The organism is Pseudomonas sp. R3-57 (assembly GCF_051132065.1).
GTDB lineage: Bacteria > Pseudomonadota > Gammaproteobacteria > Pseudomonadales > Pseudomonadaceae > Aquipseudomonas.
Window position 1 is genome coordinate 4,863,403 of the sequence record NZ_CP071655.1, and the last position, 57,053, is coordinate 4,920,455.

A 57,053-nucleotide genomic window follows, 5' to 3' on the forward strand; every position below is an offset into this window, starting at 1 on the left:
TTGGTGACCGAAGTGCACACCGGCCTTCAGCATATCGCGCATGTTGACTTGGGACATGATAGTTCCTTGATAAGTCGGGTTTGGCCTCCACGTATCCCAATGACCAACCAATGGCATCAAGCCAAGGGCACCCAGGTCATCGTGTCGACACGTGTGTGGATTTAAGCCTTTCGGGGCATCCCCGGAAAGCGGCGCATTTTATACCACAGGGTGCGCAGAAACGGAACCCGAAATCTGTATTCGCACCAGGGACATGGGCGCCGCCCCCTTGGAATCGGCTCAAGGCGCACCATTGTATAGAGAGAAGCGATGCACGCCGGCGCTGAATTGCGCCATACGTCTGTTAGAATCGCGTTTTTCGGGTGCCCATTCCACACCGGCCACCCTGTTTGTATCCGCAAGCGCCGCCGAGCGCAGAGAGAGCCTGTATGACCGTCAACCTCAAAACCCCCGAGGACATCGCTGGCATGCGTGTCGCCGGCAAACTGGCCGCCGATGTGCTGGAAATGATTGCCGAACATGTCAAACCGGGCGTGACCACCGATCAGTTGAACCAGATCTGCCACGACTACATCGTCAATGTGCAGCAAGCGATTCCCGCCCCGCTCAATTACAAGGGCTACCCGAAGTCGATCTGCACCTCGATCAATCATGTGGTGTGCCACGGCATCCCGAATGACAAACCGCTGAAAAACGGCGACACCCTGAACATCGACGTCACCGTGATCAAGGACGGCTATCACGGCGACACCAGCCGTATGTTTCATGTCGGCGAAGTGCCGGTGTGGGCCGAGCGTCTGTCGCAGATCACCCAGGAATGCATGTACAAGGCGATCGAGATCGTCAAACCCGGCTGCCGCCTCGGCGACATTGGCGAAGTGATCCAGAAACATGCAGAGAAGAACGGCTTCTCGGTGGTTAGAGAATTCTGCGGTCACGGTATCGGCAAAGTCTTTCACGAAGAACCACAGATCCTGCACTACGGTCGCGCCGGCACCGGCATGGAACTGAAGGCCGGCATGACCTTCACCATCGAGCCGATGATCAACCAGGGCAAGGCCGACACCAAGGTATTGGGCGACGGCTGGACCGCGATCACCAAAGACCGCAAGCTTTCGGCACAGTGGGAACACACGCTGTTGGTGACCGACACCGGCTATGAGATCTTCACGTTGCGCAGCGATGACACCATCCCGCGCATCTCGGCCTGATCAAGTAAACACGCCCAGCCTCTTATAAAGGAAAGCCAATCGATGCCGCAGGTGGATCCCGAACTCTTCGACCGCGGCCAGTTCCAGGCTGAACTGGCCCTCAAAGCGAGTCCTATCGCGGCGTTCAAGAAGGCGATCCGCCAGGCCCGCGAGGTCCTCGACACGCGTTTTCGTAACGGTCGCGACATTCGCCGCCTGATCGAAGACCGTGCCTGGTTCGTCGATAACATCCTGCAAAAGGCCTGGGAGCAATTTGACTGGAGCGAAGACGCCGACATCGCGCTGGTCGCGGTCGGCGGCTACGGTCGCGGTGAACTGCACCCGTATTCCGACATCGATTTGCTGATCCTGCTGGACAGCGCCGACCATGAAGTTTTCCGTGATTCCATCGAGCGCTTTCTCACCTTGCTATGGGACATCGGCCTGGAAGTCGGACAGAGCGTGCGCTCGGTCGATGAATGCGCCGAAGAGGCCCGCGCCGACCTGACCGTGGTCACCAATCTGATGGAGAGCCGCACGATCTGCGGCCCCGAGCGTCTGCGCCAGCGCATGCTCGATGTCACCAGCACCGCCCATATGTGGCCGGCCAAGGAGTTTTTCCTGGCCAAGCGCGCCGAACAAAAGGCCCGCCACCACAAGTACAACGACACCGAATACAACCTCGAACCCAATGTCAAAGGCTCGCCCGGCGGCCTGCGCGATATCCAGACCATTCTCTGGGTGGCCCGACGTCAGTACGGCACCCTGAACCTGCGCGCCCTCGCCGGCGAAGGTTTTCTGGTCGAAAGCGAAAACGCCCTGCTCGCCTCGTCCCAGGAATTCCTCTGGAAAGTACGCTACGCCCTGCACATGCTCGCCGGCCGCTCCGAAGACCGTTTGCTGTTCGATCATCAGCGGACCATCGCCGGCCTGCTGGGATTCGAAGGCGACGACGCCAAACAGGCGGTCGAGAACTTCATGCAGCAGTATTTCCGCACGGTCATGAGCATTGCCCAGCTCAGCGATTTGATCATCCAGCACTTCGAAGAAGTCATTCTCGCCCCGGAAGACGAAGCGCCGCCGCAGCCAATCAACTCGCGCTTCCAGCTGCACGACGGCTATATCGAGGCGCGCAACGATAACGTGTTCCGCCGCACGCCGTTTGCCATGCTCGAGATATTCGTGCTGATGGCCCAGCAGCCGGAGATCAAGGGCGTGCGCGCCGACACCATTCGTCTGCTGCGCGAAAACCGCCACTTGATCGACGACAACTTCCGCAACGATATTCGCAACACCAGCCTGTTCATCGAATTGTTCAAGTGTAAGATCGGCATCCACCGCAACCTGCGCCGGATGAACCGTTACGGCATTCTTGGCCGCTATCTGCCAGAGTTCGGTTTCATCGTCGGGCAGATGCAGCACGACCTGTTCCACATCTATACGGTCGATGCGCACACACTGAATCTGATCAAGCACCTGCGTAAATTGCAGTACACCCAGGTCTCGGAGAAATTCCCGCTGGCGGCCAAGTTGATGGCCAAGCTGCCCAAGCCTGAGCTGATCTACATGGCCGGCCTGTACCACGACATCGGCAAGGGCCGGCATGGCGACCACTCGGAAATCGGCGCGGTCGATGCCGAAGCATTCTGCCAGCGCCACCAGTTGCCAGTGTGGGACAGCCGCCTGATCGTCTGGCTGGTGCAGAACCACCTGGTGATGTCGACCACCGCCCAGCGCAAGGATCTGTCCGATCCACAGGTGATCCACGATTTTGCCTTGGCCGTGGGCGATGAAACCCGTCTCGACTATCTCTACGTACTGACCGTGGCGGATATCAACGCGACCAATCCGACCCTGTGGAATTCATGGCGCGCCAGCCTGCTGCGCCAGCTCTACACCGAGACCAAACGCGCCCTGCGCCGTGGCCTGGAAAATCCGGTGGATCGCGAAGAGCAGATCCGCCAGACGCAAAGCGCTGCGCTGGATATCCTCGTGCGCGGGGGCACCGACCCGGATGACGTTGAACAGTTGTGGGCGCAACTGGGTGATGACTATTTCCTGCGTCACACCGCTGGCGACGTGGCCTGGCACAGCGATGCGATCCTGCAGCAGCCGGTCGACGGTGGGCCGCTGGTGCTGATCAAGGAGACCACCCAGCGCGAGTTCGAGGGCGGCACGCAGATCTTTATTTATGCTCCCGACCAACACGATTTCTTCGCGGTGACCGTGGCGGCCATGGACCAGCTGAATCTGAACATTCACGACGCCCGCGTCATTACGTCCAGCAGCCAGTTCACCCTCGACACCTACATCGTGCTCGACAACGAAGGCGAGTCGATCGGCGACAACCCGACGCGGGTCAAGCAGATCCGCGAAGGCCTGACCGAAGCCCTGCGTGACCCCGACGACTACCCGACGATCATTCAGCGTCGCGTGCCGCGCCAGCTCAAGCATTTCGCCTTTGCGCCGCAGGTGACGATTCACAACGATGCGCAGCGCCCGGTGACGGTACTGGAACTGACCGCGCCCGATCGCCCCGGCCTGCTCGCACGGATCGGTGGGATTTTCCTCGAATTCGACCTGTCGCTGCAGAACGCCAAGATTGCGACCCTGGGCGAACGCGTGGAAGACGTCTTCTTCATCACCGACGCGCACAATCAACCGCTGTCCGATCCCTTGCTGTGCAGCCGCTTGCAGGATGCGATCGTCGAGCAGTTGAGCGTCAATCAGGAACCGGATATCAAGCTGTCCCGAATCAGTATCTGAACCCATCCATTACCCCGGTGGGAAGGAATACTCCGACTTCAGCCTGTTAACCCAACCCTTGTAGGAGTGAGCCTGCTCGCGATAGCGATGTACCAGCTTGCATACATATTGAATGTGCGGCCCTCATCGCGAGCAGGCTCACTCCTACAGGTTCGGTGAACGGCTCAGTTATGGAGTCTTGCCCCACATTGACCGAGGCCCCCATGAACAACGCTTTGAATCAGCTCCAGCCGTACCCGTTCGAAAAGCTGCGCGCCCTGCTCGGCAGCGTGACGCCGAACCCGGACAAGCGCCCGATCGCCCTGTCGATCGGCGAGCCGAAACACCGTTCGCCGAGTTTTGTCGCCGAAGCACTGGCCAACAGCCTCGACCAGATGGCGGTGTACCCCACCACCCTTGGCATTCCGGCCCTGCGTGAAGCCATTGGCGGTTGGTGCGAGCGGCGTTTCGGCGTGCCGAACGGCTGGATCGATCCGGCGCGCAACGTGCTGCCAGTCAACGGCACCCGCGAAGCGCTGTTCGCCTTCACCCAGACCGTGGTCAATCGTGGCGACGATGTCTTGGTGGTCAGCCCCAACCCGTTCTATCAGATCTACGAAGGCGCGGCGTTTCTTGCCGGGGCCAAGCCGCACTACCTGCCGTGCCTCGACGAGAACGGCTTCAACCCGGACTTCGATGCAGTTTCCGCGGACATCTGGAAGCGCTGCCAGATTCTCTTTCTGTGTTCGCCGGGCAACCCGACTGGCGCACTGATCCCGGTCGACACCCTGAAAAAACTGATCGCCCTGGCCGACCAGTACGATTTCGTGATCGCCGCCGACGAGTGCTACAGCGAACTGTATTTCGACGAACAAACCCCGCCGCCAGGCTTGCTCACTGCTTGCGTTGAGCTGGGTCGCCAGGACTTCAAGCGCTGCGTGGTGTTCCACAGCCTGTCCAAGCGTTCCAATCTGCCGGGCCTGCGTTCCGGTTTTGTTGCCGGTGACGCCGATATCCTCAAAGGCTTCCTGCTGTATCGCACCTACCACGGCTGCGCGATGCCGGTGCAAACCCAACTGGCCAGCGTGGCCGCATGGAACGACGAAGTTCACGTACGTGCCAACCGTGCGCTGTATCGGGAAAAGTTCGATGCCGTGCTGGCGATCCTCAGCCCGGTGATGGACGTACAGCGCCCGGATGGCAGCTTCTACCTGTGGCCGAACGTGCAAGGTGACGACGCCGCATTCTGCCGCGACCTGTTTGAGCAGGAACACGTAACCGTGGTACCGGGTTCGTACCTGTCCCGCGATGTCGACGGCGTCAACCCGGGCGCCGGCCGGGTACGCATGGCGCTGGTTGCGCCGCTGGCCGAATGTGTCGAAGCGGCGGAGCGTATTCGCGCGTTCGTCACCCGCCAGCAATAACGGCCAGTTCCCGCACCGGAGCTTCTGGTGCGGGCAATGCACCTGTTATTTCACCTGCCCCAGATTGGCCTCGCTCAAGTCCAGCTCGCCAAGCACTTCTCTAAGGACGTCATCACCGATCTGGTGATGACGGCTCAGGCTGTACAACTCCAGACGTTGCGCCCGCAGCGCTTTCAACCGTAAGCGCCGCTCGAGCAGATCCATCTGGAAGGCCAATGCCTGCGCCTCCGCCGAATCATTGAACACGTCGAGCTGATGGCGATATTCGGACATGATCCGTGCCTTCAGTTCGGCAGCCAGTGCCGCTTGAGCGGCGTCCTGCGGGACGGCCTCTTCGGTCTCAAGGGCATGAATCGCCGCCTCGGCGGTTTTGCGCCAGGCGTCGCGCACTTCCTGACGACGCTTGTCGTCGGGACTCTTTTCGATACCGCGCAGCAGCAACGGCAAGGCAATGCACGCCGAGATCAGCGACAGCAGGATTACCCCGGCAGCGATGAATATCAGCAGATCACGCTCGGGAAACGCCTGCGCGCCGATCAACATCGGCACCGACATCACCCCCGCCAGCGTCACCGCCCCGCGCACGCCGCCGACCGTCAGCAACCAGCAGGAACGCGCGGTCGGCACTTGAGTCAACTCGCCCTTGCCGCGCAAACGACGCAGCAGTACCGACAAGCGCCAGATGCTCTGCACCCAGACAAAACGCAGCAATACCAACGCGAGGAAGATCGCCACCACGTCGAGGCAACGATAAAAAAGCGTTGGCCACAAAGTCGGCTCGTGGCTGACCACGGCTTTGATGATGTCCGGCAATTGCAGGCCGAGCAGCAGGAAGATCAAACCGTTGAAAGCAAATTCGAGCAGCGACCAGACACTGCGATTGAGCAGTCGGGTGCTGGTCTGCCGTGGCAACAGATCGAGCCAGCTCTGCATCATCCCTGCCGCTACCGCCGAAAGAATGCCCGAGACGCCGAGACGTTCGGCCAGCACATACGCGGCGAACGGCAGCAGCAACATGAACACCACGTGCGTGGCCGGGTCATCCCAGCCGCGGGCAATCATCCACGCGCGCAAGCGTCCGACCAGCCAGCTCAAGGCCACGCCGACAGCCAGCCCGCCGAGCGCCACGACAACGAAACTCAGGCCAGCGCTGGTCAGTGAGAACACCCCGGTGATGGCAGCAGCAAGGGCGAACTTGAACGTCACCAGACCCGAGGCATCATTCATCAACGCCTCGCCCTGCAATATGTGCATCAGCGGCGTCGGCAAACGATTCTGCGCAATGGCCGAGACGGCCACGGCGTCGGTCGGCGACAGCACCGCGGCCAGGGCAAACGCCACCGGCAGTGGAATTGTCGGCAACAGCCAGTGAATGAAATACCCGGCGCCGACCACGGTAAACAACACCAAACCCACCGCCAGCGTCAGGATCGGCCCGCGCAATTGCCAGAACGCGCGCTTGGGCATGCGCCAGCCATCGGAGAACAGCAACGGTGGCAGGAACAGAAACAGGAACAACTCAGGATCGAGCGCCACATGCAGGCCGAGGGTCGGCCAGGCAAGCAAGGCGCCGGCGGCGATTTGCACCAGCGGCAGTGGCAGCGGAACGATCCGGCCGATCAGACGCGAGACGCCGACCAGCATGAGCAGGATCAGGACGGTGTAAGCAGTTTGCATAAAACGTAGATTCCGGACCATCGACAGCGTTCAATTGCCATATTAACCGCTCAGGATGCGTCTGACCGTTGCACCTATGTCGCACGGTTGAGCGCCGATCCCCGGTGGGAGCCAGCCTGCTGGCGTTAGCGGCCGCACATTGAGACGGATATCGACTGATCCGACGCAATCGCCAGCAGGCTGGCTCCCACAGGTTTTGTACCGGCAAATCGACCTCAGGCGCCGCGAAACCGTTTGGTCATGGCATAATCCGACACCATTTTTTTCCAGCACCTGCAAAGGGGGCGATTCCTTGGCCGTTTCAAGCAAAACATTGCACCTTTTCGGCATCAAAGCCTGCGACACCATGAAAAAGGCGCGCACCTGGCTCGATGAACACGCTGTCAGCTACGATTTCCACGATTACAAGACCGCCGGTATCGACCGTGAACACCTGACCCAATGGTGTGACGAACACGGCTGGCAGACTGTGCTGAACCGCGCAGGCACGACCTTTCGCAAACTCGACGACGAACGCAAAGCCGATCTCGACCAGCCGAAAGCCATCGAACTGATGCTCGCGCAACCCTCGATGATCAAGCGCCCGGTGCTCGATCTCGGTGACCGAACCCTGATTGGCTTCAAGCCAGATATCTACGCGGCCGCTCTGAAGTAAGCAGCCCGTCACTCTTTGTAGAGGTATTCCCATGTCCAATTCTCTGTTCAGCATCGCCTTCGGTATCGGCACCCAGAACCGTCAAGGCGCGTGGCTGGAAGTGTTCTATGCACAGCCATTGCTCAACCCTTCGGCCGAACTGGTCGCGGCCGTTGCGCCGATCCTCGGTTACACCGAAGGCAACCAGGCCATCACCTTCACTACCGCCCAGGCTGCGCAACTGGCTGAAGCGGTAAAGGGCATCGACGCCGTGCAAGGCAAGTTGCTGACCCGTCTGGCCGAGAGCCACAAGCCGCTGGTTGCGACCCTGCTGGCTGAAGACACGCAGCTGACCTCGACGCCTGAGGCCTACCTGAAGCTGCACCTGCTCTCGCACCGTCTGGTCAAGCCGCACGGCGTTAGCCTGGCCGGCATTTTCCCGCTGCTGCCGAACGTAGCCTGGACCAGCCAGGGCGCTATCGACCTGAGCGAGCTGGCGGAAATGCAACTGGAAGCCCGTCTGCGTGGCGAGCTGCTGGAAGTGTTCTCGGTGGACAAGTTCCCGAAAATGACCGACTACGTGGTACCGGCCGGCGTGCGTATCGCTGACGCCGCGCGTCTGCGTCTGGGCGCCTACGTCGGTGAAGGCACCACCGTGATGCACGAAGGTTTCATCAATTTCAACGCCGGCACCGAAGGCCCGGGCATGATCGAAGGCCGCGTTTCCGCTGGCGTCTTCGTCGGCAAGGGTTCGGACCTGGGCGGCGGTTGCTCGACCATGGGCACCCTGTCGGGCGGCGGCAACATCGTGATCAAGGTCGGCGAAGGCTGCCTGATCGGCGCCAACGCCGGTATCGGCATTCCGCTGGGCGATCGCAACACCGTTGAATCGGGCCTGTACGTGACCGCCGGCACCAAGGTCGCGCTGCTGGACGAGCACAACAACCTGGTTAAAGTGGTGAAGGCACGCGAGCTGGCCGGCCAGACCGACCTGCTGTTCCGTCGCAACTCGGAAACCGGTGCCGTGGAGTGCAAGACCCACAAATCGGCGATCGAACTGAACGAAGCGCTGCACGCTCACAACTAAGCACGCGGACGACTCATTGTAGGAGTGAGCCTGCTCGCGATGGCGTTGGATCAATAGCTGTAAGGTTGACTGACACACCGCCATCGCGAGCAGGCTCACTCCCACAGGGGCAGCGTATAGCCCGCCCAATTTCACAGGGCTGAACACATGATGATTCCCTCCCCCTGGCGCGCCGATTTCCCGGCCATCGCCGCTCTGCAACGGCAGGACCAGACCTATCTGGACAACGCCGCCACCACGCAAAAACCGCAAGCCCTGCTCGATGCGCTGACGCATTACTACGCCAACGGCGCGGCCAACGTGCACCGCGCGCAACATTTGCCCGGCGCGCATGCCACGCAAGCGTTCGAAGACAGTCGGCACAAGGTTGCACAGTGGCTGAATGCGGCTGACAGCGGGCAAATCATTTTTACCCACGGCGCCACCAGCGCGCTGAATCTTCTGGCCTATGGGCTGGAACATTTATTCCAGCCGGGCGATGAAGTTGTCATCAGCGCCCTCGAGCACCACGCCAATCTGCTGCCGTGGCAGCAACTGGCCCTGCGGCGTCAGCTGAAACTGGTGATCCTGCCGCTGGGCGCTGACGGCCTGATCGACCTCGCTGCTGCTGTGCACCTGATCGGCCCACGTACGCGTTTGCTCGCGGTCAGTCAGCTGTCCAACGTGCTCGGCGCCTGGCAGCCATTGACCGCTTTGCTCGGCATGGCCAAGGCGCAAAACGCGCTGACCGTGGTCGATGGCGCGCAAGGCGTGGTCCACGGCCGGCACGACGTGCAAGCGCTGGGTTGCGACTTCTATGTGTTTTCCAGCCACAAGCTGTATGGCCCCGACGGCCTCGGCGTGCTGTTCGGTCGTAACGCGGCGCTTGCACAGCTCAAGCCGTGGCAGTTCGGCGGCGAGATGGTGCTGGAAGCCCACTATCACGACTCGCGCTTTCGCCCCGCCCCGCTGGGTTTCGAAGCGGGCACTCCGCCGATTGCCAGCGTGATCGGCCTCGGCGCGACCCTCGATTATCTGGCCGGTCTGGATCAGGACGCGGTGTCCGCCCATGAGGCGGCGCTGCATGACTACTTGCTGCGTGGCCTCGCCGCGCGCAACGGCATCCGCCTGCTCGGCAAGCCACAACTGGCGCTGGCCAGTTTCGTCGTCGAGGGTGTGCATAACGCTGATCTGGCGCATCTGCTCACCGAACAGGGCATCGCCGTGCGCGCCGGGCATCATTGCGCTATGCCGCTGATGAAAGGCTTTGAGCTGGCGGGAGCGATTCGCGTATCGCTGGCGCTGTACAACGATTCTGAAGATCTGGAGCGCTTTTTCGAGGCGCTGGATCAAGCGCTGGAGATGTTGCGATGAGCCTGCCGATGGAAGCGAGCGAAGCGCTGCAGACGTTTCAGAACGCGGCGGGCTGGGAACAGCGGGCGCGGTTGCTGATGCAGTTTGGTGATCGCTTGCCGCCCATGGATGACGCAGACAAATGCGAGGCCAACCGCGTACATGGCTGTGAAAGTCAGGTGTGGCTGGTGGGGGTACTGCGCGACGGTCACTGGCAGTTCAGGGCGAGCAGCGATGCGCGGATGATTCGCGGGTTGGTGGCGCTGTTGTTGCTGCGGGTTAATGGCTTGTCGGCGACTGAATTGCAGCAGATTGATTTGCCTGATTGGTTTAATCAGCTCGGCCTGTCGCGCCAACTATCGCCCTCGCGCAGCAATGGCCTCAATGCCGTGCTCCAGCGCATGAATGAGCTGGCAGGCTGATCGCCATCGCTGGCAAGCCAGCTCCCACAGGGTTCGATGGTGTTCACAGATACAGTGAGCTCACTGAAATATCTGTGGGAGCTGGCTTGCCAGCGATGAGGCCATCAGCCACACAGCTCAAACCTGAGGTTTAACTCCGTCAGCCGGCCGCCGCACCCCGGCAACAACCTTGTCCACTGCCTTGGTCGCCGCCACCATGCCGAACGTTGCCGTGACCATCATCACCGCGCCAAACCCGCCGGCGCAGTCGAGCTTCACCCCGTCACCGACAAAACTCTTCTGCAAACAGATGCTGCCATCCGGCTTCGGGTAACGAAGTTGTTCCGTGGAAAACACGCACGGCACGCTGTAATGCCGGGTCACGGTGCGCGAGAAGCCGTAATCGCGGCGCAACGTTGAACGCACTTTCGAGGCCAGTGGATCGTTGAAGGTCCGGTTGAGGTCGCACACCTGGATCAGCGTCGGGTCAATCTGCCCGCCGGCGCCACCGGTGGTGATGATCTGGATCTTGCGCCGCTTGCACCAGGCGATCAGCGCGGCTTTGGCGTTGACTGCGTCGATGCAGTCGATCACGCAGTCGATGTCCGGCGTGATGTATTCGGCCATGGTGTCGCGGGTGACGAAATCTGCGACCGCATGCACGGTGCAGTCCGGGTTGATCCCGCGCAGACGCTCGGCCATCACCTCGACCTTGGGCTTGCCGACGGTGCTGTCCAGCGCGTGCAACTGCCGGTTGGCGTTGCTGACGCAGACGTCGTCGAGGTCGAACAGCGAAATCTCGCCGACACCACAGCGGGCCATGGCTTCCGCCGCCCAGGAACCGACACCGCCGACGCCGACGATCGCCACATGGGCGGCGCGCAAGCGCTCCAGGCCCTCAATGCCATACAAACGGGCGATGCCTGCAAACCGCGGATCTTCTGTACTCATGACCATTACCCCAAAAACCGGCGCGCATTATAGGGCTACAAAGCGACAAGTTTTAAGCGTGGAGCTGCAAGTGTAAGAACTTATGTGCTGGCCGGTTGCCCAACGTCGGGCATTTCTGCGTCTGTTGTACGACTCGTAGACTGCCGGTGTAGGATGCGCGCCCTTTGGCGCCTTGCCGACCGTTCCTTCGTTCCACAGCCTTTGGAACCCGAAATAGCTATGTCATCGCGTAAATTTGGACTCAACCTGGTGGTCGTGCTGGCCATCGCTGCCCTCTTCAGCGGTTTCTGGGCGTTGATCAACCGTCCGGTGTCAGCGCCGAACTGGCCGGAGCAAATCTCCGGCTTCTCTTATTCGCCATTCCAACAGGGACAATTCCCACAGAAAGATCAGTACCCGACTGACGACGAAATGCGCCGCGATCTGGAGATCATGAGCAAGCTGACGGACAACATCCGCATCTACTCGGTCGACGGCTCGTTGGGCGACATTCCAAAACTGGCTGAAGAGTTCGGCCTGCGCGTCACCCTGGGCATCTGGATCAGCCCCGACCAGGAGCGCAACGAACGGGAAATCGCCAAAGCCATCGAACTGGCCAACACTTCGCGCAGCGTGGTGCGCGTGGTGGTCGGCAACGAGGCGCTGTTTCGCGAAGAAATCACCCCCGAAGCACTGATCGTTCTGCTCGACCGTGTACGCGCCGCAGTCAAAGTGCCGGTCACCACCTCCGAGCAATGGCACATCTGGGAGAAATACCCGCAACTGGCCAAGCACGTTGACCTGATCGCCGCCCACATTCTGCCGTACTGGGAATTCATTCCGGTCGACAAGGCCGGCCAGTTCGTCTTCGACCGCGCGCGCGACCTGAAGAAGCTGTTCCCGAAAAAGCCCCTGCTGCTCTCCGAAGTCGGCTGGCCGAGCAATGGCCGCATGCGCGGTGGTGCCGATGCGTCGCCGGCCGATCAGGCCATTTACCTGGGTACGCTGGTCAACAAGCTTAACCGCCAGGGCTTCAACTACTTCGTGATCGAGGCGTTCGATCAGCCGTGGAAAGCCAGCGACGAAGGCTCGGTCGGCGCCTACTGGGGCGTGTTCAACGCCGCGCGTCAGCAGAAATTCAATTTCGAAGGCCCGGTTGTCGCGATCCCGCAATGGCGGGTGCTGGCCATCGGTTCGGTGGTGCTGGCGCTGTTGTCGCTGACCCTGCTGATGATCGACGGCTCGGCCTTGCGCCAGCGCGGCCGCACGTTCCTGACATTTATCGCGTTCCTCTGCGGTTCGGTGCTGGTGTACATCGGCTACGACTACAGCCAGCAATACAGCACCTGGTTCAGCCTGACAGTGGGTTTCCTCCTGGCCCTCGGTGCCCTCGGGGTATTCATCGTATTACTGACCGAGGCCCATGAACTGGCCGAAGCGGTGTGGACTCACAAGCGTCGGCGCGAATTCCTGCCGGTGGTCGGCGACTCCAGCTATCGCCCGAAAGTGTCGATCCATGTGCCGTGCTACAACGAGTCGCCGGAAATGGTCAAACAGACCCTCGATGCCCTCGCCGCGCTCGACTATCCCGACTATGAAGTGCTGATCATCGACAACAACACCAAGGACCCGGCGGTGTGGGAGCCGGTGCGCGACTACTGCGCGACCCTCGGCCCGCGCTTCAAGTTCTTCCACGTTGCGCCGCTGGCCGGGTTCAAGGGTGGCGCGCTGAACTACCTGATTCCGCACACCGCCAAAGACGCTGAAGTGATCGCGGTGATCGACTCCGATTACTGCGTGAGCCCGAACTGGCTCAAGCACATGGTTCCGCACTTTGCTGACCCGAAAATCGCTGTGGTGCAGTCGCCGCAGGATTATCGCGACCAGAACGAAAGCACTTTCAAGAAGCTCTGCTACGCCGAGTACAAAGGCTTCTTCCACATCGGCATGGTCACCCGCAACGACCGCGACGCGATCATTCAGCACGGCACCATGACCATGACCCGCCGTTCGGTCCTGGAAGAATTGGGCTGGGCCGACTGGTGCATCTGTGAAGACGCCGAACTGGGTTTGCGCGTGTTCGAAAAAGGCTTGTCGGCGGCGTATTACCACGATAGTTACGGCAAAGGCCTGATGCCGGATACGTTCATCGACTTCAAGAAACAGCGTTTCCGTTGGGCCTATGGCGCGATCCAGATCATCAAGCGCCACACCGCCAGCCTGCTGCGCGGCAAGGACACCGAGCTGACCCGCGGCCAGCGCTACCACTTCCTCGCGGGCTGGCTGCCGTGGGTCGCCGATGGCATGAACATCTTCTTTACCGTCGGTGCGCTGCTGTGGTCGGCGGCGATGATCATCGTGCCGCAACGGGTCGATCCGCCGCTGCTGATCTTCGCGATCCCGCCACTGGCGCTGTTCGTGTTCAAGGTCGGCAAGATCATCTTCCTTTATCGTCGCGCCGTCGGCGTCAACCTCAAGGATGCGTTCTGCGCGGCGCTGGCCGGGCTGGCGTTATCGCACACCATCGCCAAAGCGGTGCTGTACGGCTTCTTCACCAGCAGCATTCCGTTCTTTCGCACACCGAAAAACGCCGACAACCATGGTTTCTGGGTGGCGATTTCCGAAGCGCGCGAAGAAGTCTTCATCATGCTGCTGTTGTGGGGCGCTGCGCTGGGAATCTTTCTGGTCAACGGCATGCCGAGCAATGACATGCGCTTCTGGGTGGTGATGCTGCTGGTGCAGTCGCTGCCGTATCTGGCGGCGCTGATCATGGCGTTCCTGTCGTCGCTGCCCAAACCTGCCGCCGTGCAGGAACCGGCACCGGTCGTCTAAATCGGCATCGATGCACTAAACGGCGGCCAATGGTCGCCGTTTTGCTTTAAGATAACCGCCATTTTGCGGGGCTATCCTGATCCCTGTGGGAGCCAGCCTGCTGGCGATAGCGGTGCAAACATCACAGTTGAGTTGGCTGACACACCGTCATCGCCAGCAGTCTGGCTCCCACATTTAGTCCGTGCCCACATTCATGATTCCGGAGTTTTCCATGACGGCCCACGCCGACCTTTCGCCGACCCTCCAGCTCGCCATCGACCTGATCCGCCGTCCGTCCGTGACGCCGGTCGACGCCGATTGCCAGAAGCAGATGATGCAGCGCCTGGGCGATGCCGGTTTTACCCTGGAGCCGATGCGCATCGAAGATGTGGATAACTTCTGGGCTACCCACGGCAATGGTGAAGGCCCGGTGCTGTGCTTCGCCGGCCACACCGACGTGGTGCCGACCGGTCCGGTCAGCGCGTGGCAGATCGACCCGTTCAACGCGGTGATCGACGAACACGGCATGCTTTGCGGCCGCGGTGCGGCAGACATGAAAGGCAGCCTGGCGTCGATGACCGTTGCCGCCGAGCGTTTCGTCGCCGACTACCCGAACCACAAGGGCAAGGTCGCGTTCCTGATCACCAGCGACGAAGAAGGCCCGGCCCATCACGGCACCAAAGCGGTGGTCGAGCGTCTGGCCGCACGCAATGAACGTCTGGACTGGTGCATCGTCGGCGAACCGTCGAGCACCACGCTGGTCGGCGACGTGGTCAAGAATGGCCGCCGCGGCTCACTCGGCGCCAAGCTCACGGTCAAAGGTATTCAGGGGCACGTCGCCTACCCGCATCTGGCGAAAAACCCGATCCACCTCGCCGCCCCGGCACTGGCCGAACTGGCCGCCGAGCATTGGGATCACGGCAACGACTTCTTCCCGCCGACCAGTTTCCAGATTTCCAATGTAAATTCCGGCACCGGCGCGACCAACGTGATTCCGGGTGATCTGGTGGCGGTGTTCAACTTCCGCTTCTCCACCGAATCGACTGTCGAAGGCCTGCAGAAGCGCGTCGCCGATATTCTCGACAAGCATGATCTCGACTGGCACATCGACTGGGCGCTGTCCGGCCTGCCGTTCCTCACCGAACCGGGCGCACTGCTCGACGCGGTATCGGCGAGCATCAAGACCATCACCGGGCGCGAGACCAAGGCGTCCACCAGCGGCGGCACTTCCGATGGCCGTTTCATCGCGACCATGGGCACGCAAGTGGTTGAACTGGGCCCGGTCAACGCGACCATTCACCAGGTCAACGAGCGCGTTCTGGCGGCGGACCTCGATGTGCTGACCGAGATCTACTACCAGACCCTGATCAAGTTGCTCGCCTGATGCTCGCTTGCCCGATCTGCAGTGCACCGCTGAACGCGGTGGATAACGGCGTGGTCTGCCCCGCTGGGCACCGCTTCGACCGCGCGCGTCAGGGCTACCTGAACCTGTTGCCGGTGCAGCACAAGAACAGCCGTGATCCAGGCGACAATCAGGCGATGGTCGAGGCGCGCCGCGACTTTTTGAATGCCGGGCATTACGCCCCGGTGGCCAGGCGTCTGGCCGAACTGGCGGCCGGTTATGCGCCGGATCGCTGGGTCGACATCGGTTGTGGCGAGGGTTACTACACCGCGCAGATCGCCGAGGCTTTGCCGAACGCTGATGGCTACGCGCTGGATATCTCCCGCGAGGCCGTCAAACGCGCCTGCAAGCGTAACCCGGCGATCAGCTGGTTGATCGCCAGCATGGCGCGCGTGCCGTTGGCGTCGGGCAGTTGCCAGTTTCTCGCCAGCGTTTTCAGCCCGCTGGACTGGGACGAGGCCAAGCGTCTGCTGAGCGTGGGCGGCGGTCTGATGAAAGTCGGCCCGACCCGCGGCCACCTGATGGAACTGCGCGAACGCCTGTATGACGAAGTGCGCGAGTACACCGACGACAAGCATTTAGCCTTGGTGCCTGAAGGCATGGCGCTGGCGCATAGTGAAACGTTGGAATTCAAGCTGACGCTGGACAAGCCCGAGGATCGCGCCAACCTGTTGGCGATGACACCTCACGGCTGGCGCGCCAGTGCCGAGCGTCGCGCGGCGGTGATCGAACAGGCCGAGCCGTTCGAGACCACCGTGTCGATGCGCTACGATTATTTCGTTGTTCAATAACTTTTGGTTCCGGGCGAGCGCCCGGGGCCGGCTAAATCCGCGAATGGATTTTTCAGACCCGCAGTGAGGACATCCATGCGCCAACCGGATATCGAGATTTACCTGAAAGACGCCGACGTCGACCACAAGGCCATTTCGGCCTGGCTCGGCGCCGCGCTGGGCCCGTGCAGCGACTGGGTGCAGAAAGGTCAGACGTACAAGTGCAAGGCCGGCACCATCCCGGTGACCTGGCTGCCGAAAGCCGTGGGCAAGTGGAACAGCCTGTACCTGGAAAGCGATGCGACCCCATGGGACGACGACATCGCCTGCGCCCGCGCAGCGTTTGCCGCACTGAACGTCGAAGTGCGCTGCGCACCGGGGACATGGGTTGAAGAAGAAGGCGAAGAAACCGCCGACCGCTGGATTCGCATCAGCGAAGATGGCGAGGAAGAAATTACCTGGAAAACCGCGTAGCCCTGAGCAACGCAAATCCCATGTAGGAGTGAGCCTGCTCGCGATTGCGGTGTGTTCGATCGTTCCCACGCTCCGCGTGGGAATGCAGCCCGGGACGCTCTGCGTCCCAGAGCGGACGCGGAGCGTCCGTTGAGGCATTCCCACGCAGAGCGTGGGAACGATCTTTAGAGACCGACTACGTCCTCAGCCTGCAAGCCCTTCGCGCCGCTGATCACCGCATATTCAACCTGCTGGCCCTCGGTCAGCGACCGGTGCCCTTCGCCGCGAATCGCGCGGTAGTGCACGAACACGTCCGCCCCGTCTTCGCGTTGAATAAAGCCGTAGCCCTTGGCGTCGTTGAACCACTTCACATTGCCGGTTTCGCGTGTTGCCATCTGTTCATACTCCTTTTTTATTATTGAACGGGCTTTTCGCAGGAAAGCCTCAGAGGAACGTCAGCCTGCGTCCGACGTCCATCAAAGGGCACCGGCAACAGAGCGCCGAGTATATGACAGGTGGAAAAAGTCTCAACAGGAGATTACTTCGCCGCTTTTTTGCCGATTTTCGAGTAATCCGGCACACTATCGCCCTCCCGAGCAACCGCTCGGTTTTATTCACTCACGCAGAAGCCGTATGACCCGTTCCCCGTTCCGCCGTCTTGTGTTTGGCACCCTGCGCCGACTGTTGTACCTCTGGGTTCGCTCGGAGACGATCAATCAGTCGTCGTTCACCCTCAACCTCGACCGCAGTCGTCCGGTGTTCTACGTCCTGCAAAACCCTTCGTTGACCGATCTGGCCGTGGTCGACACCGAGTGCACCAAGGCCGGCCTGCCGCGTCCGGTGCTGGCCGTGTCGGTGGGTACGCTGATCGAGCCGGCGGCGTTTTTCTACCTGACCCCGGATCCGGACTGGCTCGGCCGCCAGGACAAACGCGGTGCGCCGCCGACCTTGACCCGACTGGTCAGCGCGCTGTCGCAAAATGCCGCCGAAGATGCGCAGATCATTCCGGTCAGCGTGTTCTGGGGCCAATCGCCGGACAGCGAAAACAGCCCGTGGAAGTTGCTGTTCGCCGACAGCTGGGCGGTGACCGGCCGTCTGCGGCGCTTGCTGAGCATCATTGTCCTGGGCCGCAAGACCCGCGTGCAGTTCTCCGCGCCGATCCACCTGCGCGAGCTGATCGATCACAACAAGGGCCACGAGCGCACCGTGCGCATGGCCCAGCGGATTCTGCGTGTGCACTTCCGCAACCTGAAAGCGGCGGTGATCGGCCCGGACATTTCCCACCGGCGCAATCTGGTCAAAGGCTTGCTCAATCAGCCGCTGGTCAAACAAGCGATCCTCGACGAAGCCGAGCGCGAAAACATCTCCCCAGAGAAAGCCAAGGCCCAGGCCCTGCGTTACGGCAACGAAATCGCCTCGGACTACACTTACACCGCGATCCGCTTCCTCGAAGTGGTGCTGAGCTGGTTCTGGAACAAGATCTACGACGGCATCAAGGTCAACCACATCGAAGGCGTGCAAGAAGTTGCCCCGGGGCACGAAGTGATCTACGTGCCGTGCCACCGCAGCCACATCGACTATCTGCTGCTGTCGTATCTGCTGTTCCGTAACGGCCTGACCCCGCCGCACATCGCCGCCGGGATCAACCTCAACATGCCGGTGATCGGCAGCCTGCTGCGCCGCGGCGGTGCGTTTTTCATGCGCCGAACGTTCAAGGGCAACCCGCTGTACACCTCGGTATTCAACGAATACCTGCACACGCTGTTTACCAAAGGTTTCCCGGTTGAATACTTCGTCGAAGGCGGTCGCTCGCGCACCGGGCGCATGCTGCAACCGAAAACCGGGATGCTCGCGATCACCCTGCGCAGCTTCCTGCGTTCGTCGCGCATGCCGATCGTATTTGTGCCGGTGTACATCGGCTACGAGCGCGTGCTGGAAGGTCGCACTTACCTCGGCGAACTGCGCGGGGCGAGCAAGAAGAAAGAATCGATTTTCGACATCTTCAAAGTCATCGGCGCGCTCAAGCAGCGTTTCGGTCAGGTCGCGGTGAACTTCGGTGAGCCGATCAAACTCGCCGAATTTCTCGACACCGAGCAACCAGACTGGCGCCAGCAGGACCTCGGTCCGCAGTTCAAACCGGCGTGGCTTAACGAAACCACCAACCGTCTCGGCGAAAAAGTCGCGCGGCATCTCAATGAAGCGGCGGCGATCAACCCGGTGAATCTGGTGGCGCTGGCATTGCTCTCGACCACGCGTCTGGCGCTGGATGATCGTGCCATGGCGCGGGTGCTGGACCTGTATCTGGCGCTGCTGCGCAAAGTCCCGTACTCGCCGCACACCACCCTGCCGGAAGGCGATGGCCGCGCGCTGATCGAGCATGTGAAGGACATGGACCTGCTCGCCGAGCAGAACGATGCGCTGGGCAAGATTCTTTATCTGGACGAACAGAACGCCGTCCTGATGACCTACTACCGCAACAACGTGTTGCACATCTTCGCCCTGCCGTCGCTGCTGGCGAGCTTCTTCCAGAGCACCTCGCGCATGAGCCGCGAGCAGATCCTGCGCTACACCCGCGCGCTGTATCCGTACCTGCAATCGGAGCTGTTCATTCGCTGGACGCTGGATGAGCTGGACGGTGTGGTCGATCAATGGCTGGAAGCGTTTGTCGAGCAGGGCCTGTTGCGTTTCGAGAAGGACTTGTACCTGCGCCCGGCACCGAGTTCGCGACATTTCGTGCTGCTGACACTGCTGTCAAAAAGCATCGCGCAGACCTTGCAGCGTTTCTACATGACCGTGTCCCTGCTGCTCAACAGCGGCCAGAACAGCATCAGCGCCGAAGAACTGGAAGACCTGTGCACGGTCATGGCCCAGCGCCTGTCAATCCTCCACGGTTTGAACGCCCCAGAGTTTTTCGACAAAAGCCTGTTCCGCCACTTCATCCAGACGATGCTCGACCTCGACGTGCTGCGCCGCGACGAAGCCGGCAAGCTCAGCTATCACGAACTGCTCGGCGAGCTGGCCGAAGGCGCGGCGAAACGCGTGCTGCCAGCGGAGATTCGTTTGTCGATCCGCCAGGTGGCGCTGCATCGCAGTGAAGATGCGGCGGACCAGGTCACCGCGTTGCCGGAAGCCTGACGCAAATCCCTGTAGGAGTGAGCCTGCTCGCGATAGCGGTTTTTCAGTCAACATCACTGTCGTCTGACATACCGCCATCGCGAGCAGGCTCACTCCTACAATTGAATGAAGTACTACATGAAAAAATTGTTGACCATTGCCACCGCCACCCTGCTCAGCGCCTGCCAATCCACCACCCCGGCCGGCAAAGTCGGCCTCGACGGCGAAGTGTTCTACCTGCAACGCATCGCCCTGCCGCCAAGCGCAACCCTGAGCGTCAGCCTGCAAGACGTTTCGCTGGCCGATGCACCCGCCGTGGTGCTTGATCAACAGAAAGGCCCGGTCAAAGGCCAGGTGCCGCTGCCGTTCCACTTGAGCTACGATCCGGCGCAGGTCAAACCCGGCCATCGCTATTCGGTCAGCGCGCGTATCGAGGTCAACGGTGAGCTGATGTTCATCACCACCGAAAACCACGCCGTGCAGCTCGACGGCAGCGACCCGCAGCCGCTGAGAATCCGCGTCGACGCCGTCCGCTAATTCACGCTCCACCACAAGGAAGCCGCCATGCGCCGCCCTACCCTTCGCTTCGCCGCCATCTGCACCGGCCTGATGCTCTCCGCCAACGCCCTGGCCCTGTCGCTCAGCGACCTGTCGCAACAAGACGCCGCCGGCGGCCTCAAGGATGCCCTGACCCAAGGCGCACAAATCGCCGTCAAACAACTGGGCACGCCCGGTGGCTTCAGCAACAACCCTGAAGTGAAGATCGAACTGCCAGGCAAACTCGGCAAAGCCGCGAGCAAGATGAAAGCCTTCGGCATGGGCGCCCAGGTCGAAGAACTGGAAACCGCGATGAACAAAGCCGCGGAATCCGCCGTGACCCAGGCTCAACCGATCCTCGTCGACGCCGTGAAGAAAATGAGCGTGGCCGACGCCAAAGGCATCCTCAGCGGCGGCAACGACTCCGCCACCCAATACCTGGATAAATCCAGCCGCGAACAGATCCGCGCCAAGTTCCTGCCGATCGTCAAACAAGCCACCGACAAGGTCGGCGTCGCGCAGAAGTACAACTCGTTCGCTGGCCAGGCCGCCGCGTTCGGTGTGGTCGATGCCAAAAGCGCCAACGTTGAAAACTACGTTACCGAACAGGCGCTCAATGGTTTGTTCGAAATGATTGGCAAACAGGAAGAAACGTTGCGCCAGAATCCTGCAGCGGCGGCGACGAGTCTGGCGAAGAAGGTGTTTGGCACGTTGTGATGTACTGAACGGAAAAGCCCGCTGAAGTGGAGAACTTTAGCGGGCTTTTTCTATTCTGTTGGTACAGATCTTCCCGGAGCTTGGGCTGTCAGTCACATTGATTGTGATCTGGATGGCGCTATCGCGAGCAGGCTCGCTCCCACAATGAAGAGTGGGTGAATCCAAGTACCGCACGCTGGATGATCGAGCACTGAAATTCGATGAAATAGGTCAGGTCCAGCTCATCCGCCTCGGTGTGTAAATAAGATCGTCCATATTTCACCGGCGCGTTGCGCAATAGCAAACTGATCGCGATATAGCGAAAAGCTGCGAACTCGTTTTTGAACATCAACCAATAAAACAACGCTCTGGCGACCCGCCCGTTTCCATCGCGAAAGGGATGTTCATAGCCCAATGCAAAGTGCAGCGTGATTGCCTTGATCAGGGGATGCAGGTAATTCTTCTCGAGCGTTGAGCCGTGGGACAGGTTGACCCAATCCGACAGTTTCTCCAGCCGCGCAACCAAACCCGCAGCGGGCGGCGGCCGATGCACGGTATTGCCCGCGCCATCCTGCACGACGACTTCATCATTGGCCCGGAACACTCCGGGGGAATACTGTTTGTCATCGATCCCCTCGACACCGACCCGATGGATCGCGGCGATCAACGCCACGCTCAAGGGTTCGTGACGTTGTTCCCAGGCAAAATTCATCATCCGGTAATTACCCAGCACCATGCGCTCGTCGGGGGTGCGCGGCTGGCGCTGATGCTTGAGCATGTCCTTGGCCACCCGTGTGGTGGTGGCCGCGCCTTCCAGCTGGCTACTGGCGATGGCTTCATCTTCGATCAGATCATTGAGCAGATAAGAAAAGTGCATCCGCTCACCGATCTGACTGGTCATGTAGTCCAGCGCAGCCGTACTGGTATGACGATCCACGACAGACAGGGTTTTCTGCGCCAGCGGCGTCTGCACATATTTGCCCCATTGCAACGGCTCGCCCAACGGCAACAGACTAATGTACTGCGCCGCCCGCGCCTTTTTTACCAACGCCCAACAGAGATTCGCGTCCAACCCCGCAGCCCAGCGATAGCGCAGCGCCTCGAATGGCAGGTAACGACCCTGATCATCAAATGGTTTGAGCAACGCAAGATAATCTGCCAAGCGTTCCTTATGGGGAGAACGAGCCAAGAGATCGAAAACAGGGTCGGTTCTGCCGCTTGATTTCGGTGGCTTCTTCATCGGGACAGACTCAAGGATTGCGGAAAACAGGAGCTGGAGTACAACATTCGACGCGCAGCGGCTCAAGATCGGAGGTTTCTGAAAAAGATGTAGGACGGTGGGAGCATGTCAGAGTGGTAATTGTCGGCTGCCCGGCCGCCATCGCTTGCAGGCAAGCTCCCACAAAAACCGCGCCCACCACCAGGCCGAGTGCCAGCTCGCCTGCTTTTTATCTCGCTGCTGATCTTGGTCGCCGGCGCCATTGAAGGCTGAGGCTTGGAATCAGTCTGAAAATCAAAAGCCCCTCACCCTAGCCCTCTCCCAAAGGGAGAGGGGACTGACCGTGGTGAATTGGAGTGATACGCCGAGGTGAAATACCGAGTCGAATTCAGGTTTTGAACGGCCCACAAATCGGCGCCCTCTCCAGGGGGAGAGGGCTGGGCGGGCGGCGTTCCGATGAGGGGAAAATCCACCACAAATCCTAAGCCAACCACCCGCTTCTCACCACTCAACAATGAGCGCAGCTCGAGTGCTCTTGATCTTGATCTTGATCTTGCCTAACCAGCGACATCGGAAGGCTGAGCGCAGGGATTGATCCGGGCGTGGGAGCGCAGCGACCGTCTGGCGCAGCCAGACACAGCGGAAGGAGGTGCAGCGAAGCAAACCGTAGCCGCTGCGCCCGGAGCGATCCCGGAGCGAAGGGACCCGAGCCTGCGAGGGCCGAACGCAGGAGCAAAGCCTTTTGGTTCCTTTTTGGCGTTTGAAAAAGGGACTCGCCGTAAGGGCGAAACCGCCAGCCGCAACCCCCAGAAAACCGGATAAACACCCAAAACAACCAGAGCCTGGTCGGTCCGAAGGCCGCCAAGGCTCAAACCTCCCGACGAACCCTGAACCAGGCCGCATACAACGCCGGCAAAAACAGCAACGTCAACGCCGTAGCCACAATCAACCCACCCATGATCGCCACCGCCATAGGCCCGAAAAACACACTGCGCGACAACGGAATCATCGCCAGTACCGCCGCCAGCGCCGTCAACACAATCGGCCGGAACCGCCGCACGGTCGCCTCGATAATCGCCTGCCACGGCTTGAGCCCGGAGGCGATATCCTGCTCGATCTGATCCACCAGAATCACCGAATTACGCATGATCATCCCCGACAGCGCAATCGTCCCCAGCATCGCCACAAAACCGAACGGCTGGCGGAACACCATCAGGAACAACGTCACCCCGATCAACCCCAGGGGCGCCGTGAGAAACACCATCGCCGTGCGCGAAAAACTGCGTAATTGCACCATCAGCAGCGTCAGCACCACCACGATGAACATCGGCACCCCGGCATTCACCGAGGCCTGCCCGCGCTGGGAGTCCTCCACCGTGCCGCCGACATCCAGCAGGTAGCCATCCGGCAATTCGGCGCGAATCGAATCCAGCGTCGGCATGATCTGCTTGACCAGCGTCGCCGGCTGCTCCTTGCCATAAATGTCCGCTCGCACGGTCACGTTCGGCAGGCGGTTGCGGTGCCAGATAATCCCTTCCTCGAAGCCATATTCCAGCGTGGCAATCTGCGACAAGGCAACACTGCGGCCGTTGTCCGTCGGCACTGCCAGACTCGGCAGCAGCGACAACTCGGTGCGCTCATGCACCGTGCCACGCAGGAGAATTTCGATCAATTCGTTGTCTTCGCGGTACTGACTGACGCTCGACCCGGTCAACGAACTCTGCAGGAACTTCGCCAGATTCGCCGTGCTCACGCCCAGCGCCCGCGCGCGCTCCTGATCGATATTCAGGTAAACGACTTTGCTCGGCTCTTCCCAATCCAGATGCACATTGACCACATGCGGATTTTCGCGAACTTTGGCCGCTACCTTGCGGGCAAGCGCGCGTACCTCTTCGATGTGCTCGCCGGTCACGCGAAACTGCACCGGATAGCCAACCGGCGGACCGTTTTCCAGGCGCGTGACCCGCGAGCGCAGCGTCGGGAATTGCTCGTTGAGGGTGTCGATCAACCATGTGCGTAGCGTCTCGCGCTCCTCGATGGTCTTCGCCAACACCACAAACTGGGCGAAGCTCGCCGCCGGCAGCTGCTGATCGAGCGGTAGATAGAAGCGCGGCGAACCGGTGCCGACGTAAGCCACGTAATTGTCGATACCCGCGTGCTCCTTGAGCAGCGCTTCGAGGCGTTTGACCTCGGCTGTGGTGTTGACCAACGACACGCCTTCGGCCAGTTTCAGATCGACCATCAGCTCCAGTCGATTGGAGGCCGGGAAGAACTGCTGCGGAACGAAGCGGAACAACATCACCGAGGCGATGAACAGCCCGACGGTCAGCACGATCACGGTTTTGCGGTGCGCTACACACCATTCGACCAAGCGCCGGACCCGCTGATAGAACGGCGTGCCGTACGGGTCTGGCTGACCGTCGCCGGTGCCATGTTTGGCTGCGTGAATTTTCGCCAGATCCGGCAGGAGTTTTTCCCCCAGATACGGCACGAACATCACCGCTGCGACCCATGACGCGAGCAGTGCAATAGTCACCACCTGGAAGATCGAACGGGTGTATTCGCCAGTGCCGGACTGCGCCGTGGCAATCGGCAGAAACCCGGCAGCGGTGATCAAGGTGCCGGTGAGCATCGGGAACGCGGTGCTGGTCCAGGCATAACTCGCGGCGCGGATACGATCGAAGCCCTGCTCCATTTTGATCGCCATCATTTCCACGGCGATGATCGCATCGTCGACCAGCAGCCCCAACGCCAGCACCAGCGCACCGAGGGAAATCTTGTGCAGACCGATGCCCAGGTAATACATGCAGGCGAAGGTCATCGCCAACACCAGCGGAATCGTCAGTGCGACGACCATGCCGGTACGTACGCCGAGGGAGAAAAAGCTCACCAGCAACACGATCGCCAGCGCTTCGACCAACACCTGGACGAACTCGCCGACGCCGGTTTTCACCGCTGCCGGTTGGTCGGATACCTTGCGCAGTTGCATGCCGGCCGGAAGGTTTTTCTGCAGCCGCGAGAACTCGGTTTCCAGCGCTTTGCCGAGCACCAGAATGTCGCCACCGTCCTTCATCGCCACGGCCAGACCGATCGCATCGTCGCCCATGAATCGCATGCGCGGCGCCGGCGGATCGCTGAAACCGCGACGCACGTCAGCGATATCGGCGATGCGGAACGTACGATCCGCGACACGAATCGGAAAGTTCTTTATCTCATCGACTGTCTGAAAATTTCCCGAGACCCGTAGCTGCAAACGCTCGCTGCCGGTTTCGAAGAACCCCGCCGTGGAGACCGCGTTCTGCTCTTCCAGCGCTTGCTGAACCGCAGCCAGCGGCAGGCCGAGGGTTGCCAGTTTGACGTTGGACAGCTCGACCCAGATTTTCTCGTCCTGCAGCCCGAGCAGTTCGACCTTGCCGACATCCTTGACTCGTTGCAGCTGGATCTGGATGCGATCGGCGTAATCCTTGAGCACGGCGTAATCGAAACCGTCGCCCGTCAGCGCATAGATATTGCCGAACGTGGTACCGAACTCGTCGTTGAAAAACGGCCCTTGAACGCCCGGCGGCAAGGTTTGGCGAATATCGCCGACTTTCTTGCGCAACTGATACCAGAGGTCGGGAATGTCCTTGGAGTGCATCGAATCACGGGCGATAAAAGTGACTTGCGATTCGCCGGGGCGGGAGAACGACATGATGCGTTCGTATTCTCCGGTTTCCATCAGCTTCTTTTCTATGCGCTCGGTGACCTGACGCGAGACTTCCTGCGCCGTCGCGCCGGGCCAGCGGGTCTGAATGACCATGGCCTTGAAGGTGAACGGCGGATCTTCGCTCTGGCCCAGTTTGGTGTAGGACAACGCGCCAACAACGGCGAGCAAAAGCATCAGGAACAGTACGATCTGGCGATTACGCAGCGCCCATTCAGAGAGGTTGAAGCGCATCGGGGCTTACTCCTTGTTCGCCAGATTGACCACGCGGTTGGAGCGATCCACCGGCCGCACCTGCTGACCTTCGAGCAACACATGGACCCCGGCTGCCACCACCCAGTCGCTGGCGCTCAAGCCTTCGAGCACCGGTACGTTTTTTTCACCGAACGGGCCGACGCGCACCGGGGTTTTCTTCAAGGTGTTATTGGAGTTGACGACCCAGACGTAGGTCGCGCCGTTTTCGGCGGTGAGGGCCGATAGCGGCACTGACAAGGACACTTTGTCGGCGGATTGCACGAAGACCCGCGCGCTCTGGCCCAGCTCAGCCGGGACTTTGCCGCTGGCAAAGGAAATTCGTGCGGCGAAAGTCCGCGAACGCGGATCGGCCGCTGGCGACAATTCGCGGATCTGCCCGGCGAAGCGCTGGTTCTGCTGCGTCCACAATTCGACGGTGACAGGCTGCCCGACCTTGAAGCGGCCGAAGCTTTGCTCCGGCAGGCTGATCAAGACTTCACGTTCACCATCGGTAGCGAGGGTGAACACGGTTTGCCCGGCAGCGACCACTTGACCGACTTCCACCGAGCGCTTGGCCACTACACCATCCTGCGGCGCGCGCAGGACTGCGTAGCTGGCCTGGTTGGTGGAGACGTTGAATTCGGCTTTGATTTGTTTAAGACGTGCTTCGCCGGAGCGGTATAGATTTTCGGCGTTGTCGTAGGCCGAGCGGCTGACCATCTGCCGTTCCATCAGGGTCTTGTAGCGATCCCGCTCGGCGCGCACCAGATTCAGATTGGCTTCGGCGGCAGCGACCTGGGCACGCGTGGCTTCCAGTTGCAGGCGTACGTCCTGCGGGTCGAGTTCGGCCAAGGGCTGATCCGCCTTGACCCGCTGGCCTTCATCGACCAGTCGTCGACTGACCTTGCCGCCAATACGGAATGCCAGATCGGGCTCGTAGCGCGCACGGACCTCACCCGGATAGCTTTCCATCGCCTGCGCCGAAGGCTCTGGCTGCACCACCATGGCCGGGCGCACGCTGACTTGCGTCACCTCTTCCTGACCGCACGCCGACAACAGAAACACCAGACTCGCTGGCAATGCAAAGGACAACGCATGGCGGAACATGGTGACGGACCTTTCGCTAATGGTGCTTGGAATATTTATACTGGCGGGTATGGTATTAATAGCAAACTCACCAGTCCAGTATTAAAAGCGAAGAATGTCGAACAATCCTGCAGCTCCAAACGGCCCAGGCCGCCCCAAGGATCTGGCCAAACGCCAAGCCATCCTCGACGCGGCGAAAATCCTCTTTCTTACGCACGGTTACGCCAACACCAGCATGGACGCGGTGGCCAGCGAGGCCGGTGTGTCAAAACTGACGGTCTACAGCCATTTCAACGACAAGGAGACGTTGTTCTCTGCTGCCGTGGTGGCTAAATGCGAAGAGCAATTACCGCCGCTGTTCTTCGAATTGCCGGAAGGCATTGCGGTGGAAAATGTGTTGCTGAACATTGCCCGGGGCTTTCACCAACTGATCAACAGTGAGGAATCGGTCAATCTGCACCGGCTGATCATGGCGCTGGGCAGTCAGGACCCGAATCTATCGCTGATCTTTTTCGAAGCCGGCCCGGAGCGCATGGTGCAGGGCATGGAGCGACTGTTGACGCGTATCCACGAAACCGGCGCGCTGAACATCGATCTGCCGCGCAATGCCGCTGAGCACTTCTTTTGCCTGATCAAGGGTGCAGGGAATTTTCGGCTGTTGTATGGCTGTGGCGAGCCGTTGAGCGAAGAGGCTTCAGAACGCCATATTCAGGAAGTAGTGGCTTTGTTTATGCGCGCTTATCGACCCTGATTTCTGCGGTGTCGGCACTGACGCCATCGCTGGCAAGCCAGCTCCCACAAGGATTTGGGTGTGATCACAAACTGTGTACACACCAGCAAACCCTGTGGGAGCTGGCTTGCCAGCGATTGGCGCGACTCGGTTTTAAGGTTTTAACGCTTTTTTCGGGTAAATGTCATACCGGCTCGACTTGCCATCCAGCGCATGGCTCGGCTTCGGCCCTACAATGCACGGTGCCTTGCGCGGGCGCTTGACCACTACCCGGTGCGTGGCCAACGCCAGCGCGGCTTCGAGCAGTGCCGGCGCATCCGGGTCATCGCCGACCAAGGGCCGGAACAGGCGCATTTCCTTTTTCACCAACGCGGTCTTCTCTCGGTGCGGAAACATCGGATCGAGATAGATCACCTGCGGCGGCTCGCCTTGCCAATTGCGCATGACCTCGATGGAATTGCCCTTGAGCAGCTTCATCCGCGCCACGATCGGCGCCACATCAAAATCCTCCGCCGCCCGCGCCAGACCGTCTTCCAGCAGCGCGCCAATCAGCGGCTGGCGCTCGATCAGGCTCATGTCACAGCCGAGGCTGGCGAGGACGAACGCATCCTTGCCCAGCCCAGCCGTGGCATCCAGCACGCGCGGACGCACGCCTTGGGCGATACCGACCGCTTTGGCGATCATTTGTCCGCTGCCGCCGCCGTACAAACGCCGATGCGCCGCGCCGCCCTCGACGAAGTCGACCCGCACCGGCCCCGGTGCGTCCGGGCCGAGCTGTTGCAGCTGCAAACCCTGCTCGCCGACCTGCAAAGCGAACTCGCCGTCAGCCTCGGCCAGCGGCAGGCCGAGACGTTCGGCCCATTGCTCGGCTTGCGCTTGAAACGTCGCGGTGAGGGCCTGGACATGGATGCGGCAGGCCGCGGGTGACTCGATCATGAAAAAACGCTCAAAAAAGTTAAGGATCGACAAAAACCGCCGATAAACCATTCAACGCGCATTTTGCCAGAGCTGAGCGTCAACCGAAAAAAATGTCAGGCATTCTTCCCACATCGATTGGCTACATTTCGCCCCATGGCGATTTCAGCCGTCATAACACTCAAGCACTGAGCGGCGTCAGTCACCTGTGGCAGGATTTCTTTGCCCAGGCGCTGGCTGAACAGACGAGTGAAGTGGTGCCAGCCTGCGGCACGTTCCCACCGGTTGACCTGAGCAGCCCGCAAGAGCCAACCATCGGCAGCGAACTGCACGCGCACATCGTCAGCCAGCGCGAGTGCGATGTGGTCGAAACCCAAGTGCGTCCGCCAGAGCCGTTGTTCCTGCCGATCGCCGAGTTCGAGATGGAATTGCTCGACAAGCCGTTCCCACCGTTCCCGCCAGAAGAACTCAAAGCCCAGCAGGAACAGCAGGATTTCGACAGCAGCTGGGTCCGCCCGATAGTGATCAACAATGGTCAGCCAATGCCAGAACCTGGCCCGGCACCACAGAAGAAGCCGCTGTACCTGCCCATCGCCGAGTTCGACCTCGATCTGCTGCAAAAGCCTTATCCGCCGTTCCCGCCGGAAGAAATTGTCGAGCAGCAAAAAGCTCTGGACTTCGATAACGGTTGGGCACGCCCGATTGTTCTGCAGAACCTGCGCCTCGCCGCATAAACCTCAGCGACACACGCTCCAGCGCCCGACATCGACATGAAAGTGATTGCGATGGGCTGCGTTGTAATCCGGGCTCAACACCACACTGAACGCCTCGCAGGCGCCGTCACGCACCTGTCGCAGGAAGCGTGCGTCCTGATTGTCCTTGGGCCAGTCCTTGAGCACGCTGATGCTGCGCCCGTCAGCCAGACGGAAACCGGCGATATCCAGCGCATCGGCGCTGGCGTGACGGCTTAGCGCCCCGCTCTCGCGGTTGTAGACATTGCGGCAGGCGAAGCTGCCAAGGTGATCGAGGCGCGCGACCTTCTGCCCGTAAACGGCTTGCGCGGCCGGTTGCAGGGAATGATGCTCGAACATCGCGTAAGCCACCGCCAACGGGCAACTGGCGAGGAAACTGCTGCTCAGCGCGACCTCGCCACCCTGCACACGCAACGCGCCTATGAGCGGACACTTGGCACCGGGGCTGTCGGACTGCTGCGCGACGCGCAGATCCGAGCTGCGCAAAGCCTGAGCGCAGAGTTCAGGATCACTGCGCAGACGCATCAGCTTGTAACCGGTGAGCCAATTGGGCGGGGCTTTGATGTCCAGTGGCGCCCACGGATTCCACTGCGCCGGCACGTCCAGCCAACCGCGCCAGACACTGACCGCAGCCCCGCCCAGCGCCAGCAGGATCAACCAGAAAATCCAGCGCCCCATGCTCAGCCTTTGAACAATTGATTGGCCTTGGCGTACGACATCGATTGCGACGTGAAGCCAAAGGTGCCCGATTGCTGGATTTCCTCAGCGGCGCGGAAAAACTCGCCAAACGCCGCCAGCGCCAAGGCCGAACCGGTGCTGACCCGCCGCACGCCCATGTCCTGCAATTGCTGCACCGTCAGTTTCAAGGCGCCGGACATCAGCACATTCAGCGGTTTCGGTGCCACTGCCCGGACCACCGCCAGCACTTCTTCGGCAGTGCGCAAACCCGGTGCGTACAACACGTCGGCGCCCGCCTCGGCGAAGGCCTGCAAACGGCGGATGGTGTCGTTGATATCGGGATTGCCGTGCAGGTAGTTTTCCGCACGGGCGGTCAGAACGAAGGGAAACGCTAGCGTGCGCACCGCCGCGACAGCGGCCTCAATGCGCGCCACGGCGTGCTCGAAACAATAGATCGGCGCGTCTGCGCGGCCAGTGGCATCTTCGATTGAACCGCCCACGGCGCCGGCTTCGGCGGCGCGCAACAGGCTCTTGGCGCACTCGGCCGGGTCATCGGCAAAACCGTTTTCGAGATCCACTGCCACCGGCAAATCCGTTGCCGCGACGATCGCGCGAACATTGGCCAGGGTCTCGTCCAGGCTCAACGCACCATCGGCCTTGCCTTGCGAAAACGCATAACCGGCACTGGTGGTCGCCAAGGCCTGATAGCCAAGGCTGGCGAGCATTTTCGCCGAGCCGGCGTCCCACGGATTGGGCATCACAAAAGTCCCCGGTTGTTCGTGCAGGGCTTTGAAGACGAGGGCTTTACGGGCTTGTTCGTTACGGGCTGAAGCGTCCATCGGCAGGCTCCGGGCGGAAAAACACAAACGCCTCAGAGCAGGCCAAGTTGCTCGGCGGCAGGTTCTCTGTATAGCTCAGGCAGCGCTGGCAGGCCAGGCAAACGCTGCATCAATTGCGTATGAAAACGTTGCGCCAGCTTCGCCGCGAGCAGGTTGTCAGCGGTGTGCAGGAAGATATACGGCGTACGCCCTTCTTCGATCCACTCGGCAATCTTGCTCACCCACGGCAGCAGAAACGGATCGTTGGCTTCCAGCTCAGGATGACCGATGAAGCGCACCTGCGGGAACTGGGTAAACGCCGCCGGACGCGTCGGCACTCGCGGCTTTTTCGATTGTGCGTGGATCACCGACGACTCGGTCGACAGGCAGCTGAACAGCGCACGCGGATCAAGGCAGATGCGCTCGACGCCGCGATCCAGAAGCAGACGGTTGAGCAAGCGCTCACTCTCGCCCTTGGCGAAAAACTGCTCGTTGCGCACTTCGACCGCCAACGGACAGTCCAGCGCATCGATAAAAGCCGCCAGTTCCGGCAGCCGCTGCGGGGTGAAGCCTTTCGACAGTTGCAACCACAACGGCGACACCCGTTTGCCGAGCGGCTTGAGTAATTGCAGGAAGGTTTCGGCGGCGGTCAATTGATCGCGCAAGTCACCGCTGTGGCTGATGTCGCCGGGAAATTTGGCGGTGAAGCGAAAGTGTTCGGGCATGATTTCGGCCCAACGCTGCACGGTGGCTGGCGAGGGGCTGGCGTAGAAGGTGGTATTGCCTTCGACGGCATTGAACACTTGAGAATAGAGAGCGAGAAAATCCGAGGTTTTTGCGTCTACCGGATACAGATACTCGCGCCAGGCGTTTTCGCTCCAGGACGGGCATCCAAGGTAGTAAGGCAGAGCCATCAGATATACAGATCGAGGCCCAGCACGTCGGCATCCCAATCGACAAAACCGGCGGTGCTCAGGTAGCTGGCCAGGGCCATCGCTACGCTTTTGCTCATCGCACGGTGGTAGATCATGTCTTGCTGACGGGCAGGCAGATTGCTCAGGCGTTGCGCAGTGGCTTTGGCGGCAGCACGGGCAGCCAGTTGTTCTTCAGTCGGAAACTCCAGCTCGCCGTCGATATCGTCGAGGGATTCATCCACCGTCACAGGGCCTTTGCGAGGCTTGCGCTTGATGGGATAGGACTGAGAGGAAACGCCGTCTATACGCATAAATTCATGCCCGGTATCAATGATGGCAATTTAGCGGCACCTGACCGACTTAGCAAACTGCCGAGTGATAACTAGAACACATAAAGCGCAAAAGGTTTTAAACGAGGGGAAAAAACTGACGATTGGCGATATTTGCGTGTGACTTTTTCCCTTTGCTCGCGAGTGCGCCGCGTCAGACAAATTTCCTTATCTGAACCACCGCTTCGCGAGCAGGCTCGCTCCCACAGGGGAAAGCGGTGAATCAGCGGGCTTTGGGGGTGGCGACTTTGTCGCGCAGGTAGACCGGTTGCGCGTCGTCCGCCGGGATCGACTCGCCGCGCGCCCAGGCAAAACGCGCCAGGGTCAGCAGGTCTTCGGCGTGCGGCAGCATGCCGGCATCGGCGCCGGTCAGGTTGACCGCAATGCGCTCGCCGTAGCCCCAACCAGTGCCGGCACCGAACCACTCGCCACTGGCGTCGGCCGGCAGCGCCGCAACTTCAGGTGGCAGCACCGCTTCGGCGCCGACCAGACGCATCTCCCCTGCCGTCTCGCGATAGCAGCCCCAATAGACTTCGTCCATGCGCGCATCGATGGCCGCCGCAACCTGACTCACGCCATGTTCACGTAACGCACGTTGGGCCAACACCGCGAGATTGGACACCGGCAAGACCGGACGATCCAGCGCAAACGCCAGCCCCTGCACCACGCCGATGGCAATGCGCACACCGGTAAATGCACCCGGCCCGCGACCGAACGCAATGGCGTCGACCGCTTGCAGCGTAGTGCCTGCATCAGCGAGCAACTGCTGAATCATCGGCAGCAACTTTTGCGCGTGCAGGCGCGGGATCACCTCGTAATGGCTCGTGACCTTGCCGTCGTGCAGCAAGGCAACGGAGCAAGCTTCAGTCGCGGTGTCCAGGGCCAGCAAGGTACTCATCGATGTTTCCAGAACAGGGGTGGGGGAAAAAAGGTGCGTCAGTATAAACAACTACGGCCCGCAAGCGGGCCGTGGATGGTGCAGCGGTCCAGACTTTTCAGCTCAGCGCCGCGAGGACCTTGGCGGTGATCGCATCGACCGAACCGACGCCCGGAATGTGGCTGTACTTCGGCTTGCCGCCATTCGTTGCGGAGAGCTTCTGGTAGAAATCCACCAGCGGCTTGGTCTGCGAATGGTAGACCGACAGGCGATGACGCACGGTTTCTTCGGTGTCGTCCTTGCGCTGCACCAGCTCTTCGCCGGTAATGTCGTCCTTGCCGGCCAGTTTTGGCGGGTTGTAGACGATGTGATAGACGCGGCCGCTGGCTTCGTGGACACGACGGCCGGCGATGCGCTGGACGATCTCTTCGTCTTCAACGGCGATTTCGACCACGGCGTCCAGCTCGACACCGGCAGTGACCAATGCTTCAGCCTGCGGAATGGTGCGCGGGAAGCCGTCGAACAGGAAACCGTTGGCGCAGTCAGGCTGGGCAATGCGGTCCTTGACCAGGGCAATGATCAGGTCATCCGACACCAGGCCGCCGGCATCCATGATGCTCTTGGCTTGAACGCCCAGTGGTGTGCCGGCCTTGACCGCTGCGCGCAGCATGTCGCCGGTGGAAATTTGTGGAATGCCGAATTTCTCGGTGATGAACTTAGCCTGAGTACCTTTACCGGCCCCGGGAGCTCCCAGCAGAATGACGCGCATTAGATGTGCTCCTCAATTTTTTTATAAAAAGCTTTTACAAAACAAAGGATTCGCCGCTTGGGACGAATCCTGAAAAATACGGGTCGTGGCCGCACAAACGGCCAAAGGCTGATCAAGATACACAGCAGGCTGCGCCCACACAAGACGCCAAAAGTCGGAGAAACCGACGCCCGCCGCGACCTCGCGACACGGTGACCCAAGTCGCAACCCCATCATTAACTGTCGCCTGGCGGCACTTTCCCCGCACACGCACAGCAGCACCCGGCAGCGATTGCTCGATGCCGCATGCCCCGTTGCAAACGTTAGCCGGTATTTCGCAAACCGGCGGCAATCCCCGCCACAGACACCAGCAGCGCCTGTTCCACCGGGCTGCCCTGCTCGACTTCCTGCTGCCGCGAGCGTGCCAGCAGTTCGGCCTGCAATAGATGCAGCGGGTCGAGATAGGTGTTGCGCAGACGGATGAATTCGAGGGTGTCAGGGCTGTGCGCGAGCAGCTGCGACTGGCCGGTCAGGCCGAGCACCACGCTGCACGCCTGCGACAATAGGTCGCGTAACTGCGCGCCCAGCGGCAGCAGTTCCGGCTCGACCAAGCGCTCATCGTAGGACAGTGCGATATCGGCGTCTGCCTTGGCCAGGACCATCTCCAGCATGTCGATGCGCGTGCGGAAGAACGGCCACTGCTCGCGCATCTGCCCGAGCAACTGGCCTTCGCCGCGTTCCAGCGCCTTGCTCAGCGCCGACTCCCAGCCCAGCCACGCCGGCAGCATAAGTCGGGTTTGCGTCCAGCCGAAGATCCACGGGATCGCCCGCAGGCTTTCGATGCCGCCGGCGCGGCGCTTGGCCGGACGACTGCCGAGCGGCAGGCGCCCCAGTTCCTGCTCAGGTGTGGACTGGCGGAAGTACTCGACGAACTGCGGATTCTCGCGCACCACCTGGCGGTAAGCGCTGACACCGTCCGCCGCCAGTTCGTCCATCAGGTGTCGCCATTCGGGCGTTGGCGGCGGCGGTGGCAGCAATGTCGCTTCGAGCACCGCCGCCAGATACAGATTGAGGTTCTGCTCGGCGATGTCCGGCAAGCCAAATTTGAAACGGATCATTTCGCCCTGCTCGGTGGTGCGGAACCGCCCCGCCACCGAACCCGGTGGCTGCGACAGAATCGCCGCGTGCGCCGGGCCGCCGCCACGGCCGACGGTACCGCCGCGACCATGGAACAACAGCAGTTCGACTTGCTGCTCGCGGCAGATTTCCACCAGCCGCTCTTGCGCGCGGTATTGCGCCCAGGCCGCCGCGGTGGTGCCGGCGTCCTTGGCCGAGTCGGAATAGCCAATCATTACTTCCTGCGGGCCTTGCAGGCGCGCGCGATAACCCGGCAGCAGCAACAGCCGCTCCATCACCGGCCCGGCGTTGTCGAGGTCGGCGAGGGTCTCGAACAGCGGCACCACGCGCATCGGCCGCAGCACACCGGATTCCTTGAGCAGCAGTTGCACGGCGAGCACATCGGAAGCCGCGCCGGCCATGGAAATCACGTAAGAGCCGAGCGAAGCCGCCGGGGCGGCGGCGATTTCCTTGCAGGTATTGAGCACTTCGGCGGTGTCGGCCGACGGCTTGAAATGCGCCGGCAATAACGGGCGGCGGTTGCTCAGTTCCTGAGTGAGGAATTTGATCCGTTGTTCTTCATCCCAATCCTCATAACGCCCAAGCCCGAGGTAGTCGGTGATTTCGGTCATCGCCGAGCTGTGCCGTGCGGAATCCTGACGCACATCCAGACGTACCAGAAACAGACCAAAAGTTACGGCGCGGCGCAGGCAATCGAGCAACGGCCCATCGGCGATCACGCCCATGCCGCATTCATGCAGCGAGTTGAAACACAGCTCCAGCGGCCCGAGCAGATCGCGATTGTTGTGCAGCACCTCGGCGGGTGCGGGTGTCGGCGCGGTGAGTGCGGCGTGAGCCCAATTACGCGTCGCTCGCAGGCGCTCGCGCAATTGCTTGAGCACCGCACGATACGGTTCGGCGCTGTCGCCGGCCTGGGCCTTGAGCGCGTCACTGGCCTGTTGCATCGACAGTTCGGCGGCGAGGTGATCGACGTCGCGCAGGTACAGGTCGGCGGCCATCCAGCGCGCCAGCAATAACACTTCACGGGTTACGGCTGCAGTGACGTTGGGGTTGCCGTCACGGTCGCCGCCCATCCACGAGGCGAAGCGAATCGGCGCAGCCTCCAGCGGCAGGCGCAGACCTGTAGCCTCATGCAACGCCTTGTCGGCCTTGCGCATATGGTTGGGAATGGCTTGCCACAGCGAGTGTTCGATCACCGCAAAGCCCCATTTCGCTTCGTCGACCGGCGTCGGCCGCGTGCGACGGATTTCTTCGGTGTGCCAGGCTTCAGCGATCAATCGTTGCAGGGTGGTGTGGATCTGTTCGCGCTCGGCGCTGGTCAGGTCGCGATGGTCCTGCGCGGCGAGTTGCGCGGCAATCGCGTCGTACTTCTGAATCAAGGTGCGGCGGGCGACTTCGGTCGGGTGCGCGGTCAGCACCAGTTCGATTTCCAGCCGCGCCAGTTGCCGGGCCAGGGATTCGGCGCTGTGGCCTTCGCTGCGCAAACGCGCCAGCAGTTCAGGCAATACGCGGGATTCGAACGGCGCCGGCTGCGACTCTTCGCGCCGATGAATCAACTGATACTGCTCGGCAATGTTCGCCAGGTTGAGAAACTGGTTGAAGGCGCGCGCTACCGGAAGCAATTCGTCTTCGCTCAACTGATTGAGGCTGGCGCTCAGTTCGGCGTCCATCGAGCCGCGCCGGTCAGCCTTGGCGCCCTTGCGAATCTGCTCGATCTTGGCGAGGAACGGCTCGCCGTACTGATCTCGAATGGTGTTGCCCAACAGCTCTCCGAGCAGGTGAACATCTTCGCGCAAGCGTGCATCAATATCGGTCATCAGCAGTTCTCCAACGGTAATCGGGACGGCGCAGAAACGAATGCTTTGCTCGAGAGAGTGCCGCTCTGCGACGCTTCTTACAAGCAGCCGACGAAGGGACTTTAAACCTTGAGCGGCAAAGCTAGTCTCAACAGTAAGCCACACGAGGGCTTGCCGCCGGCCCTGGCGGACACTCACCCAGACCTGCCATGAGCAGGTGCGAAATGAGGTCATCATGAAAATCCGTGAACTTGCCCAGCATTGGGAAGAAAACGCCAAAGGTCGCCTGACCGATACTGGCTACACGATTCATCTGGACGTGGAATCTGCCGCAAGGCTGGCCGCGATTGCCGAAATGTACCCCAAGCGCCATCCCGAAGAACTGCTCGGCGAACTGATCGGCGCCGCCCTCGAAGAGTTCGAGGCGAGCCTGCCGTATGTGAAAGGTTCGACGGTGGTCGCGACCGATGAGGAAGGTGATCCGCTGTACGAAGACGTCGGGCCGACGCCACGTTTTCTGGCGCTGTCGCGGCGGCATTTGCATGATCTGGCCTCAGCCGAGAACAAACAGAATCACTGACCCGACACAGACCAAAATGTAGGAGTGAGCCTGCTCGCGATAGCAGTGTATTAGTCGACATATCCAGCGGCTGATACACCGCTATCGCGAGCAGGCTCACTCCTACAATGGGCCCTGTACACCCTTGATATCCGTGTCGATTACACCCCGCGCGTACCCCTTCAAACCGCCAAAGTTCCCGTCCCGGAGCCTTGTCCAAACGGTCAATTTAATTTTTGGCGATAGGCCATCTTTTCTGAACTTTTCAAAAATGCATCCGGTCGGAACAGGTAACCACGCCTGGAACGAGCGTTTCAATTCGCGTCAACAAGCGATGCTTTCGGCTCCTCTGCCAGGATGGATTCAGTTGTATTTTCAGGAGATGCCTAATGGAGTTGAAGACCATGAAAACCCAATCCACGTTTTCCCACCTGCGCGGTCTGAAACTGGCCGCTCTGGCCATCGGCACCAGCTTCGTTCTGGCCGGTTGCGCCGGTAATCCACCGACCGAGCAGTACGCCGTGACCCAATCGGCCGTTAACAGCGCCGTCAGCGCCGGCGGTACCGAGTTCGCTGCGGTGGAAATGAAGCAGGCTCAGGACAAACTGAAACAAGCTGAAATCGCCATGCACGACAAGAAGTACGACGAAGCCCGTCGCCTGTCCGAACAGGCTGAGTGGGACGCTCGCGTCGCTGAACGCAAGGCTCAGGCCGCCAAGGCCGAACAGGCTGTGAAGGATTCCCAGAAAGGTGTTCAGGAACTGCGTCAGGAAAGCCAGCGCACTGTGCAGTAAGCGCGCATCCGGATGGCAAAGCTGAATCTCTTATCGATAGAAAGGACGACAAATTATGCGTAAGCAACTGATGATTCCCGCTCTTCTGGCCGCAAGCGTTGCGTTGGCTGCCTGCTCCACCCCGCCGAACCCGAACCTGGAACAGGCGCGCACCAACTACGCCGGCCTGCAGGCCAACCCGCAGGCGAGCAAAGTCGCAGCACTGGAAACCAAAGATGCCAGCGATTACCTGGACAAGGCCGACAAGGCCTATCTGGATAAAGAAGACGCGGCCAAGGTTGACCAACTGGCCTACCTGACCAACCAGCGCGTGGAAGTGGCCAAGCAGACCATCGCCCTGCGCACCGCTGAGAACAACCTGAAGAACGCCGCCGCGCAACGTGCCCAGGCCCGTCTGGATGCCCGTGACCAGCAGATCAAACAGCTGCAGGACAGCCTCAACGCCAAGCAGACCGATCGCGGCACGCTGGTAACTTTTGGTGATGTGCTGTTCGCCACCAACAAGGCCGACCTGAAATCCACCGGTCTGGTGAACATCAACAAACTGGCGCAATTCCTTCAGGAAAACCCGGATCGCAAAGTGATCGTCGAGGGTTACACCGACAGCACCGGTACTGCCAGCTACAACCAGTCGCTGTCCGAGCGCCGCGCGACTTCGGTGCAAATGGCGCTGATCAAAATGGGTGTCGATCCATCGCGTATCGTCGCTCAGGGTTATGGCAAGGAATACCCGGTCGCGGATAACGGCAGCGTCTCGGGCCGTGCGATGAACCGTCGGGTGGAAGTGACCATTTCCAACGACAACCAGCCGGTTGCACCGCGTTCTTCGGTGAGTTCGAACTAAGGTTCGTGCTGTAACGCAAAAGCCCCGCTTGAGTGATCAGGCGGGGCTTTTTTCATGCACGAAGACGAACTGTGTAGGAGTGAGCCTGCTCGCGATAGCGTCCGCTCAGTCAATATTTATTTGGCTGATACACCGCTATCGCGAGCGGGCTCACTCCTACAAGGGATCGCGTTAATGCTCAAGCTTCTGCGGCGTCTCTTCACCCATGCACCGCACAGCCTTCTTCTGCCCATTGACCAGCACCCCGGTCAGGCCCTTCTGCTCGGTATCAAACAACACCAGCACGCCGTCAATGCACTGCGCCACTTGCGGCGCGGGAGTCAGCGATAGTTTGTAGTCCTCACCGGGCACGGTCTTGAGCATGGTGAATTCGTTGAGCAGCAGCGCATCCTCGGGTTTGGCGAAGTGCAGGTAGCCGTAGTACCACAGCGCCCCGACGGTGCCGAGGATGCTGCAGATACCGGTGATGATCAGCGGGATGGCGTTACGTTCTTCAGTCATTGCGGACTCTCGTTTTCAGAATTCGGGGGCGCTGGGTAATTGGGGATTTCGCCGAGGCGGCGCAGACCGTTGAAATGCTCGGGGTCGTCGAGGTAACGCAGCATCACCTGCTGCCACACCGGATCGCCAAAAGTCTGCACGTGACCACCACGGGTCAGTTGCAACACACGCGGTGGCGGCGCCGCTTGATACAGACGGATGCCGTTGACCATCGGCACCAACGGATCGTCGATGCTGTGGAAAATCAGTTTCGGCACGCCGTTGAGTTGCGCCATCGAATGAATCGCGCTGTCGCCGTCCGGCACCAGCCACGACAGTGGCACCTGCAATGGCCAGGTCAGCCACGATGTACTCAACGCATACTGGCCGACGCTGCGGTAACTGGCAGGCACGCCGTCGAGCACCAGGGCTTTGAGCTGCTTTTGCCGCTCGGGATGCTGCACCAGCCAATGCACTGCCATCGCCCCACCGAGACTTTGCCCGAGCAGCACCAGCGGTTTGCCTTTGACTTCCGGGGACTGGTCCAGCCAGGCGAATGCGGCGTCGATGTCCTGATAGATCGCCGGCAAGCTCGGCTTGCCTTCGGACAAGCCGTACCCGCGGTAGTCCACCAGCAGCACTTGATAGCCGTTTTTCGGCAGCCACCAACTGCCACCCAGATGCATCGGCAGGTTGCCGCCGTTGCCGTGCAGATGCAGCACCGTGCCTTTGACCTCCACGCCAGGTTTGGCCGGCAGCCACCAGGCGTTGAGCTTCAAGCCATCGGCAGTGACCAGCGTGACGGTGCGGTAGTCGAGTTTGGCTTTTTCCGGGGTGAAGACCTGGCCCGGTTCGGGGTAGAACAGCAGCGAACTGCAGCCGCCGAGGGTCAAGAGCAGGCAAAGGATGCCGAGGATTCTCATCCGGTGAAACCTCGCGAATTTCAGGTTCAAATACGGTTAGATCGTTCCCACGCTCCGCGTGGGAACGCCGCCATGGACGCTCTGCGTCCACTGTGACGCGGAGCGTCACGGGATGCATTCCCACGCGGAGCGTGGGAACGATCAGCGGCGGTCAGAGGATATTGGAGTAATCCGCTTCGATCCGGTCCAGGCTCAAGTGGTTGAGGAAGTTGGAGAAGCACATCCACGCCGACAACGCGTTCAGATCGCGGAACTGATCCGGCAGATACTTCGGCGGCACCACCAGCCCTTCATCCACCAACTGGCGCAGGGTACGCATGTCTTCCAGCGTGGTCTTGCCGCAGAACAACAGCGGAATCTGCTCGAGCTTGCCCTTGCGCACGGCCAACTGAATGTAGTTGTAAACCATGATGAAGCCCTTGAGGTAGGACAAGTCTTTGGTGAATGGCAGACCGGTCGGTGTCGAGCCGCGGAAAACCCGACTGGCGTTGCCATAGCTCTCCGCCATTTCGAAGCCCTGCTCGCGGAAGAACTCGAACACCTGCAAAAAGTCCGCGCCCTCCTCGACCATGTGAATAGCGCGGGTGCGGTTGGTCAGTTTGCGCAGGCGACTTGGGTAGGAGGCGAACGTGATGATTTCCATGAGGATTGCCAGACCTTCCTGGGTCACCGTCGACGACGGCGGGCCTTTCGACAGGAAGGTGCAGATTGGCTGGTTCAGCCCGTTGAGCGTGGTGCCGACATGCACCAGCCCTTCGTGCACCTCCAGCGCCCGCACGTCACGGTTGTTGAACATCGCGTCGGTGCGAATCTTGATGTAGTCGGCGCCGGCCGCTGCGTCGGCGACGATGCCGTCGGACTCGAACACCCGAATGGTTTCCTCGGCCTCGCCGAACACCTTGTTCAAACGGGTCTGCAGCAAATGCACGGCATCTTTGGCGGTGAGGATCTTCGGCTCGTCCTTCAGATCGCCGCGGCCATCGATGTTGTTCAGGTAGTCGGACATCATCAGGCCAAGGTCGGCCAGGGTCGGATCTCCGGCATGGAAGGCATCGGACGCGGCGCCGTACAGCTCTTGCGAGATCAGGCCGAAATCCTCGGTGCCGCGCGCTTCGAGCATGCGCACGACCATGCGGTATTCCTTGCACATGCGCCGCATGATCTGCCCGACCGGGTTGAACTGGCCGAGCTGGCGGGTAATGTCGCGCTCGATGTTCTGGAATTCCAGTTTGACCTGGCTTGAATCGAACGACAGTGGCCGATTGAGGTAGTAGTCGCGATCGATGGCGGGCATTTCCTTGCCCTTGGCCTTGAGAAAGCCCTTGCGCACGTTCTCGTCCCACTTGACCGCATCGAGCACGCGGATCGGCGTTTGCGCCAGCACAATGCGATCGGACAACATGCGTATCGTCTGCTGGTAATCGTCCACCCGAAACTCCTGTAAAAACCTGACGTGTGAATTATTGGGCGCTGGCCTGGCGCTGATAGCGCGCGGCTTCAACGAAGACATCGGAATTGGCCGGATCATCAAGGTAAGCGAAGACCTTGTCGAGGTTGCTGTCGACGTGCACGCCGTCGCCGTCGTCGGTCTGGAAGGCCTGACCGTCGAGTGCATGCTGTTTGATCGCTTGATTGATCTGCTCGAGGTCGAGGTTGTAGATCACCAGTTCGCGCTTGGCGGTGATTTCGAACCCGGCAATGGTGAAGTGGCCGCCGAAACGCGCGGGCACTTTCGCCGACAGATACCAGCGGTTGCCATGCCGTGACACGGTAAACGGATAGGCTTCGCGTTCGCGCGGTTTGGCCTTGAACCAGGTAACGGCCTGGTAGCGGTCATTGCCGACGCGAGTCAGCTCAAGGTTCATCGGCTCGCCCCAGGCATTGGTGCTCGACCATTTGCCGAGCAAGCCCTTGGGCGCCGGGTCGCTGGCCGCCAGCGGTTCCTTGAACGTCACCAGACAGCCACTGAGCAGCAGCAACGACAGGGCCAGCAGCACGCCACGCCAGGACTTCATTCGAGACTCCTTATGAACACAAGCGGCGTTCATTTATCGATCGTTCCCACGCTCCGCGTGGGAATGCATCCAATGACGCTCTGCGTCATCCCGGCAAGGGACGCAGAGCGTCCCGGGCGGCATTCCCACGCGGAGCGTGAGGAACGATCAAAAGCATCCGCGGATCAGACCGAGGCCAGCACCAGGTGCATATACCGCGTCAGAATGCCGAGCATGTCCTCTTCGGCCAAAGGCTCGGCGTCGTTGAGCAGGCCCTGATATTCCATCCGTCCGATAATCGCCGTCAACACTTTGGCATCCTGCTGCGGTTCGCGCGAGCCCAATACCTGAAACAACTGGCAGGTGCCCTGCAACAGAATCTGCTGATGCGAGCGCACCAGAATCGCCAGACGCGGGTTGAGCAGCGCTTCCTGGCGGAACGCCTGCTCGGCCATCAGATGCTCGCGGCGGTTTATCAACTGCCGGTGCACGTAGTCGGCCATCAGCCGCGCGATGTCGTCGGCCAGTTGCGAGCGTGACTCCGGGCTGCCGTCGGCACTGACGACCATGTCGCGCAACAGGCCTTCGTTGTTGATCCACAGCTTGGCCATATACGCCGCGCTGCGCTCCACGTATTGGGCGAAGGTATCGGTGAGCAGGTCGTCGATGTCCTTGAAGTAATACGTGGTCGCCGACAGCGGCACACCGGCCTCGGCCGCTACCGCACGGTGGCGCACGGCCCGCACGCCGTCGCGCACGACAATGCGCATGGCCGCGTCGAGAATGTCTTGGCGACGCTGCTCACTGCCCTGTCGGCTGGCCTTGCGGCCCTGGTACTGAACACTTTCAGCGACCGCAGTGGCGATACCCGCTGCACCTTCTTGAGCTATTGCACCCATCACGACAGCACTTCCTCTACTAATTCCAAATTAACCAATTGATACATTTGTACCAGACAGGCAATAAAAAGCCGCCTGTTTTAGGCGGCTTTTTAACTGAAACGTTTACGCTTGCGGTCGCATGTGCGGGAACAGGATCACATCGCGAATCGACGGCGAGTTGGTCAGCAGCATCACCAGACGGTCGATGCCGATCCCTTCACCGGCCGTTGGCGGCATGCCGTACTCCAGCGCACGGACGAAGTCGGCGTCGTAGTGCATGGCTTCGTCGTCGCCGGCGTCCTTGTCGGCCACCTGCGCCATGAAGCGCTCGGCCTGGTCTTCCGCGTCGTTCAACTCGGAGTAGGCGTTGGCAATTTCACGGCCGCCGATGAACAGCTCGAAGCGGTCGGTGACGTTCGGGTTGTCATCGTTGCGACGGGCCAGCGGCGACACTTCGAACGGGTACTGGGTAATGAAGTGCGGCTGTTCCAGCTTGTGCTCGACCAGTTCTTCGAAAATCATCACCTGCAGTTTGCCCAGACCTTCGAAGCCCAGCACCTTGGCGCCGGCCTTCTTGGCGATGGCACGGGCCTTGTCGATGTCGTTAAGGTCATCGGCGGTCAGCTCAGGATTGTACTTGAGGATCGAGTCGAACACCGACAGACGCACGAACGGCTCGCCGAAGTGGAACACCTTGTCGCCGTACGGCACGTCGGTGCTGCCCAATACCAGCTGCGCCAGCTCGCGGAACAGTTCTTCGGTCAGGTCCATGTTGTCTTCGTAATCGGCGTAGGCCTGATAGAACTCCAACATGGTGAATTCAGGGTTGTGACGCGTCGAAACGCCTTCGTTACGGAAGTTGCGGTTGATCTCGAACACTTTCTCAAAACCACCGACTACCAGACGCTTCAGATAAAGCTCAGGCGCGATACGCAGGAACATTTCCATGTCCAGCGCATTGTGGTGGGTTTCGAACGGCTTGGCCGCAGCGCCACCCGGAATGGTCTGCAGCATCGGCGTTTCGACTTCGAGGAAGTCGCGCTTCATCAGGAAGCTGCGGATGTGCGCGATCACTTGCGAACGCACGCGGAAGGTCTGGCGCACGTCTTCGTTGACGATCAGGTCGACGTAACGCTGACGGTAGCGCTGTTCGGTGTCGGTCAGGCCGTGGTGCTTGTCCGGCAGCGGACGCAGCGACTTGGTCAGCAGACGCACATTGGTCATTTCAACGTACAGGTCGCCTTTGCCGGAGCGCGCCAGGGTGCCTTCGGCGGCAATGATGTCGCCCATGTCCCAGGTTTTCACCGCGGCCAGGGTTTCTTCCGACAAGGTCTTGCGGTTGACGTAGACCTGGATGCGCCCGGTCATGTCCTGGATCACCATGAACGAGCCACGGTTGAGCATGATGCGACCGGCGACCTTGACCGGGATTGCAGCCTCTGCCAGCTCTTCCTTGGTCTTGTCCGCATACTGTTTCTGCAAGGCATCGCAGTAGTTGTCGCGGCGGAAGTCGTTCGGGAAGGCATTGCCCTTGGCGCGCTCGGCAGCAAGCTTTTCCTTGCGCAGGGCGATCAGCGAGTTTTCTTCCTGTTGCAGGGCTTGCGGGTCGAGTTGTTGGTCGCTCATGTCTTTAAGTATTCCATCAGGTTCGTTGCCCCCGGACCCTACGGTCCGGGGATCGCCAGCGGGCTGGCTCCTACAGGGATCGAGCGGAAACGGTCGATCCTGTGTTGGCGTCTGTTACAGGCCCGATTTCAGGCTGGCTTCCAGATACTCGTCGATGTCGCCGTCGAGCACCTTGTCGCAATCGCTGCGTTCGATGTTGGTGCGCAGATCCTTGATCCGCGATGCATCGAGCACGTAGGAGCGGATCTGGTGACCCCAGCCGATATCGGACTTGGTGTCTTCCAGCGCTTGCGAGGCGGCATTGCGTTTCTGCATTTCCTGCTCGTACAACTTGGCCCGCAGCATTTTCATGGCGGTGTCCTTGTTGGCGTGCTGGGAACGTTCGTTCTGGCAGCTGACCACGGTGTTGGTCGGTACGTGAGTGATACGTACGGCCGAGTCGGTGGTGTTTACGTGCTGACCACCGGCACCGGAGGAACGATAGGTGTCAATGCGCAGGTCTGCCGGGTTGATTTCGATTTCGACCTTGTCGTCGATTTCTGGCGAAACGAAAACCGCCGAGAACGAGGTGTGGCGACGGTTGCCGGAGTCGAACGGGCTCTTGCGCACCAGACGGTGCACACCGATCTCGGTACGCAACCAGCCAAAGGCGTATTCACCCTTGATGTGCACGGTCGCGCCTTTGATACCGGCGACTTCACCGGCGGACAGTTCCATGATGGTCGCGTCGAAACCGCGCTTGTCGGCCCAGCGCAGGTACATGCGCAGCAGGATGTTGGCCCAGTCCTGCGCTTCGGTACCACCGGAACCGGCCTGGATGTCCAGGTAGGCGTTGTTCGGGTCCATTTCATGGCTGAACATGCGGCGGAATTCCAGCTTGGCCAGACTTTCCTCGAGACGGGCCAGTTCGGCGACGACATCGCCGACCGCGCCTTCGTCGTTTTCTTCGACGGCCATGTCCAGCAGGTCGCGGCAATCGGCCAGACCGGCGTTCAGTTCATCGAGGGTATCGACGATCTGCGCCAGCGCAGCGCGCTCGCGGCCCAGTTCCTGGGCGTATTCAGGTTTGTTCCAGACGCTCGGATCTTCAAGCTCGCGATTGACCTCGGTCAGACGCTCATGCTTTTGATCGTAGTCAAAGATACCCCCGAATAGTTTCGGAGCGCTCGGACAGGTCCTTGATGGTGTTCAGGATCGGGTTGATTTCCATGACGGGCAGCACTCGTTGGCGAACTTTTGAAAGCCGGCGAGTATAACGTAATCAGGCTGGCGCGGCAGCCCGTCTGGCGGCTGTGGGGGTGAATCATCTGAGGTTTCTGTCTGCGTCGAGATTGCCTGCCCTCACCCTAGCCCTCTCCCGGAGGGAGAGGGGACCGATTGGGGGATATTCGAGAGCTACGCCGACTTGAATGGCTTAGCTGAATCCATAATCGCCAAGCTCAAAGATCCATAATCGACTCGGTGGAGCAGGTCGATGCAGAATCCGAGACATCTCGGTCGGCCCCCTCTCCCCCTGGGAGAGGGCTGGGGTGAGGGAGAGCGTTTACTCGATCCCCACCTGATTACGCCCATTGTTCTTCGCCAGATACAACCCGCGATCCGCCGCCGAAATCAGCAGGCGGCAATCGCTGCCGGCCTGCGGCACCATGGTCGCGAGACCAATACTGATGGTCAGGCTGTCGCCCGCCGCCGGGGTGTTGTGCGGGATTTTCAGTGCCGCCACGGTCTGGCGCAGTTTCTCCGCCACCAGTCGCGCCCCGCCCGGCGAGGTGTTTGGCAGCACCAGCACAAACTCCTCGCCACCATAACGCGCCGGCAGGTCGGATGGCCGCGCGCTGGCGTCGCGGATCGCCGCCGCGACCTTGCGCAAGGCTTCGTCGCCCTCGACGTGGCCGAAGCTGTCGTTGTACGACTTGAAGTAATCAACATCGATCATCAGCAACGACAACTGGCTCTGATCGCGCAACGAGCGGCGCCACTCCAGCTCCAGGTACTCGTCGAAGTGGCGGCGATTGGACAGCCCGGTCAGGCCATCGGAATTCATCAGCCGTTGCAGCACCAGATTGGTGTCGAGCAATTGTTGCTGGCTGACCCGCAGCGCCCGGTAGGCGGCATCGCGTTGCAACAGGGTCATGTAGGAGCGCGAGTGATAGCGGATGCGCGCCACCAGCTCGATGGTATCGGGCAGTTTCACCAGATAATCGTTGGCCCCGGCGGAGAACGCCGCGCTCTTGATCAGCGGGTCTTCCTTGGTCGACAGGACGATGATCGGGATGTCCTTGGTCGCCGGATGGTTGCGGTATTCGCGCACCAGGCTCAGGCCATCGAGGCCGGGCATCACCAGATCCTGCAGAATCACCGTCGGCTTGATGCGTACGGCCTGGGCGATGGCTTGCTGCGGATCGGAGCAGAAGTGGAAGTCGATGTTTTCCTGATTCGACAGCCCACGGCGCACCGCTTCGCCGATCATCGCCTGATCGTCCACCAACAACACCATGGCGGCGTTTTCGTCGGTTTTGATGTCGTCGATCTGTAAATCATTCATGGGCGGTCACCTGAGTGCTGCGGGGGCCAGGATTGCGGATATACCTGTTCATTTGGGGAAAATCTCCAGCAACCGTGGCGCTATTCTTTCCAGTGGACGGATTTCCACGGCGGCATCGATGGCCGCGGCGGCTTTGGGCATGCCGTACACCGCACTGCTGTGCTGATCCTGGGCGAGGGTCAAATAACCCTGTTGGCGCATGAGCTTAAGCCCTTGCGCGCCGTCGCGCCCCATCCCGGTCAATAAAACCCCGACGGCGTCACCATTCCAGTAATTGGCGACGCTCTCGAAAAACACGTCGATCGAGGGCCGGTAGATTTCGTTGACCGGTTCGGCGGTGTAGGCCAGCGTGCCGTTCTTGAGCAAGCGGATATGGTGATTGGTCCCGGCCAGCAGCACCGCGCCGCTTTGCGGTGGCTCACCTTCGCGGGCCAGACGCACGTCCAGGCCACTGGCGCCGGCCAGCCATTCGGCCATGCCGGCCGCGAACACCTGATCGACATGCTGGACCAGCACGATCGCTGCCGAAAAATCCTTGGGCAAACCTTTAAGCAGAACCTCCAGTGCCGCAGGGCCGCCGGCAGACGAACCAATCGCCACCAGCCGCTGGCGGGAAGCCGAACTGCGCTGGGCCGTCGGAGCCGGCCGCGCGCGTGGCGCTTTGTCACCAATCAGCCAGCCGATATTGAGGATCTTGCGCAGCAACGGCGCCGCCGCTTCCTGCGGGTTGCCGCCGCCAACGGCTGGGGTGTCGACCACATCCAGCGCGCCGTGGCCCATGGCTTCGAACACCCGGTGTACGTTCTGTTGACGGTCAACGGTGACGATGACGATGGCGCAAGGGGTTTCGGCCATGATCCGACGCGTCGCTTCAACACCGTCCATCACCGGCATGATCAGGTCCATCAGGATCAGGTCCGGGGTGTTTTCGGCGCACAGTTGCACCGCCTCGGCACCGTTGCGGGCAACCCAGACCACCTGATGCGCCGGCTCGAAGGCCAGTGCCCGGCGCAGCGCCTCCACCGCCAGCGGCATGTCATTGACGATTGCGATCCTCATGCCCGCGGTCCCCCGATGAGCTCGACCACTGCGTCGAGCAGGGCGTCGTCATGAAAACTGGCTTTGGCTAGATAATAGTCGGCGCCGGCGTCCAGTCCACGGCGCCGGTCTTCTTCGCGATCCTTGTACGAGACGACCATCACCGGCAGCGATTGCAGACGGTTGTCGCGGCGCAGCAGGCTGACCAGTTCGATGCCGTCCATGCGCGGCATGTCGATGTCGGTGATCAGCAGGTCGAAGTCCTCGGAACGCAGGGCATTCCAGCCGTCCATGCCGTCGACCGCTACCGCGACGTCGTAACCACGGTTGAGCAGGAGTTTGCGTTGCAGTTCGCGCACGGTCAGGGAGTCGTCGACCACCAGCACCCGTTTGCGCGCAGCTTCCGCGGCTTGATTGCCGTTGCGGGCAATACGCTCCAGGCGCCCGGTGTTGAGCAGTTTGTCGACCGAGCGCAGCATGTCTTCGACGTCGACGATCAGCACCACCGAGCCGTCATCGAGCAAGGCGCCGGCGGAAATATCCTGAACTTTGCCCAGCCGTTCATCCAGCGGCAACACCACCAGAGTGCGCTCGCCGATGAAACGCTCGACCGCCACGCCATAGATCGCATCACGTTCGCGAATCACCACGACCTTGAGGGTTTCGCCGCTGTTCTGGCTGGCCGGGCGATTGAGCAGTTGACTGGCCGCAACCAGCCCGACATGCCGGCCTTCGTGCCAGAAATGCTGGCGGCCTTCGACCTGAACGATGTCTTCCGGCGCCAGATCGCACATGCGTTCGATGTGCGCCAGCGGAAAGGCATAAGCCTCTTCACCGACGGCCACCACCAGACTGCGCACCACCGACAGCGTCAACGGCACCTCCAGATGGAAGCGGCTGCCCTCGCCTGCCGTCTGCTCCAGCACCACAGCTCCGCGCAACTGGCGGACCATGTGCTGCACCGCATCGAGACCGACGCCGCGACCGGACACTTCGGTGACCTTGTCGCGCAGACTGAAGCCGGGCAGAAACAGGAACGTCAGCAGCTCTTCTTCGCTGAGCTGCGCGGCGGTTTCGGCTGGGGATAACTGCCGTTCGACGATGCTGCGGCGGACTTTTTCCAGATCGACACCGTTGCCGTCGTCACTCAGTTCCAGCACCAGTAGACCGGCCTGATGCGAGGCGCGAAGGCGAATCAGGCCTTCCTCCGGCTTGCCTTGGAGCAAGCGTTGTTCGGGCGTTTCGATGCCGTGATCGACCGCATTGCGCAACAAGTGCGTCAGCGGCGCTTCGAGTTTTTCCAGCACGTCGCGGTCGACCTGGGTTTTCTCGCCCTCGATCTCCAGGCGCACCTGTTTGCCGAGGCTGCGCCCCAGATCACGGACCATGCGTACCTGCCCGCTGAGAACATCGGCGAACGGGCGCATGCGGCAGGCCAGCGCGGTGTCGTAGAGCACTTGCGCACGTTGGCTGGCCTGCCAGGCAAATTCATCGAGCTCGGCGTTTTTCTCGCTGAGCAGTTGTTGCGATTCGGCGAGCAAACGGCGCGCGTCTTCGAGGGCTTCCAGCGCCTCGAGGCTCAAGGCATGTTCCTTGAGGTGCACGTTGAGGTTTTCCAGCGCGCGCAGGCCGTTGTTCTGCATGCGCTTGAGGCGTTGCATGGTCGCCAGATGCGGCTTGAGGCGCTGGGTTTCCACCAGCGATTTGCTCGACAGATCGAGCAGGCTGTTCAGGCGTTCGGCAGTCACCCGCAACACGCGCTCGCCACCTTCAGCGGTGCGTTTGCTTTTGCGCGGCGCCGGCTCGGCAGCTTCGACAGGTGTTTGCACCGAAGGCACCGGCGCTGGCGCGGGCTCAAGTTGCAGTTCGGCCATCGGCGGCGTGACCACAGGCGCTGCTGCCGGGGCTGCCGACGGATCAAGCAACCGCGCCATCAACACCACATAGGCCTCGATATCCGGCGGTTGCGGCGCGTTCGCCGGGGTGGCGATGCGCATGAGCAAATCGGTGCCCTGCAACAACGCGTCGATATGCTCGGGGCGCAGCAGCAGGCGCCCTTCCTGCGCGCTGACCAGGCAATCTTCCATGACATGGGCGACGCTGACGCCGCTGTCGATGCCGACGATCCGCGCCGCGCCTTTGAGCGAGTGCGCCGCGCGCATGCACGATTCGAGATGATCGGCCTGGGTCGGATTGCGTTCCAGCGCCAGCAGCCCGGCGCTGAGGACCTGGGTCTGGGCCTCGGCTTCAAGGCTGAACAGCTCGAGCAGCGAGGCATCGCGCATTTGCTCGGGGGTCATGTCAGGCTCCGGGTCACGGCGGACAGCAACTGTTCTTCGTCGAGCCAGCGCAGGCTGCGACCGCGATATTGCAGGACACCGCGAGTGTATTTGGCGCTGGCTTGTGCAGCGGATTGCGACGCCGCCGCAAGGATGCGCTCGTCAATGGCATGAATGCCGTCGACCTCGTCCACCGGCACCACCACCGGCCCGCCATGGGCGGCGATGATCAGCATGCGCGGCATGATCCGCGCACCGGTGGCCGGCGCGGCATGGGCATCCAGATCGAGCAATTCGACCAGCGACAGGCACGCCACCAGCGCACCGCGCACGTTGGCCACGCCCAACAGCGCTCGCGAGCGCTGGTGCGGCAATGAGTGAATGGCCTGCATCGGCGCGACTTCCACCAGACTGCGCGTGGCCAGCCCCAGCCATTCTTCGCCGAGGCGGAACATCAGCAGCGAGCGGGTCTTTACGTCCGTTTCCACGGCGCTGGCTACCGGGTCGCGCTGGTCCTGCTGCAAGGCATACCGGTCGAGCAGACGCGTGGCGGCGGCCGAATACACCGAGCAATTGCGACAATGAATGTGTTCTTCGAGCAGCGGGCAGGACTTGTCGCCATGAATGCCGATGCGATTCCAGCAATCGTCGATGGCGCGGGCGTCTTCGTGGGTGACGTTGAAAGTGTCGGACGCGATCATCGTTTGCGCTCACTGTCGGCGGTGCGACCGCTGCGGGCGGCACGCTCCTGCAATCGTCGGGCACCCGCCGTGTCGCCCTGGGCCTGCAGCAACGCCGCCAGGTGCATCAACGCTTCGGGGTGTTGCGGTTCGAGGTACAAAGCCTTGCGATAGAAACCCTGGGCTTCGAGGGTCAGGCCGGCGACATCGCTGAGCAGGCCGAGCCAGTAGAACACCTGCGCCACTGGCTCATGGCTGCGCAGGTACTGTTCGCAAGCAGCGCGGGCTTCGGCACTTTTGCCTTCGTTGGCCAGCGCAGCGATGTGCGCCAGCAAGGTCGCGGCGTCCGGATTCGCGGCTTTCGCTGCGGTTGGCAATGGCATCACGGCGGCGAACGGGCGATTGCGCACAACCGGCGCTGGCGGCGGATTGCGCAGCGCTTGGCTGATCGGCACGGCGATCGGTTTCGGTGTCGGCAGCGGCTCGGGGTGCGGTTCGCTGTGACGGCTGAACGCGAACGACTGGGGAATGCCGATCGAGCGCATGCCCAGGCGGCCGAGCAGACTACCCTCGGCGGGGCCGATAAACAGCACGCCGTCGAAATGCGTCAGGCGCTTGAGCACTTCGAACACCTGCTTCTGGGTCGGCTGGTCGAAGTAGATCAGCAGGTTGCGGCAGAACACGAAATCGAACGCCGGCTCACGGGCCAAGAGCGTTGGATCGAGCACATTGCCGACCTGCAAGCGCACCTGCTCGCGCACGTTTTCATTGACCCGGTGGCCATCCTGCTCGGCGAAAAAATGCCGTTCGCGGAAATCCAGATCCTGGCCGCGAAACGAGTTCTTGCCGTACAGCGCACGCCGCGCCTTCTCTACCGAGAGCGGACTAACGTCCATGCCATCGACCTTGAATTGATGCGGCTGCAATCCGGCATCGAGCAGGGCCATGGCAATCGAATAGGGTTCTTCGCCGGTGGAACACGGCAGGCTGAGGATGCGCAGCGCGCGCATGTTGTTCAGTTCTTTGAGCCGGGCGCGCGCCAGTTTGCCCAGGGTGGCAAAGGATTCCGGATAACGGAAAAACCATGTCTCCGGCACGATCACCGCTTCGATCAGTGCCTGCTGTTCATCTCGCGAGCCTTGCAGTAATTGCCAGTAGTCATCGCTATGAGTCGCCTGCGAAAGCGTGGTGCGCTGGCGCACGGCACGCTCGATGATCGCCGGGCCGACCGACGTCACATCGAGGCCGATGCGCTCTTTGAGAAAGTCGAAAAACCGCTGATCAGCGCTCATGCCTGCGCCTCAAGCTGCGCCGGGTCACGCGGCGGATCGGGGAACAGCAAGGCGCGCACCGACTCGTCGAGCAAGTCATTGACCCGCACCCACTGCACCAGCCCCTGGGCGTCTTCGCGCACCGGGCCGAGATACGGCGCCTCGCGGTTATCGAGGCCGTAAGACTGAAAATCTTCCGGATGACAACGCAGGGTATCGGTGGCCTGCTCGAGAATCAGCCCGAGCCACTGCGCCGTTTCCGAATCATCCGGGCGATAGTTGACCAGCACCAGCCGCGTACTGGTGCGCGCCTCGGCAGGCTGGCCGAAGGTCAAGGCGCTGAGGTCGATGACCGGCACCACCGCACCGCGATAGGCAAATACTCCGGCGACCCATTGCGGCGCCCGGGCAATCGGCTTCAACGCCACTCGCGGCAACACTTCCGCCACTTCGGTGGCGCGCAGGGCGTAACGCTCGCTGCCGATGCGAAACAGCAGGAACAATGCCGGTTTCGTCACTGGCGCAACACCGCGCTTGGCGATGACGTCGTTCATCAGACTTTGAATCGCGAAACGCCGCTGCGCAGCCCGACGGCCACCTGGCTCAGTTCGTCGATGGCGAAACTGGCCTGGCGCAGCGATTCGACGGTCTGGCTGCTGGCGTCGCCCAACTGCACCAGCGCATGGTTGATCTGCTCGGCGCCGGTGGCCTGGGCCTGCATGCCTTCATTGACCATCAACACCCGCGGCGCCAGCGCCTGCACTTGATGAATGATCTGCGACAACTGCTCGCCAACCTGCTGCACTTCGGACATGCCGCGACGCACTTCCTCAGAGAATTTGTCCATGCCCATCACCCCGGCCGACACCGCTGACTGGATCTCGCGGACCATCTGTTCAATGTCGTAAGTGGCGACAGCGGTCTGGTCAGCCAGACGCCGGACTTCGGTGGCGACCACGGCGAATCCGCGCCCGTATTCACCGGCTTTCTCGGCTTCGATGGCGGCGTTGAGCGACAGCAGGTTGGTCTGGTCGGCGACTTTGACGATGGTCACCACCACCTGATTGATGTTGCCGGCCTTCTCGTTGAGGATCGCCAGTTTGGCATTGACCAGATCGGCGGCGCCCATCACTGAGTGCATGGTGTCCTCCATGCGTGCCAGGCCTTGCTGGCCGGAGCCGGCGAGCACCGAGGCCTGATCGGCAGCGGTGGAGACTTCGGTCATCGTGCGCACCAGATCTCGCGAGGTGGCGGCAATTTCCCTCGAGGTCGCGCCGATCTCGGTGGTGGTCGCGGCGGTTTCGGTGGCGGTGGCTTGCTGTTGCTTGGAGGTGGCCGCGATCTCGGTCACCGAGGTGGTCACCTGCACCGATGAACGCTGGGCCTGGGAAACCAGCGCGGTCAGCTCGGTCATCATGTCGTTGAAGCCGGTTTCGACGGCGCCGAACTCGTCTTTGCGATCAAGATTCAGGCGCGAACTCAGGTCGCCGGTGCGCATGATTTCCAGGATCGTGACGATGCGATTCATCGGCGCCATGATCGCGCGCATCAGCAACAGACCGCACAGGCCGGCGGCCAGCACCGCGACCAGCAGGGAAATGACCATGCTGACCTTGGCGGCGGCCACCGCGTCGTCGATATTGGCCATGGCTGTATCCGCGACGACCTTGTTTTCGCCAATGATGTCATTGAGTTTCATGCGCCCGGTGTACCAGGCCGGGGTCAGCTTCTCGGTGAACAGCTTGATCGCCTCGGCTTCCAGTTTGCGACTGTGCAGATCGAGCACAGCATTCTGAATGTCGATATAGGCGTCATGGTATTTTTCGAACAGGGCGAACTCCGAGCGGTCCTCATCGGTTGCCATGGTCTTGCGATAGTTGGCCATCTGCTCTTGCAGGCGTTTCTCGAAAGCCTTGTAGTCCGCCGCGTCTTCACTGGAAACGCCCTGACCTTCCTTCAGGCCCAACAGTTCCTGGGTCTGCAGATAACTGTCGACCCACGCGCCGCGAATCATCGAGCTGTAATAAACGCCGGGAATGGCATCGTCGCGCACGCTGTTTTCACTGGCCTCGATCTTCAACAACCGTGAATAAGAGAGCACCACCATCATCAGCATGATGGCGATAATCACCGCAAAGCTCGCCAAAATGCGTTGGCGCAACGTCCAGTTCTTCACAGTGATTCCTCGGTGCCTGATCGAAATGCGGGGAGTATAGCCGAGCGCGCTGTTTCATTTATAAGACGCTTTCTAACCCCCCTGCGCCGCGTCCCTTTAGCGGGCTCGAACCCAAGGCCAACCACCAACCCTGTGGGAGCCAGCCTGCTGGCGATAGCGGTGGAACAGTCACCAATGTTTTGCCTGAACTGCCGCCTTCGCGAGCAAGCTCGCTCCCACAGGTTTCGCGGAGGACGCAAGCGCCGGGATCACACACAAATCCCCTGTAGGAGTGAGCCTGCTCGCGATAGCAGTGCATCAGTCACCAACGTTTTACCTGAACTGAGGCCATCGCGAGCAAGCTCGCTCTTAAAGGTTTTGCGGTGGACACAAGGGCCGGGGCAACACACAACCCCCTGTGGGAGCCAGCCTGCTGGCGATAGCGGTGAGTCAGTCAACAATGATTCGCCTGAACTGACGCCTTCGCGAGCAAGCTCGCTCCCACAGGTTTCGCGGTGGACGCAAGCTTCGGGACCACACGCAAATCCAATGTAGGAGTGAGCCTGCTCGCGAAGCAGACACCACGGTCTCGACAAATACCCAACTGCGCAAGAAGTTGCGCAGTAGGTCGTAATATTTCAGCGGGTAAATCCTCTGCAGATCACGCCATGCAAGGCCTGCAGCCAAGTGCGCAAGAAGTTGCGCAGTACTGCGCAACTTCTTGCGCACTTTCTTCTTGTTTCCATGCTGAAAACCGCCCCGAGTGGTCCCCAATCACCGCTGCGCTCCCACCGGCCGGGCACTTCAGCAAACCTGGCACGCTCCTTGATAACAGTCAGGCACCCACCGGGCGATTTCGCCTCCCGGGCACCTTAAATTTATCCGCAAGGAGAGCACCCCATGGCAACACCAGCGTACATGTCGGTTACCGGCGAAAAACAAGGCCTGATCACTGCAGGCGCATTCACCGCTGACTCCGTAGGCAACACCTACCAGGAAGGCCACGAAGACCAGGTCATGGTTCAGGCTTTCACCCACGACGTGATCATCCCGCGTGACCCGCAATCCGGTCAGCCAACCGGTCAGCGCGTTCACAAGCCAGTTGTGATCACCAAGGTCTACGACAAGGCTTCGCCACTGCTGCAAGCAGCACTGACTTCCGGCGAGCGCATGAGCGAAATCGTTATCCAGTGGTACCGCACTTCGGCGCAAGGCACCCAAGAGCACTACTACACCACCAAACTGGAAGACGCGATCATCGTCGCCATCAACAACAAAATGCACAACTGCCAGGATCCAGGCAACGCGCACTTCACCCACCTGGAAGAAGTGCAGTTCACCTACCGCAAAATCACCTGGACCCACGAAGTATCCGGTACTTCGGGTTCCGATGACTGGCGTGCTCCAGTCGTTTAATTACGGCTGATCGTTACAAGCATCGGCCAGCTCTGCTGGTCGATGTTGTTTACGCCCCTCCAGAATTTCGCGTACGTTGACCCGCTTTTGCGGGCGTCGACGAGCGCCGCTGTACAGCACGAGGAACAAGGGATGTTCGCGCCGGCCAATGAAACCCACTTTGCCCTGACCATCGAAGGTCTTTCCGCTGATTTCCAGGTGTTTACCCTCACCGGTCGGGAAGCCATCAGCCAGCCTTTTGTCTTCGAGGTGGAGCTGGTCAGTGAGCAGCCGTCGCTGGACCTCGAAACCCTGCTGCACAAACCGGCCTTTCTGCAGCTGTCGCCTGACGGCAGCGGCATCCATGGCCAGATCTACCGCGCCGCGCAAGGCGATTCCGGCAAGCGCCTGACCCGTTATTCGGTGACTTTGCGCCCGCAACTGTCCTAC

50 protein-coding genes (2 of these 50 only partly in view) are annotated in these 57,053 nt (G+C 60.9%); 21 read left to right on the top strand and 29 right to left on the bottom strand.

Features of this window, described 5'->3' with window-relative positions; translation table 11 throughout:
- On the bottom strand, positions 1 to 57 hold the 5' end (the start) of the coding sequence (gene rpsB / locus J3P93_RS21985; RefSeq protein WP_003222119.1) for a 30S ribosomal protein S2. It extends 681 nt beyond the left edge of the window; 57 of the gene's 738 nt are visible here — the first part of the coding sequence; the start codon lies at positions 55 to 57; its stop codon lies beyond the left edge, outside the window.
- A gap of 371 nt (positions 58 to 428) precedes the next feature.
- Between rpsB and map the strand changes: the two genes are divergently transcribed.
- From map to dapC, 3 genes are all read left to right on the top strand, one after another.
- Positions 429 to 1,211, top strand: coding sequence for a type I methionyl aminopeptidase (gene map / locus J3P93_RS21990; protein ID WP_093104260.1), 783 nt, complete (start codon positions 429 to 431; stop codon positions 1,209 to 1,211).
- Positions 1,212 to 1,253: 42 nt separating this feature from the next.
- Entirely contained in the window at positions 1,254 to 3,956 is a 2,703-nt protein-coding gene (locus J3P93_RS21995) for a [protein-PII] uridylyltransferase (protein WP_434591858.1), read from the top strand.
- Between the two features lie 203 nt (positions 3,957 to 4,159).
- Entirely contained in the window at positions 4,160 to 5,359 is a 1,200-nt protein-coding gene (dapC, locus tag J3P93_RS22000; RefSeq protein ID WP_434591859.1) for a succinyldiaminopimelate transaminase, read from the top strand.
- 45 nt (positions 5,360 to 5,404) lie between these two features.
- On the opposite strand, the gene J3P93_RS22005 is transcribed toward dapC, so the two are convergent.
- Positions 5,405 to 7,036, bottom strand: a complete 1,632-nt coding sequence (locus J3P93_RS22005) for a Na+/H+ antiporter (protein WP_434591861.1) — start codon at positions 7,034 to 7,036, stop codon at positions 5,405 to 5,407.
- 346 nt (positions 7,037 to 7,382) lie between these two features.
- Here J3P93_RS22005 and J3P93_RS22010 point away from each other — a divergent pair, with 346 nt between their 5' ends.
- From J3P93_RS22010 to J3P93_RS22025, 4 genes are all read left to right on the top strand, one after another.
- Positions 7,383 to 7,691: an arsenate reductase gene (locus J3P93_RS22010; protein ID WP_064364289.1), complete on the top strand. Its 309-nt coding sequence runs from the start codon at positions 7,383 to 7,385 to the stop codon at positions 7,689 to 7,691.
- Positions 7,692 to 7,722: 31 nt separating this feature from the next.
- On the top strand, positions 7,723 to 8,757 hold the full coding sequence (dapD, locus tag J3P93_RS22015; protein WP_434591863.1) for a 2,3,4,5-tetrahydropyridine-2,6-dicarboxylate N-succinyltransferase: 1,035 nt from the start codon (positions 7,723 to 7,725) through the stop codon (positions 8,755 to 8,757).
- A 147-nt stretch (positions 8,758 to 8,904) separates the two neighbouring features.
- On the top strand, positions 8,905 to 10,110 hold the full coding sequence (locus J3P93_RS22020) for an aminotransferase class V-fold PLP-dependent enzyme (protein ID WP_434591864.1): 1,206 nt from the start codon (positions 8,905 to 8,907) through the stop codon (positions 10,108 to 10,110).
- Positions 10,107 to 10,511, top strand: a complete 405-nt coding sequence (locus J3P93_RS22025; protein WP_434591866.1) for a SufE family protein — start codon at positions 10,107 to 10,109, stop codon at positions 10,509 to 10,511. The genes J3P93_RS22020 and J3P93_RS22025 overlap by 4 nt, the downstream gene beginning before the upstream one ends.
- A gap of 117 nt (positions 10,512 to 10,628) precedes the next feature.
- Here J3P93_RS22025 and tcdA read toward each other — a convergent pair whose 3' ends face one another.
- Positions 10,629 to 11,447 (bottom strand): tRNA cyclic N6-threonylcarbamoyladenosine(37) synthase TcdA, encoded by an 819-nt coding sequence (tcdA, locus tag J3P93_RS22030; protein WP_434591867.1) that lies wholly within the window; start codon positions 11,445 to 11,447, stop codon positions 10,629 to 10,631.
- A 213-nt stretch (positions 11,448 to 11,660) separates the two neighbouring features.
- Between tcdA and J3P93_RS22035 the strand changes: the two genes are divergently transcribed.
- The 4 genes from J3P93_RS22035 (at position 11,661) to J3P93_RS22050 (ending at position 16,877) form a co-directional block, all read left to right on the top strand.
- Complete coding sequence (locus tag J3P93_RS22035) at positions 11,661 to 14,252, top strand: glycosyltransferase (protein ID WP_434591869.1); 2,592 nt, start codon at positions 11,661 to 11,663, stop codon at positions 14,250 to 14,252.
- A 211-nt stretch (positions 14,253 to 14,463) separates the two neighbouring features.
- Positions 14,464 to 15,615, top strand: a complete 1,152-nt coding sequence (gene dapE, locus J3P93_RS22040) for a succinyl-diaminopimelate desuccinylase (protein WP_332762662.1) — start codon at positions 14,464 to 14,466, stop codon at positions 15,613 to 15,615.
- Positions 15,615 to 16,424: a putative RNA methyltransferase gene (locus J3P93_RS22045; RefSeq protein WP_434591871.1), complete on the top strand. Its 810-nt coding sequence runs from the start codon at positions 15,615 to 15,617 to the stop codon at positions 16,422 to 16,424. The genes dapE and J3P93_RS22045 overlap by 1 nt, the downstream gene beginning before the upstream one ends.
- Positions 16,425 to 16,499: 75 nt before the next feature.
- Positions 16,500 to 16,877, top strand: a complete 378-nt coding sequence (locus tag J3P93_RS22050; RefSeq protein WP_434591873.1) for a hypothetical protein — start codon at positions 16,500 to 16,502, stop codon at positions 16,875 to 16,877.
- A 164-nt stretch (positions 16,878 to 17,041) separates the two neighbouring features.
- On the opposite strand, the gene J3P93_RS22055 is transcribed toward J3P93_RS22050, so the two are convergent.
- Positions 17,042 to 17,251 carry a cold shock domain-containing protein gene (locus tag J3P93_RS22055; protein WP_434591875.1) on the bottom strand — a complete coding sequence of 70 codons (210 nt, stop codon included), beginning with the start codon at positions 17,249 to 17,251 and terminating at the stop codon, positions 17,042 to 17,044.
- 238 nt (positions 17,252 to 17,489) lie between these two features.
- Here J3P93_RS22055 and plsB point away from each other — a divergent pair, with 238 nt between their 5' ends.
- From plsB to J3P93_RS22070, 3 genes are all read left to right on the top strand, one after another.
- Positions 17,490 to 19,991, top strand: a complete 2,502-nt coding sequence (plsB, locus tag J3P93_RS22060) for a glycerol-3-phosphate 1-O-acyltransferase PlsB (protein ID WP_434591877.1) — start codon at positions 17,490 to 17,492, stop codon at positions 19,989 to 19,991.
- A 117-nt stretch (positions 19,992 to 20,108) separates the two neighbouring features.
- On the top strand, positions 20,109 to 20,507 hold the full coding sequence (locus J3P93_RS22065; protein ID WP_434591879.1) for a YbaY family lipoprotein: 399 nt from the start codon (positions 20,109 to 20,111) through the stop codon (positions 20,505 to 20,507).
- A 27-nt stretch (positions 20,508 to 20,534) separates the two neighbouring features.
- Positions 20,535 to 21,224 (top strand): DUF4197 domain-containing protein, encoded by a 690-nt coding sequence (locus tag J3P93_RS22070; protein WP_090281983.1) that lies wholly within the window; start codon positions 20,535 to 20,537, stop codon positions 21,222 to 21,224.
- A gap of 118 nt (positions 21,225 to 21,342) precedes the next feature.
- Here the strand turns inward: J3P93_RS22070 and J3P93_RS22075 are convergent, their stop codons facing one another.
- The 3 genes from J3P93_RS22075 to J3P93_RS22085 form a co-directional block, all read right to left on the bottom strand.
- On the bottom strand, positions 21,343 to 22,443 hold the full coding sequence (locus J3P93_RS22075; RefSeq protein ID WP_434591881.1) for a Fic family protein: 1,101 nt from the start codon (positions 22,441 to 22,443) through the stop codon (positions 21,343 to 21,345).
- An 847-nt stretch (positions 22,444 to 23,290) separates the two neighbouring features.
- Entirely contained in the window at positions 23,291 to 26,359 is a 3,069-nt protein-coding gene (locus tag J3P93_RS22080) for an efflux RND transporter permease subunit (protein WP_434591883.1), read from the bottom strand.
- Between the two features lie 6 nt (positions 26,360 to 26,365).
- Complete coding sequence (locus tag J3P93_RS22085; protein ID WP_434591884.1) at positions 26,366 to 27,466, bottom strand: efflux RND transporter periplasmic adaptor subunit; 1,101 nt, start codon at positions 27,464 to 27,466, stop codon at positions 26,366 to 26,368.
- A 94-nt stretch (positions 27,467 to 27,560) separates the two neighbouring features.
- Here J3P93_RS22085 and J3P93_RS22090 point away from each other — a divergent pair, with 94 nt between their 5' ends.
- Positions 27,561 to 28,196, top strand: a complete 636-nt coding sequence (locus J3P93_RS22090; protein ID WP_434591886.1) for a TetR/AcrR family transcriptional regulator — start codon at positions 27,561 to 27,563, stop codon at positions 28,194 to 28,196.
- A 132-nt stretch (positions 28,197 to 28,328) separates the two neighbouring features.
- Here the strand turns inward: J3P93_RS22090 and J3P93_RS22095 are convergent, their stop codons facing one another.
- Positions 28,329 to 29,111, bottom strand: a complete 783-nt coding sequence (locus J3P93_RS22095; RefSeq protein WP_434591888.1) for a class I SAM-dependent methyltransferase — start codon at positions 29,109 to 29,111, stop codon at positions 28,329 to 28,331.
- Between the two features lie 92 nt (positions 29,112 to 29,203).
- Between J3P93_RS22095 and J3P93_RS22100 the strand changes: the two genes are divergently transcribed.
- Positions 29,204 to 29,824: an energy transducer TonB gene (locus J3P93_RS22100; RefSeq protein WP_434591890.1), complete on the top strand. Its 621-nt coding sequence runs from the start codon at positions 29,204 to 29,206 to the stop codon at positions 29,822 to 29,824.
- A gap of 3 nt (positions 29,825 to 29,827) precedes the next feature.
- On the opposite strand, the gene J3P93_RS22105 is transcribed toward J3P93_RS22100, so the two are convergent.
- The 7 genes from J3P93_RS22105 to ppc form a co-directional block, all read right to left on the bottom strand.
- Positions 29,828 to 30,520, bottom strand: coding sequence for an extensin-like domain-containing protein (locus J3P93_RS22105; protein ID WP_434591892.1), 693 nt, complete (start codon positions 30,518 to 30,520; stop codon positions 29,828 to 29,830).
- Positions 30,521 to 30,522: 2 nt separating this feature from the next.
- On the bottom strand, positions 30,523 to 31,359 hold the full coding sequence (locus J3P93_RS22110) for an isocitrate lyase/PEP mutase family protein (protein WP_434591894.1): 837 nt from the start codon (positions 31,357 to 31,359) through the stop codon (positions 30,523 to 30,525).
- A 32-nt stretch (positions 31,360 to 31,391) separates the two neighbouring features.
- Positions 31,392 to 32,252, bottom strand: a complete 861-nt coding sequence (locus J3P93_RS22115; RefSeq protein WP_434591896.1) for a DUF72 domain-containing protein — start codon at positions 32,250 to 32,252, stop codon at positions 31,392 to 31,394.
- Positions 32,252 to 32,563, bottom strand: a complete 312-nt coding sequence (locus tag J3P93_RS22120; RefSeq protein WP_090281974.1) for a hypothetical protein — start codon at positions 32,561 to 32,563, stop codon at positions 32,252 to 32,254. Before J3P93_RS22120 ends, J3P93_RS22115 begins: the two co-directional genes overlap by 1 nt.
- Before the next feature lie 241 nt (positions 32,564 to 32,804).
- On the bottom strand, positions 32,805 to 33,479 hold the full coding sequence (gene tsaB / locus J3P93_RS22125; RefSeq protein ID WP_208938567.1) for a tRNA (adenosine(37)-N6)-threonylcarbamoyltransferase complex dimerization subunit type 1 TsaB: 675 nt from the start codon (positions 33,477 to 33,479) through the stop codon (positions 32,805 to 32,807).
- Positions 33,480 to 33,576: 97 nt separating this feature from the next.
- Positions 33,577 to 34,227 carry an adenylate kinase gene (gene adk, locus J3P93_RS22130; RefSeq protein ID WP_434591898.1) on the bottom strand — a complete coding sequence of 217 codons (651 nt, stop codon included), beginning with the start codon at positions 34,225 to 34,227 and terminating at the stop codon, positions 33,577 to 33,579.
- A gap of 302 nt (positions 34,228 to 34,529) precedes the next feature.
- Entirely contained in the window at positions 34,530 to 37,160 is a 2,631-nt protein-coding gene (ppc, locus tag J3P93_RS22135; protein WP_434591901.1) for a phosphoenolpyruvate carboxylase, read from the bottom strand.
- A gap of 214 nt (positions 37,161 to 37,374) precedes the next feature.
- Between ppc and J3P93_RS22140 the strand changes: the two genes are divergently transcribed.
- The 3 genes from J3P93_RS22140 to J3P93_RS22150 all read left to right on the top strand — a co-directional run bounded on the left by J3P93_RS22140 (position 37,375) and on the right by J3P93_RS22150 (position 39,336).
- The gene (locus J3P93_RS22140; protein ID WP_090281971.1) at positions 37,375 to 37,719 is read left to right on the top strand and encodes a pilin assembly protein; all 345 of its coding nucleotides are present in this window, start codon (positions 37,375 to 37,377) and stop codon (positions 37,717 to 37,719) included.
- 368 nt (positions 37,720 to 38,087) lie between these two features.
- Complete coding sequence (locus tag J3P93_RS22145; protein ID WP_090281970.1) at positions 38,088 to 38,492, top strand: DUF4398 domain-containing protein; 405 nt, start codon at positions 38,088 to 38,090, stop codon at positions 38,490 to 38,492.
- Positions 38,493 to 38,547: 55 nt separating this feature from the next.
- Positions 38,548 to 39,336, top strand: a complete 789-nt coding sequence (locus J3P93_RS22150; protein ID WP_434591904.1) for an OmpA family protein — start codon at positions 38,548 to 38,550, stop codon at positions 39,334 to 39,336.
- A gap of 171 nt (positions 39,337 to 39,507) precedes the next feature.
- On the opposite strand, the gene J3P93_RS22155 is transcribed toward J3P93_RS22150, so the two are convergent.
- From J3P93_RS22155 to J3P93_RS22220, 14 genes are all read right to left on the bottom strand, one after another.
- Positions 39,508 to 39,837, bottom strand: a complete 330-nt coding sequence (locus tag J3P93_RS22155; RefSeq protein WP_434591907.1) for a hypothetical protein — start codon at positions 39,835 to 39,837, stop codon at positions 39,508 to 39,510.
- Positions 39,834 to 40,739, bottom strand: a complete 906-nt coding sequence (locus J3P93_RS22160; protein ID WP_434591910.1) for an alpha/beta hydrolase — start codon at positions 40,737 to 40,739, stop codon at positions 39,834 to 39,836. The genes J3P93_RS22155 and J3P93_RS22160 overlap by 4 nt, the downstream gene beginning before the upstream one ends.
- Before the next feature lie 151 nt (positions 40,740 to 40,890).
- Complete coding sequence (locus tag J3P93_RS22165) at positions 40,891 to 42,141, bottom strand: flavohemoglobin expression-modulating QEGLA motif protein (RefSeq protein ID WP_172833349.1); 1,251 nt, start codon at positions 42,139 to 42,141, stop codon at positions 40,891 to 40,893.
- A gap of 58 nt (positions 42,142 to 42,199) precedes the next feature.
- Positions 42,200 to 42,754 carry a hypothetical protein gene (locus J3P93_RS22170; protein WP_434591913.1) on the bottom strand — a complete coding sequence of 185 codons (555 nt, stop codon included), beginning with the start codon at positions 42,752 to 42,754 and terminating at the stop codon, positions 42,200 to 42,202.
- Positions 42,755 to 42,918: 164 nt separating this feature from the next.
- Positions 42,919 to 43,632 (bottom strand): TetR/AcrR family transcriptional regulator, encoded by a 714-nt coding sequence (locus J3P93_RS22175; protein WP_434591916.1) that lies wholly within the window; start codon positions 43,630 to 43,632, stop codon positions 42,919 to 42,921.
- Between the two features lie 105 nt (positions 43,633 to 43,737).
- Positions 43,738 to 45,240, bottom strand: a complete 1,503-nt coding sequence (gene lysS, locus J3P93_RS22180) for a lysine--tRNA ligase (RefSeq protein WP_090281964.1) — start codon at positions 45,238 to 45,240, stop codon at positions 43,738 to 43,740.
- Between the two features lie 114 nt (positions 45,241 to 45,354).
- A protein-coding gene (gene prfB / locus J3P93_RS22185; RefSeq protein WP_157720676.1) for a peptide chain release factor 2 occupies positions 45,355 to 46,450 on the bottom strand; the annotation gives its coding sequence in 2 pieces (ribosomal slippage) (positions 45,355 to 46,377 and positions 46,379 to 46,450; 1,095 coding nt in all).
- 333 nt (positions 46,451 to 46,783) lie between these two features.
- Positions 46,784 to 47,785 (bottom strand): response regulator, encoded by a 1,002-nt coding sequence (locus J3P93_RS22190; protein WP_093104337.1) that lies wholly within the window; start codon positions 47,783 to 47,785, stop codon positions 46,784 to 46,786.
- 48 nt (positions 47,786 to 47,833) lie between these two features.
- Positions 47,834 to 48,844 carry a chemotaxis response regulator protein-glutamate methylesterase gene (locus J3P93_RS22195; RefSeq protein WP_434591921.1) on the bottom strand — a complete coding sequence of 337 codons (1,011 nt, stop codon included), beginning with the start codon at positions 48,842 to 48,844 and terminating at the stop codon, positions 47,834 to 47,836.
- On the bottom strand, positions 48,841 to 51,123 hold the full coding sequence (locus J3P93_RS22200; protein ID WP_434591924.1) for a hybrid sensor histidine kinase/response regulator: 2,283 nt from the start codon (positions 51,121 to 51,123) through the stop codon (positions 48,841 to 48,843). Before J3P93_RS22200 ends, J3P93_RS22195 begins: the two co-directional genes overlap by 4 nt.
- Positions 51,120 to 51,803 (bottom strand): chemotaxis protein CheW, encoded by a 684-nt coding sequence (locus tag J3P93_RS22205; RefSeq protein WP_434591927.1) that lies wholly within the window; start codon positions 51,801 to 51,803, stop codon positions 51,120 to 51,122. The genes J3P93_RS22200 and J3P93_RS22205 overlap by 4 nt, the downstream gene beginning before the upstream one ends.
- Positions 51,800 to 53,074 (bottom strand): CheR family methyltransferase, encoded by a 1,275-nt coding sequence (locus J3P93_RS22210; protein WP_434591929.1) that lies wholly within the window; start codon positions 53,072 to 53,074, stop codon positions 51,800 to 51,802. The genes J3P93_RS22205 and J3P93_RS22210 overlap by 4 nt, the downstream gene beginning before the upstream one ends.
- A complete protein-coding gene (locus J3P93_RS22215) occupies positions 53,071 to 53,607 on the bottom strand; it encodes a chemotaxis protein CheW (RefSeq protein WP_434591932.1) in 537 nt (178 codons plus the stop codon). Before J3P93_RS22215 ends, J3P93_RS22210 begins: the two co-directional genes overlap by 4 nt.
- Positions 53,607 to 55,229 carry a methyl-accepting chemotaxis protein gene (locus tag J3P93_RS22220; protein WP_434591935.1) on the bottom strand — a complete coding sequence of 541 codons (1,623 nt, stop codon included), beginning with the start codon at positions 55,227 to 55,229 and terminating at the stop codon, positions 53,607 to 53,609. The genes J3P93_RS22215 and J3P93_RS22220 overlap by 1 nt, the downstream gene beginning before the upstream one ends.
- Before the next feature lie 879 nt (positions 55,230 to 56,108).
- Here J3P93_RS22220 and J3P93_RS22225 point away from each other — a divergent pair.
- Positions 56,109 to 56,624: an Hcp family type VI secretion system effector gene (locus J3P93_RS22225; protein WP_007949952.1), complete on the top strand. Its 516-nt coding sequence runs from the start codon at positions 56,109 to 56,111 to the stop codon at positions 56,622 to 56,624.
- A 132-nt stretch (positions 56,625 to 56,756) separates the two neighbouring features.
- Positions 56,757 to 57,053: the beginning of a type VI secretion system tip protein TssI/VgrG gene (tssI, locus tag J3P93_RS22230; RefSeq protein WP_434591939.1), read on the top strand. 1,746 nt of this gene lie beyond the right edge of the window; 297 of the gene's 2,043 nt are visible here — the first part of the coding sequence; its start codon is at positions 56,757 to 56,759; the stop codon falls past the right edge of the window.

Excerpts from the sequence above, each read along its gene's own strand:
- J3P93_RS22100 (WP_434591890.1), top strand. The coding sequence starts at position 29,204 with ATGTCAGGCATTCTTCCCACATCGATTGGCTACATTTCGCCCCATGGC.
- J3P93_RS22085 (WP_434591884.1), bottom strand. The coding sequence starts at position 27,466 with ATGTTCCGCCATGCGTTGTCCTTTGCATTGCCAGCGAGTCTGGTGTTT.
- J3P93_RS22105 (WP_434591892.1), bottom strand. The coding sequence starts at position 30,520 with ATGGGGCGCTGGATTTTCTGGTTGATCCTGCTGGCGCTGGGCGGGGCT.
- tcdA (WP_434591867.1), bottom strand. The coding sequence starts at position 11,447 with ATGGTCATGAGTACAGAAGATCCGCGGTTTGCAGGCATCGCCCGTTTG.
- J3P93_RS22205 (WP_434591927.1), bottom strand. The coding sequence starts at position 51,803 with ATGATCGCGTCCGACACTTTCAACGTCACCCACGAAGACGCCCGCGCC.
- J3P93_RS22175 (WP_434591916.1), bottom strand. The coding sequence starts at position 43,632 with ATGGGTGCAATAGCTCAAGAAGGTGCAGCGGGTATCGCCACTGCGGTC.
- J3P93_RS22200 (WP_434591924.1), bottom strand. The coding sequence starts at position 51,123 with ATGACCCCCGAGCAAATGCGCGATGCCTCGCTGCTCGAGCTGTTCAGC.
- J3P93_RS22215 (WP_434591932.1), bottom strand. The coding sequence starts at position 53,607 with ATGAACGACGTCATCGCCAAGCGCGGTGTTGCGCCAGTGACGAAACCG.
- J3P93_RS22055 (WP_434591875.1), bottom strand. The coding sequence starts at position 17,251 with ATGGCAACACGCGAAACCGGCAATGTGAAGTGGTTCAACGACGCCAAG.
- J3P93_RS22190 (WP_093104337.1), bottom strand. The coding sequence starts at position 47,785 with ATGAATGATTTACAGATCGACGACATCAAAACCGACGAAAACGCCGCC.
- J3P93_RS22110 (WP_434591894.1), bottom strand. The coding sequence starts at position 31,359 with ATGGACGCTTCAGCCCGTAACGAACAAGCCCGTAAAGCCCTCGTCTTC.
- J3P93_RS22050 (WP_434591873.1), top strand. The coding sequence starts at position 16,500 with ATGCGCCAACCGGATATCGAGATTTACCTGAAAGACGCCGACGTCGAC.
- map (WP_093104260.1), top strand. The coding sequence starts at position 429 with ATGACCGTCAACCTCAAAACCCCCGAGGACATCGCTGGCATGCGTGTC.
- J3P93_RS22195 (WP_434591921.1), bottom strand. The coding sequence starts at position 48,844 with ATGAGGATCGCAATCGTCAATGACATGCCGCTGGCGGTGGAGGCGCTG.
- J3P93_RS22225 (WP_007949952.1), top strand. The coding sequence starts at position 56,109 with ATGGCAACACCAGCGTACATGTCGGTTACCGGCGAAAAACAAGGCCTG.
- J3P93_RS22025 (WP_434591866.1), top strand. The coding sequence starts at position 10,107 with ATGAGCCTGCCGATGGAAGCGAGCGAAGCGCTGCAGACGTTTCAGAAC.
- J3P93_RS22075 (WP_434591881.1), bottom strand. The coding sequence starts at position 22,443 with ATGAAGAAGCCACCGAAATCAAGCGGCAGAACCGACCCTGTTTTCGAT.
- tsaB (WP_208938567.1), bottom strand. The coding sequence starts at position 33,479 with ATGAGTACCTTGCTGGCCCTGGACACCGCGACTGAAGCTTGCTCCGTT.
- J3P93_RS22170 (WP_434591913.1), bottom strand. The coding sequence starts at position 42,754 with ATGAAGTCCTGGCGTGGCGTGCTGCTGGCCCTGTCGTTGCTGCTGCTC.
- plsB (WP_434591877.1), top strand. The coding sequence starts at position 17,490 with ATGACCCGTTCCCCGTTCCGCCGTCTTGTGTTTGGCACCCTGCGCCGA.
- dapD (WP_434591863.1), top strand. The coding sequence starts at position 7,723 with ATGTCCAATTCTCTGTTCAGCATCGCCTTCGGTATCGGCACCCAGAAC.
- J3P93_RS22020 (WP_434591864.1), top strand. The coding sequence starts at position 8,905 with ATGATGATTCCCTCCCCCTGGCGCGCCGATTTCCCGGCCATCGCCGCT.
- J3P93_RS22080 (WP_434591883.1), bottom strand. The coding sequence starts at position 26,359 with ATGCGCTTCAACCTCTCTGAATGGGCGCTGCGTAATCGCCAGATCGTA.
- J3P93_RS22005 (WP_434591861.1), bottom strand. The coding sequence starts at position 7,036 with ATGCAAACTGCTTACACCGTCCTGATCCTGCTCATGCTGGTCGGCGTC.
- J3P93_RS22150 (WP_434591904.1), top strand. The coding sequence starts at position 38,548 with ATGCGTAAGCAACTGATGATTCCCGCTCTTCTGGCCGCAAGCGTTGCG.
- J3P93_RS22145 (WP_090281970.1), top strand. The coding sequence starts at position 38,088 with ATGGAGTTGAAGACCATGAAAACCCAATCCACGTTTTCCCACCTGCGC.
- dapC (WP_434591859.1), top strand. The coding sequence starts at position 4,160 with ATGAACAACGCTTTGAATCAGCTCCAGCCGTACCCGTTCGAAAAGCTG.
- ppc (WP_434591901.1), bottom strand. The coding sequence starts at position 37,160 with ATGACCGATATTGATGCACGCTTGCGCGAAGATGTTCACCTGCTCGGA.
- J3P93_RS22160 (WP_434591910.1), bottom strand. The coding sequence starts at position 40,739 with ATGAGAATCCTCGGCATCCTTTGCCTGCTCTTGACCCTCGGCGGCTGC.
- J3P93_RS21995 (WP_434591858.1), top strand. The coding sequence starts at position 1,254 with ATGCCGCAGGTGGATCCCGAACTCTTCGACCGCGGCCAGTTCCAGGCT.
- J3P93_RS22115 (WP_434591896.1), bottom strand. The coding sequence starts at position 32,252 with ATGGCTCTGCCTTACTACCTTGGATGCCCGTCCTGGAGCGAAAACGCC.
- J3P93_RS22070 (WP_090281983.1), top strand. The coding sequence starts at position 20,535 with ATGCGCCGCCCTACCCTTCGCTTCGCCGCCATCTGCACCGGCCTGATG.
- J3P93_RS22010 (WP_064364289.1), top strand. The coding sequence starts at position 7,383 with ATGAAAAAGGCGCGCACCTGGCTCGATGAACACGCTGTCAGCTACGAT.
- J3P93_RS22120 (WP_090281974.1), bottom strand. The coding sequence starts at position 32,563 with ATGCGTATAGACGGCGTTTCCTCTCAGTCCTATCCCATCAAGCGCAAG.
- J3P93_RS22035 (WP_434591869.1), top strand. The coding sequence starts at position 11,661 with ATGTCATCGCGTAAATTTGGACTCAACCTGGTGGTCGTGCTGGCCATC.
- dapE (WP_332762662.1), top strand. The coding sequence starts at position 14,464 with ATGACGGCCCACGCCGACCTTTCGCCGACCCTCCAGCTCGCCATCGAC.
- J3P93_RS22045 (WP_434591871.1), top strand. The coding sequence starts at position 15,615 with ATGCTCGCTTGCCCGATCTGCAGTGCACCGCTGAACGCGGTGGATAAC.
- J3P93_RS22210 (WP_434591929.1), bottom strand. The coding sequence starts at position 53,074 with ATGAGCGCTGATCAGCGGTTTTTCGACTTTCTCAAAGAGCGCATCGGC.
- J3P93_RS22155 (WP_434591907.1), bottom strand. The coding sequence starts at position 39,837 with ATGACTGAAGAACGTAACGCCATCCCGCTGATCATCACCGGTATCTGC.
- J3P93_RS22095 (WP_434591888.1), bottom strand. The coding sequence starts at position 29,111 with ATGATCGAGTCACCCGCGGCCTGCCGCATCCATGTCCAGGCCCTCACC.
- J3P93_RS22065 (WP_434591879.1), top strand. The coding sequence starts at position 20,109 with ATGAAAAAATTGTTGACCATTGCCACCGCCACCCTGCTCAGCGCCTGC.
- J3P93_RS22090 (WP_434591886.1), top strand. The coding sequence starts at position 27,561 with ATGTCGAACAATCCTGCAGCTCCAAACGGCCCAGGCCGCCCCAAGGAT.
- J3P93_RS22165 (WP_172833349.1), bottom strand. The coding sequence starts at position 42,141 with ATGTTGTCCGATCGCATTGTGCTGGCGCAAACGCCGATCCGCGTGCTC.
- adk (WP_434591898.1), bottom strand. The coding sequence starts at position 34,227 with ATGCGCGTCATTCTGCTGGGAGCTCCCGGGGCCGGTAAAGGTACTCAG.
- lysS (WP_090281964.1), bottom strand. The coding sequence starts at position 45,240 with ATGAGCGACCAACAACTCGACCCGCAAGCCCTGCAACAGGAAGAAAAC.
- J3P93_RS22140 (WP_090281971.1), top strand. The coding sequence starts at position 37,375 with ATGAAAATCCGTGAACTTGCCCAGCATTGGGAAGAAAACGCCAAAGGT.